This window comes from Kribbella sp. NPDC050470 (genome assembly GCF_044458365.1).
Taxonomy (GTDB): Bacteria; Actinomycetota; Actinomycetes; order Propionibacteriales; family Kribbellaceae; genus Kribbella.
Map to the genome: position 1 here is coordinate 1 of NZ_JBITHV010000012.1, position 54628 is coordinate 54628.

Genomic DNA, 54628 nt, shown 5'->3' on the forward strand with positions numbered 1-54628 from the left:
AGACAAGTCCCAATCTCCCAGCCCGCAAGGGCATCCTCGCGTTACGGCACGCACACCCCACCCAACTCACCTCAAACCATCGGTGGATCCAGGCTAAGATCCGACCCCCGCCCCTGGCACGACCTCAGCAGCTGATCAGGCCAGGTCAGGAATGCGACGCCAGACGGCCCCGCGGCCTGTCCCCTCCGGGCTGACATTTCCTTCGGACTTGAGCTGCTCCAGCACGAGGCGGATGGTCTGATCGCTCACACCGGGTAAGGCGGTGCGGACGTCGGCGAGCCGGAACACCGGCGCAGCGTGGCGGAGGACATGATCCCTGACTCGTTCCTGCTTGGTTCCGCTCGAACGGTCCGATGCCGCTCGGTGCGCAAACGTTCGGTAGGCGTCCGCGAGGGTCGAGACGAAGTAGGACAGCCACGGCCAGGGATCTGCCTCGTCCTCGTGCCAGTCGTGGGTCGACCGCAACAGGGCTTCGTAGTACGCATCGGCGGAGTCCGCCACGAGTTGCTCGAGAGAGACCCAGCGGCAGACTTCGTAGCCGGCGTCGCTCAGCAAGGCGTTGGTCAGCGCGCGGGCGATCCGGCCGTTGCCGTCCGCGAACGGATGGATGACCAGGAGATCGAGGATCATCAACCCGACCAGGAGCACCGGATGATGCCGACCTTCGCGCTGTGCGGCGAGGTAGCGATCGATGAGGTCGGTCAGGTAGGCGTCGGTCTTCGACGCCGGCACCGGGACGAAGCGGACCGTGGTGCTTCCGTCGGGAGACCGATCGACGACCAGGTTGTCGTCGGTCTTCAGCTGACCGCCCGGGTATGCCGTCTCAGACCAGAGCAGGCGGTGCAGATGGAGCAGCAGGCCGAGGTTCAGTGGATGCCAGTCCTCCTGGAACAGATAGTCGAGCGCCTTGCGGTAGCCGGCAAGCTCCTGCTCGCTGCGGTTGCGAAGCACACCGGCCTTGCCGTCGATGATCCGTTCGGCCCGCTGGGCATCAGGTACGACGACACCTTCGATGGCCGATGATGCCGTAATGCTCTGGATCCGGGCCCGATACGCCAGCTCGGTGAGCAGCGCCGGAAGCTGATGGCGGTGCAGTGCCTCGCTGCCGCGACCGGTGTCGATCGAGCGGAGGCGCATGACGAGCTCCGCCGGAACGCGGCCGATGATGCGATCGAGGTCGGCGAATGATCGCAACCTATCCTCCAAAGAAACCGACAAACATACTAATCCAAGCTCATCTTAGTATGTTTGTTGGTTTCTTTGGCGGGTTTTTCTCCTGGTAGCTACGCTGAGTGGTTGCTCTGGAGCTCTCAGCTGAGGCGTTTGGCGGCGGTGAGGAGGCCTTCGGAGGTGGGGAGGAGGGCGGAGACCAGGTCGTCGTCGTCGCGGACGGCGCGGATCAGGTCGCGCAGGGCGTTGGTGTCGGGGTCGCGGTGGGCCGGGTCGGCGACGCGGCCGCCGGTGAGGACGCCGGCGAAGGCGACGACGCCGCCGGGGCGGAGCAGCCGGAGGGCCTCGTGCAGGTACGCCGTGTTCTCCCGCCGGTCGGCGTCGCAGAAGACCAGGTCGTAGTGGCCGTCGGTGAGCCGGGTGACCACGTCCAGCCCGGCGCCGGCGATCAGGCGGAACCGGTTCGACGGGACGCCGGCGTCCAGGAACGTCTTGCGGGCCAGCCGCTGGTTCTCGGCGTCGATGTCGACCGTGGTGAGGGTGCCGTCGGTGCGCATGCCGCGCAGCAGCGCCAGCCCGGACACACCGGTGCCGGTGCCGATCTCGACGACCGCCTTCGCGCCCACGCTCGCGGCCAGCATGCTGAGCGCGGCGGCCGCGCCCGGCCCGATCGCGGCGATCCCGCTGTCCTGGGCGCTCGCCCGCGCACCGGTGACGACTTCGTCCTCACCGGTGTAGTCCTCGGCGTACGCCCAGGACGTCGGGTCGATGCCGGTGGCGATGGTGCCCTCCCAAGGATCGGCGGGGTGTTCTGCGGCTGCGCTGGTCATCCTGAGACCGAAGCCTAGCGGCACGAGGTCCCGGTTCCGTGTCTCCCACGCTGGGACTGCGCACTCTTGCTCATAAGATGCACCGAAGGATCAGATATGATCGTCTGCAGCAGGCAATGCGCGGCCCAGTGAGGGGAGGTACGGCGGGATGTGGTGTGAGCTGAACCTGGATTCAGGCCTGGATGACGTCGATGCCGGCTTCCTTGAAGATCGCCAGCTGGGTGTCGTCGGCCTGGGCGTCGGTGACGAGCGTGTCGATCTCGCTCAGCTCGCAGATCCGGGCGAAGGCGCGCTGGCCCAGCTTGGAGGAGTCGGCGACCACGACCACCTTGGCGGCCCGGCTGACGATCAGCTGGTTGATGTTCGCCTCGCCCTCGTGGTGGGCGGTGGCGCCGGTCTCGTCGATCCCGTCGACGCCGATGAACGCGATGTCCAGCGACAGGTCGGACAGGATCCGGTGCGACAGCGGGCCGATCATCTCGTAGGACTGCGGCCGGGCCACGCCGCCGGTGAGCACCATCTTCACGTGCGGCCGGACGATCAGCTCGTTGGCGATGTTCAGCGCGTTGGTGACCAGGGTGAACGCGGGCTCGCCGTGCTCGGCGGACAGCTCCGGCCGGGTCGCCAGCGTGCGCGCCACCTCGGAGATCGTGGTGCCGCCGTTCATGCCGATCACCATGCCGCGCCGGACCAGGGTGGCCGCCGCCTGCGCGATCCGCTGCTTCTCCGACGCGAAACGCGCAGTCTTGTAGCGCAGCGGCAGGTCGTAGGACACCGCGTTCGCGACCGCGCCGCCGCGGGTCCGGGTGAGGAGCTGCTGTTTGCCCAGGTGATCCAGGTCGCGCCGGATCGTCGCCGCGGACACGTGCAACTGCTCGGCGAGCTCGTCGACGTCGATGGCGCCCTTCTCGGCGAGCGACTCGAGCAAGGTGTTCAGGCGTTCGTAACGCTTCACCCGGGGCTCCTCCTTCACACAATCGGTCAGCCGGATGGCGGCTGGTTGGACCATTCGATCACGTTTTGAGCAGTTTCGACCATGACAAGTGCGGAGACGACATGACCAAGACGCCTTATGTGAGCACTGAGATCGCCACTCAGCCAGACCTCTGGCGGCAGGTCTCGGGCGGTTTCGCGCAGTACGGTGGCGCATTGCCCAAGCCCGGTCGACGGGTTGCGGCGGTGGGCTGCGGCACGTCGTGGTTCATGGCGATGGCGTACGCCGCGCTCCGCGAGGACAGCGGTCAGGGCGAGACGGACGCGTTCGCCGGCTCGGAGTTCCCGGCCGGACGCGCGTACGACGTCGTGGTCGTGATCAGCCGGTCCGGTACGACGACCGAGGTGCTGGACCTGATCCGGGCCACCGACCTGCCGACCGTGGCGATCACCGCGACCGCGGGCTCGCCGATCGTCGACCTGGCCGACCACACCATCCTGCTGGACTTCGCCGACGAGCAGTCCGTCGTCCAGACCCGGTTCGCGACGACCACTCTGGCGCTGCTGCGCGCGTCGCTGGGGGAGGACCTGCAGCAGGCCGCGGCCGACGCGGAGACCGCGCTGACGGTGGACGTGGACGAGCTGGCGAAGCTGGCGCAGGTCACGTACGTCGGCACGCGCTGGACCGTCGGTCTGGCGCACGAGGCGGCGCTGAAGCAGCGGGAGGCCGCGTCGGCGTGGACCGAGGCCTACCCGGCGATGGACTACCGGCACGGCCCGATCGCCATCGCCCAGCCCGGCCGCGGCGTGTGGATCTTCGGCGAGTCGCCGGCCGGCCTGCTCCAGGACGTCACCGCCACCGGAGCCACGATCGTCCACCACGCCGACCTCGACCCGATGGCGTCCCTGGTGATCGCCCAGCGGGTCGCTGTCGCCAAGTCCCTCGCCCTGGGCCTCAACCCGGATCAGCCCCGCAGCCTGAGCCGGTCCGTAATCCTCGACTGACCGCAGCGGTCATGGGCGAGCTGAGCGTCCAGCCCAGCGCGGAGTAGAGCGCCCGCCCGTCCTCGGTCGCCACCAGTACGCCGGTCGTCGCACCGGCGTACTGGGCTGCGGTCGACAGTGCGCCCATCACAGCCCGACCGAGCCCACGCCGCCGGTGCTGCGGGTCGGTCTCGATCTGGTCGAACACAGCGCAACCACCGGCGAGCCCCGCCTTCCCGCGAGCAGCCACTGAGTCGTCCTCGGCTCGCACGACGACCTGGATCACGCTGCCCTGCAGTGCAGTGTCCAGCCGGTACGAGCCGTCCAGGCGCTCCGCCGACCCAGCCAGTTCGGTCGTCATCAGGTACTCCGGCGGCTGCACCTGCCAGGGCGGATCCAGTGCGACAGTGCCGCAGACCTTCAGCCAGGTGTCCGGCTGGTGCTTCGCGCCAGCCAGTTCGGGGTCGTACATCGGCAGCACGTAGCGCACGTTGTGGCCGGGTTGGCCGACATCGATGCGGTAGCCGCCTCGGAATGCGACAGGGGTTGGCGTGTTACGGCAGACGGCCCAGCCATGGACCCAGGCGTCAAGCGGTGTGTGCATGAGCGGGAGCTTTCATCGAGAGGCGGCCGAGAGCCGCGGCGGCCATGACGGTCAGGGCGATGACGAACAAGGCTTTGTGTGTGCCGATGAGGGGAACGAGCAGGCCGGCGCTGACCTGGCCCAGTGCTGAGGTCCCGACGCGGAGGCTGGCGGCTGTGGTGCTCACGCGTCCCTGCAACGCGTCCGGGCTGTACTGCTGCCGAGCGGCGAACATCGCCGGCAGCATCGGTCCCTCGGCCAGCCCGGCCAGAGCAGCAAGCAGCAGCAGTACGGCGAAGCTGGTCGCCAGCGGCCACGTGGTCATCACCAGGCCGGAGGCGGCTGCGGCAACGATGACGACGTACTCGGGCCGCCAGCGGGTCTGCAGGCGGCCGAGCAGGAGTGCGGTGATGACGCCACCGATCTCCAACGCGGTCCAGAGGTAACCGGCCGCGGACTTCGGCATGCCGACCGCTGCCATGTGCAGCGGCAGCGTGATCAGCAGGAGGCCGGAGGCGCCCAGGACCAGCGTGGTGGTCACTGTGGACGCGCGCAGCCGAGGCGTCCGGAACAAGTGGGTCAGCCCGCCGACAACCGATGGCAGGAAAGGCTCAGCCGCGGCCTCTGTGGGCGGCAGCGCGGGCAGTCGGGTGATTGCCGGGATGCTGAGCGCCGTCGCGACGACGATGACCAGCGTCGCAGCCTCGACAGACACCACGGACGCGATCGTGGCCGCCGCTGCAGGACCCGTGATCGTGGCAGCGCCGAAGCTGGCTGCCTCCAGGGAGTTTGCCCGGGCCAGCCGGTCCGCAGGGACCAGGCTGGGCAGCATGCTGGTGAAGCCGCCGCTCACCATGGGCAGCGTGGCCCCGGCGACGGCTGCGAGGGCCGGAGTCATCCAGTGCGCGCTGTGCCCGACCACAGCCAGCAAGCTGAGCATCACCACGCCGAGCACAGCCTGATTGAGCGCCAGCGCACTCCGCCGGTACGGCGTTCGGTCGAGCCAAGCACCGAGTAGCGGCCCAGTGACGACGGCCGGCAGTGCGTAGGCCGCTCCAGTGATACCTGCCAGAGCCGGGCTGTCAGTCCGCTCCAGCACCAGCAGGACGAGCGTGAACGCCACCATCTCGTCGGCCAACCTGGCTAGGGTCGCCGCCAGGTAGTAACTGGGCACGCAGTCCTCCTGTAACGCGGAGCTGGCTGTTACGCGTTACGCTATCAAATACGTTACGAGAGGAGTGGCGTGGAGCTTCAGGCACCGGACCGGGCGGTCCGGCTGGCGGTGGACCTGGTCAACACCCGGACCCTTGACCCCGAGGAGCTGAACGCCCCTGGGGACGTCCGGACGTTCCTGCTCGAGCACGGCGAGTCCGAGCCGATCACGCTGGACGAGGGCGACCTGGCCGAGGTGCGGAACGTCCGGGAGCGGATCCGCCCCGTCTTCCACGCCGAGGCCCGGGATGCTGCGGCCGTGCTCAACGGGTTGCTCGAGGAGTACGCCGTACGGCCGTATCTGTCCGACCACGACGGGTCGCCGTGGCACCTGCACGTGGCCAAGCCGGGCGCTACGTGGGGTGACTGGCTGGCGGCGACCACTGCGCTCGGGCTGGCGAGTTTCGCGGCCGCGCACGGGTTCGACGCCATCGGCACGTGCGCTGCCGTCGACTGTGAGCGGGTCTACGTGAACGCAGCCGAGCGCAGGCCGCGGCGGTTCTGCTCGCCGACCTGCGCGAGCCGCACGCGGGTCGCGTCGTACCGGGCCCGCAAGGCCGGAAATCCCAGCGCCTAGGATCGAGGCAGACATCCGGGACTGAGGAGCGCGAGTTGAGTCACACCGTGGTGGCGGAGCTGGTCGCGAATGTGCTGAAGGTCACCGCCAAGGCAGGAGACACGGTGGGACCGGAGGACACCCTGGTCATCCTGGAGTCGATGAAGATGGAGATCCCGGTGCTGGCCGAGGTGGCCGGCACCATCACCGAGCTGAAGGTCGCCGAGGGTGAGGTCGTCCGGGACGGCGACCCGATCGCGGTGATCGAGGAGAAGTAGGGCTGCAACAAAAGTGGCTGCCATGGCGTCCGGTCTTCGGAGGGCACCGGCCGGGAACTTCCGGCCGGAGCGCCGCGTTGAGCCGTCGTACCAGAAACTCAGGGTCGAACCCGGGTGTTCCCGACGTGCGCAGAGGACGGTGACCGCGGCACCATGGCCTTCACGCTCATTGCCGAGAGGACCCAGGGAGGCGTTGCGGTGAAGCCGGCCGACACCTCTGTGGCGCCTGCGCTGCAGCCGGTCCCGGACGCGTTGCCGTCCTGGGACGAGATCGTCCGGACGCACTCCGCCCGGGTCTACCGGCTCGCGTACCGGCTGACCGGCAACAAGCACGACGCCGAGGACCTGACCCAGGAGGTCTTCGTCCGGGTCTTCCGCTCGCTGTCGTCGTACACCCCGGGCACCTTCGAGGGCTGGCTGTACCGGATCACCACGAACCTGTTCCTGGACGGCGCCCGGCGCAAGCAGCGGATCCGGTTCGACGGGCTGCCCGAGGACGCGCACGACCGGCTGCCGGCCAAGGGCGAGGGCCCGGCCGAGAAGCTGGACTCCGACCAGTTCGACCACGACGTGCAGGGCGCGCTGGACGCGCTGCCGGAGGACTTCCGGGCCGCCGTGGTGCTGTGCGACATCGAGGGCATGACGTATGACGAGATCGCCGACGTGCTGGACGTGAAGCTCGGCACGGTCCGCAGCCGGATCCACCGGGGCCGCTCGATGCTGCGCAAGCACCTCGAGCACCGGGCGCCGCGGTCCGGCCAGACCCGGGTCGGCGGTCCGCCCGCGGACGGAGCCTTCGGCGCCGGAGGTGAGTTCCGGTGACTCTGCAGCACCCCCTGGACAAGCTCAGCGCGGTCGTCGACGGCGCGCTCGACCACGACTCGCGAGATCGGGTCCTGAGCCACCTGGTGGGCTGCGACACCTGCCGTGCCGAGGTGGACGCCCAGCGCCGCCTCAAGGCCCGGATGGCGGCTCTGGAGACCCCGGATCCGTCCACCGACCTGATGCAGCGCCTGATGGGCGTCTCGTCGTTCTCGCCGGAGCCGCGCGAGGAAGTCCGGCCGGTGCTGACGCCGGCCATGTCGCTCTTCCCGCAGCGCTCCGCCTTCCCGGCCGGCCGCACGGGCGCCAGCCGCCCCGGTGCACCTCGGACGACGCGCTCCCGTCGCCGTACCGGCGTGCTCGGCGCTGCCGGCTCTGCAGCCGCCGTCGCCTCGCTGCTCGGTACGGCGTTCATCGTCGGCGACCCGTCCCGGGAGGAGCAGCCGCCGACGCTGCAGCCGCCCGTAGCGAGCTTCTCGTCCGACCATGCGACCACGTCGGGCGGAGCGCCGTTCGCCGACCCGGTCGCGCTGCTGAACTCCTACAACGGGGCTGGGTATGCAGGGCTGAGCCCGACGCTGCAGCCGGTGGCCCTGACAGGACGCTGAGCTGTGAGCCTCTCCCGGCTCGCCGTACTGGTCAGCACCGCACTGATCGGCTTCGGCCTGCCCGCACCCGCCGTCGCTGCCCCACCCACCTCGTCGCGTGAGGACTCGCCGCTCGCGATCAGCTGGCTGGCACGCGCCGCCGCAGCGCCGAACACGGTCTCGTACCACGGCACGCAGATCATCACCTCCTGGGGACCGCGGGGCGCGAGTTCGGCGATGCTGGACATCGTCCACGCGGCCTCGCAGGGCTCGGAGATCAGCGTGGTCGGCTCCTCGTCGTCACCGGGAGCCAAGGCTTTCGTGCAGCGTGCGACGAACGCAGGCGCCGCAGTCGACGGTGGGCCGCTGACGCTGCTCAGGGCGACGTACCAGCTCGTCTACAAGTGCTGCACGGACACCATCGGGCGGGCTGCAGTCCTGGTGGAGGCGCTGCGGGACGACCAGACGTTGGCTGCGCGGTTCTGGATCGACAAGGCGACCGGACTGCTGCTGCAGCGGCAGCTGTTCACCGTGGACGGTAAGACGATGGTCCGGGCCACGGTGTTCACCGAGCTCGAGATCGAGGAGTCGGAGTTCCTCGGGCACCTGCCGCCGATGGCGCCGAGCGGGGTCGAGTCACTGGGCCTCGGCAAGGTCGACGGGCTGCGCTCGGAGGGCTGGGTGTGTGCACCGGAGCTGCCCGCCTCGCTCAAGCTGTACGACGTCCACCAGGACACCACCAACGGGTCGCTGCAGTTCTCGTACTCCGACGGCCTGTTCAACGTCTCGCTGTTCGAGCAGCGCGGGGCGCTCGACCCGGCCGCGGTCGCCGGGTTCAGCACCACCGAGACCCCGGGCGTCTACCTGCGCTACGGAATGCCGTCGTACGTCGTCTGGTCGTCCGGTGGGATCGTCTACACGCTGATCGGGGACCTGCCGCCGGAGATGCTCGGGCAGGTGGTCCGCTCGTTCCCGCACGACGTGCCGGTCAAGCTCACCGCGGTCCAGCGGATGGGCGCCGGGCTGGCGAAAATCGCGACGTGGCTCACTCCGATGGGTGCGCTTTCGGGGAAGCTGGGATAATCGAATCCGGTAGTCGCTCCCGAGACCCGGGCGGTGGCCGCCGACCGACGACCACGACCACGACGTGAGGCGGGGCACCGTGACCAGCGACGACGCCGAGCCGACAGTTCCGACTCCGAGCGCGGATCCGACCCGCATCCTCCCGGCCGAGTCCCCTGCCGCCTTCCAGACCCCGGCGGCCCCGCCCACCACGCCGCCCACCACGCCGCCGACCACGCCGCCCAGCTCGCCCGACGCCACGACGCCGCTGTCGGCGCTCAAGCCGCCTGCCGTGGATGGCGCCGCCCCACTGCCGTCGCCTGGTGTCGATGCGGCGTACCGGCAGTCGAACGGGCCGACCACCAACCAGCGGTCGGTGACGCAGCGCAGTTTCGGGCGGCCGCAGTCGCAGGAGCCGAACTTCCGGCCGGTGTACCCGGGCCAGGCCTGGCCGACGCAGCGGCCCACGTACCAGCCGTCGTACACGCCGCCCCCGCCGCCGGACTGGCACAACCAGCAGGCCCGCGCCTACACGCCGGAGCCGCCGCAGAAGGGCAACCGGATCATCGCCATCGCGGCCGCCGTGGCGCTCATCATCGGCATCGTCGCCGGCGCCGGCGCGGCCGCGACCGTCGTCGCGATCGACAACAACAACCCGGTCGCCGAGCAGCCCGGACCGCCGGTCGGCACCGGCGCGGACCCGAAGATCCGCAGCGGCTCGGTCTCCGCGGTCGCCTCGACGCTGCTGCCGAGCGTCGTCCAGCTCAAGGTCGAGGGCGCCGACAACACCAACGCGACCGGCTCCGGCTTCGTCATCGACAACGCCGGCCACATCCTGACCAACAACCACGTCGTCGCGTCCGCGGCCTCGGGTGGATCGATCCAGGTGCTCGGCCAGAAGGGCAAGGCGCTGACCGCGCGGCTGGTCGGGCGTTCCCCGGTCTACGACCTGGCCGTCGTCCAGGTCAGCGGCCTGGACGCGCCGTCGGTGCAGTTCGGCCGCTCCGACCTGGCCGTCGTCGGGCAGGACGTGGTCGCGATCGGATCGCCGCTCGGCCTGGCCGGCACGGTCACCTCGGGCATCATCTCGGCCAAGAACCGGCCGGTCACGACCGGCGACGAGTCCGGTGAGACCTCGTTCATCAGTGCGCTGCAGACCGACGCGGCGATCAACCCGGGCAACTCCGGCGGCCCGCTGGTCGACATGAACGCGCGCGTGATCGGGGTCAACTCCGCGATCGCGACGGTCCCCGGCACCAGCGAGCAGAGCGGCAACATCGGGCTCGGGTTCGCGATCCCGATCGACCAGGCCCGGCGGACGGCGCAACAGCTGATCGCGACCGGCAAGGCGTCGTACCCGGTGATCGGGGCGCAGGTCGACATGCAGTTCGAGGGTGGCGCGCGGGTGAGCCGGGTCGAGCCCGCGTCGCCGGCGTTGCGGGCCGGGCTGCGGGTCGGTGACGTGATCACCTCGATCAACAACCTGGCGGTGGCCAGCGCCGAGGAGCTGATCGTGGCGATCCGGACGCACCAGCCGGGGGAGAGCGTCCGGCTGGTGTACGAGCGCGGCGGCAAGGCGCGCTCGGTGACGGTCACGCTCGGGCAGCAGACCGGTTGATTTTGTTGGGGTTGTCCGGAATCGGTTGACCCGGCAGGCGGTGTCACCAGGGTGCGGCTACGCTGGTCGCCGTCGCAGACGACCTGCAGAGAGGTGGGGACATGTTCGGCATCGGGCCACTCGAGCTGGTGGTGATCGCGATCGTCGCCGTGCTCGTCTTCGGCCCGGATCGGCTGCCGGAGTTCGCCCGGACGGCCGGCCGGTTGCTGCGCCAGGTGCGCCAGATGGTCACCAACGCGCAGAACGACCTGCGCAACGAGCTCGGCCCGGAGTTCGCCGACCTGGAGCTGCAGGACCTGAACCCGCGCAACTTCGTCCGCAAGCACCTGCTCGAGGGCACCGACGAGTACGACGACGACAAGCCGGTCAGCAACCCGGACTTCTCCGACGCTCCCCAGCGCCTCCCGGCCGGGCAGCGCGCGCCGTTCGACCCCGAGTCCACCTGACCCTGTCTCACTCCAAGGCGCGGGCGTAGCGGGCTGCCAGCTTGCGCACCTCGTCAGCCAGTTCGGGAGCCTCGGCGACGGAGAAGTCCAGGTCGAGCATGCTCAGGTAGCGCAGCAGCATGCCGGGGTCGTCGGAGCCGGCGTCGAGGTAGCACGAGGACTCGTCGATCTCGGTCAGCACGCCCGCGGTCGCGGGCAGCCGGGCCGCGACGACGGCCAGCGGAGCGAACAGCCGGATCCGGGCCCGGAACTCCCACATCGCCGTCGACACCTTTTGATCGACGTACGACGCGACGCCCTCGGCCGGCAGGTCCCGCGGCTCGAAGCGCGGGCCGGTCGGGATCCTCGGCGTCAGCCGGTCCACGCGGAACGTCCGCCAGTCCGCACGGTCCAGGTCGAACGCGACCAGGTACCACCGGCCACGCAGGTGCGCGAGCCGGTACGGCTCCACGGTCCGGACTGACGCCGTACCCGCGTGCGAGGCGTAGTCGAACCGGAGCCGCTCATGGTCGCGGCAGACCGTGGTCAGGGTCGTGAGCACCGACGGATCCACCACTGGTCCCGACCCTGGGACCTGCACCGTGTAGCTGTGCAGGGTGCTGACCCGGTGCCGCAGCCGTGACGGCAGCACCTGCTCCAGCTTCGCCAGCGCCCGGACCGAGGTCTCCTCGATGCCGGCGACCGAGCCGCCCGCCGCCGTACGGAGTCCGACCGCGACCGCCACGGCCTCCTCGTCGTCGAGCAGCAACGGCGGCAGCGCGGCGCCGGCGCCGAGCCTGTAGCCGCCCGCGACGCCGGGAGACGCCTCCACCGGGTATCCGAGTGACCGCAGTCGTTCGACGTCGTTGCGCACGGTCCGCGTCGTCACGCCAAGCCGCGTGGCCAACTCCGGGCCGGTCCAGTGCTGGTGCGCCTGCAACAAGGAGAGCAGCCGCAGCAGTCGTGCCGAGGTTTCCAGCATTTCTCCAGGATAGTTTCAAACGCGGAACGATCCTTTCCGCATTGGTTCCTAGAGTTGTGGGCATGACGACGAACACAGCAGTTGACAGCCGGATCCGCCCGTTCCGCATCGACGTACCGCAGGCCGAGCTCGACGACCTCCGCGCGCGGCTCGCGAACACCCGGTGGCCCCGCGAGCTCCCCGGCCTCGGCTGGAGCCGCGGTGTCCCGACCAGCTACCTGCAGCGGATCGCGGAGTACTGGCAGAACACCTACGACTGGCGCAAGGCCGAGGCCCGGCTGAACGAGTTGCCGCAGTTCGTGACCGAGGTCGACGGCCAGTCGATCCACTTCGCCCACGTCCAGTCGAAGGAGCCGACCGCCCGGCCGATGCTGATGGTGCACGGCTGGCCGAGCTCGTACACTGAGTTCCTCCGGGTCATCGGCCCGCTGACCGATCCGGTCGCGCACGGCGGCAAGGCCGAGGACGCCGTCCACCTGGTGCTGCCGTCGATTCCCGGGTACGGCTTCTCGCCCGTCACCGAAGCCGGCTGGGGCAACCTGTTCCGCGTCGCCGGGGCGTTCGCCGAGGTCATGACGCGGCTCGGGTACGAGCGCTTCCTCGCGCAGGGCACCGACGTCGGCTCCGGGGTCGTCGGGATGCTCGGCATGATCGCGGCGGGTCGCGTGATCGCCGCGCACATCAACGGACCGGCGCCGTTCCCGTTCGGCCCCGAGCTGTCGCTGGACGGGCTCGAGGGATCCCAGCGCGAGCGCGCCGAGCGGTTCAACGCGTGGCGCGAGGACGGTGTCGGCTACCTGTCCATCCAGGCGACCCGCCCGCAGACGCTGGCGTACGGACTCACCGACTCGCCGGTCGCCCAGCTCGCCTGGATCATCGAGAAGTTCAAGGAGTGGACGGACCCCGAGCGCGAATTGCCCGAGGACGCGGTCGACCTCGACCAACTGCTGACGAACGTGAGCATCTACTGGTTCAACCAGGTCGGGGCGTCGACGGCGCACTCGGTGTACGAGGGGATGCAGGCCTACCGCGAGTTCGTCACCAAGTCGGGAGAGCCGTCGAACGGCGGCTGGGAAGCCCCGCAGTTGCCGCCGACCGGGGTGGCGGTCTTCGCCGCCGACATGTCAGTCCGCCGCGACGTCGACCCGTACGGCGCCTACACCTCGTGGAACGAGTACGACGCCGGCGGCCACTTCCCGGCCATGGAGGTCCCGGACGTGCTGGTCGACGACATCCGGACGTTCTTCCGCGACCACCGCTGACGCGGCGAGCGTCAGCGGCCGAGTCTCAGCGGCCGAGTCTCAGCGGCCGAGTCTCAGCGGCCGAGTGTCAGCGGCCGACGGGGGAGAGGCCGAGCTGGCGGCCGAGCAGGCCGCGGGGGCGGCCGCCCAGCTTGGCGGCGATCTGGTCGAGGACCTGGGCGGCGGGGGTGTCGGGGGCGGCTTCGGTGAGCGGGTTGCCCAGGTCGCCGCCGCTGCGCAGGCGCTCCTCGAGCGGGATCTCGCCGAGCAGCGGGATCGGGTAGCCCAGGCGGGCACTCAGGGTCTCGGCGACCCGGGTGCCGCCGCCGGTGCCGAAGATCTCGATCCGGTGCTCGGGGCCGCAGTGCGGGCAGGGCAGGAACGACATGTTCTCGATCACCCCGGCAACCCGCTGGTGCACCATCTGCGCCATCGTGCCGGCCCGCTCGGCCACCTCGGCGGCGGCCTCCTGCGGTGTCGTCACCACGATGACCTCCGCGCTGGTCAGCCGCTGGCCGACCGAGATCGCGATGTCACCGGTGCCCGGCGGCAGGTCGAGCAGCAGGACGTCGAGGTCGCCCCAGTACACGTCCGCCAGCATCTGCACCAGCGCGCGGTCCAGGATCGGGCCGCGCCAGGCGACCACCTGGTCGCGCTTCGGCTTCAGCATGCCGATCGAGATCACCTTCACGCCGTGCGAGGGCACCGGCATGATCATGTCGTCCACCGCGGTCGGCCGCTGGTCGGCGACGCCGAACATGGCCGGCACCGAGTGCCCGTAGATGTCCGCGTCCAGGACGCCGACCGACAACCCCTGCCGGGCCATCGCGACCGCGAGGTTGACCGTCACCGACGACTTGCCGACGCCGCCCTTGCCGGAGGCGATCGCGAACACCTTGGTCAGCGAGTCCGGCCGGGAGAACGGGATCTCCTTCTCCGCCACGCCGCCGCGCAACTGCGTCTGCAGGGCGGCGCGCTGCTCGGCCGACATCACGCCGAGGTCGACCTCGACCCCGGTGACGCCGTCGAGCTTGGTGATCGCGGCCGTGGTGTCGCGCCGCAGCGTGTCCTTCATCGGACAGCCCGCGACGGTCAGCAGGATCCGTACGGCGACCACGCCGTCGTCACGGACGACGACCGACTCGACCATGCCGAGGTCCGTGATCGGCTTCTTGATCTCCGGATCCAGCACACCACCGAGCGCCGTGGTCACCTGATCAGCAGTAGGAGCCATACCCCAAGGCTACGTGCTCGCCCGAAGCCCGCCGACCACGGTCCGTGTGACGTAGGTCCGGGAAGGCAACCCTAACTTCTACAGACCGGGCGCCCCGTAGACCGGGAACCAGCGGGCCAGGTCGGCCTCGAAGCGTAGATCGCTGCCGACGACCGACTTGATCTGGAGCTCGGTGGCGTTGTCGCGGCGGTCGGCGCCGACCGGGACGAACGGGTACCACGAGCCACGCTTGTACAGGTAGACGAGCCCCAGCGACTTGCTGCCGTTGGTGAACGCGACCAGCGTGCACAGCAGCGCCGACCCGAAGCCCGCGTCGACCAGCGAGGTGTTGACCGCGTGCAGGTCGGTGACGAGCCCCTCGAGGTTGTCCGGGGAAGTGTCCCGGACCAGCCAGGTGAAGCCGTAGGAGTCGGTCTGGCTGGTGAACTTGCCGTTGTCCAGGGCGAGCAGCTTGTCGACCTCCTCGCGCAGCGCCGAGAACCCGCCGCCCTCCGCGGCCTTGAAGCAGACCGACCCGCTGCCGGTCGGCTTGTACCCGGCCGCGGTGTCCAGGGTGATCGCGGCCGAGGGCAGCGAGAAGAGCTGGTCGAGGTTCGGCGGGACGGCTTTGCTCCGGCCGAGCAGGATGTCGAGAAGACCCATGAACCCAATCCTGCTCTAAGCCTGCTCGCCCAGCTCGCGGGACAGCACGCCGAGCCGGTCGAGCCGCGTCTCCAGGGCCGGGTGCGTCGAGAACAGCGACGACAGGCTCGCTCCCTTGCCCGAGATCGCCGGCGCGAAGAAGAACGCGTTGAACGCCTCCGCCTGCCGCAGGTCGCGCGACGGTATCCGGGCGATGTCCCCGCTGATCTTGGTCAGCGCCGAGGCCAACGCCGACGGCCTCCCGGTGAGCATCGCCCCGGCCCGGTCCGCGGCGAGCTCGCGGTACCGCGACAGCGCCCGCGTCAGCAGGAACGAGATCGCGTAGACGGCGACCGACACCAAGATGACGGTCAGCACGACCACGGTGGCGTTCTGGTCGCGGTTGCGGCTCAGCCCGCCGTACAGACCGAAGCGAGTGATCAGGCCGGCGAGTACGCCCAGGAACGACGCGATCGTCATCACCGCGACGTCGCGGTGGGCGACATGGGAGAGCTCGTGTGACAACACACCCTCGAGCTCGTCGGCGTCGAGCCGGCGCATGATCCCGGTGGTCATGCAGACGACGGCGCTCTTCGGGTTCCGCCCGGTGGCGAACGCGTTCGGGAAATCGACGTCGGCGATCGCGACCCGCGGCTTCGGCATGTCGGCCAGCGCGCACAGCCGGTCGATCGCGCCGTGCAGTTGCGGCGCCTCCTCCGGAGTGACGATCCGCCCGCGCATCGCGTACAGGGCGATCCGGTCCGAGAACCAGTACTGCGCGAACAGCGCGCCGCCCGCAATCACGATGGCCAGCACAGCGCTCTTCGTCAGGGCGATCAGCAGCGCGACGAAGCCGACGTACAGCAGGCCGAGCAGGAAACTGGTCACCAGCATCCGGCGGGACAGCCCACGATCAGGCGCGAATCGAGTCTTCATTTCCCACGTCCTCCTCACCTGTGAGCCAGGCTAGCTCGACGCGGAAAGTCAGACCCGGTCGTCCTCGCGGCGATTGACGTCCAGGTCGGCCAGCAGCGAGCGCAGTTCGGAGCGCAGGTAGTCGCGGGTGGCGACCTCGCCGACGGCCATCCGCAGCGCGGCCATCTCGCGGGCCAGGAACTCCATGTCCGCGCGGGCCCGGGCGTCGACGTCGCGGTCGCGCTCGTACTGCACCCGGTCGCGCGCCTCCTGCCGGTTCTGCGCGAGCAGGATGAGCGGAGCGGCGTACGACGCCTGCAGGCTGAGCGCCAGGGTGAGGAAGATGAACGGGTACTCGTCGAACCGCAGCTGGTGCGGCGCGAAGATGTTCCAGCCGACCCAGAACAGGATCGTGCCGGTCATGTAGACCAGGAACTGGCCGGTGCCGAGGAAGCGGGCGATCCGCTCGGACAGCCGCCCGAACGCGTCCGCGTCGTACGTCGGCCGCAGCACGAAGGTGCGGCGCAGGTCGCGGGGCACGTCCAGCCGGGCGCTGCTACGGAGCAATCGGCGGTCGTCGGTGCTGCGGTCGTCACGGGGCATGGCGGTCCACCTCCTGCTGTTCCGATTCGCGCCAGTCTTCGGGGAGCAGGTGGTCGAGGACGTCGTCCACAGTCACCGCTCCGAGCAGCCGGCCCTCGTCGTCGAGCACCGGCGCGGCCACCAGGTTGTAGGTGGCGAGGTACTTGCTGACCACGTGCAGGCTGTCGTCCGGCCGCAGTCCGTCGAGGTCGGTGTCCAGTGCGGCGGACACCAGCTCGGACGGCGGTTCGCGCAGCAGCCGCTGGATGTGGCCGACCCCGATGAACCGCCCGGTGGGGGTCTCCAGCGGTGGGCGGCAGACGTAGACCATCGCGGCCAGCGCCGGGCTGAGCTCCGCGTTGCGCACCTGGGCCAGTGCGTCCGCCACGGTCGCGTCGGCCGGCAGGATCACCGGCTCCGACGTCATCAGTCCGCCGGCTGTGCGCTCCTCGTAGGTCAGTAGGCGCCGTACGTCCTCGGCCTCGTCCGGCTCCATCAGCGTCAGCAGTCGCTCGGCCGTGTCGGTAGGCAGCTCGGCGATCAGGTCGGCCGCGTCGTCCGGGGACATCTCCTCGAGCACGTCCGCGGCGCGCTCGGTGTCCAGGGCGGCGAGGATCTCGACCTGGTCGTCCTCGGGCAGCTCCTCCAGGACGTCGGCCAGCCGCTCGTCGTTCAGCGCTGCGGCGATCTCCTTGCGCCGCTTCGGGGACAGGTCCTGCAGCACGCCGGCCAGGTCGGCCGCCTTCATCGATTCGAACGCGGCCAGGATGTGGGTCGCGCCCTGACCTTCCTCGCTCTGGGCGAAGCCGCTCACGTCGATCCAGTCGAGCACATGGGACTGACCGCGCCGCCGGAACCGCTTGGCGCCCTCCCGGACCGCCACCTTGGACAGCACCCAGTCACGCGTCCGCCACTGCTCCATGGCCATGTCGAACACCACTGCGGTCGCACCGGACTCGCGGATGGTGACAGTGCGGTCCAGCATCTCGCCGAGCACCAGCACCTCGGTCGGCCGCTGTTCGAAGCGACGCATGTTCACCAGGCCGGTGATGATCACGTGGCCGACGTCGATCGAGGTCACCCGGGTCATCGGCAGGAAGATGCGCCGCCGGGTGAACACCTCCACGACCAGGCCCAGCACCCGCGGCGGCTGGGTGCCCTGCCGCAGCATCACGACGACGTCGCGGACCTTGCCGACCTGGTCCCCGTTCGGTGCGAACACCGGAAGACCAGCCAGCCGGGCCACGTAAACGCGCGACGCCTGCGAGCCACTCATGTTCGAAGGCTAACCCCCGAACGTACACTCTCAGCTCAGGCGCGGGCGGCGGCGGATGCCGCGGTGCAGGGTGACCGGTGGCTTGCCCCTGGTGGTCGCCGGCGTTCCGATGGGCGCCTCGGCCCGCGGGCGGTCGTCGTACTGGCCTGTTCGCTCGGTGATCTGACCGGTGGGCTCCAGGACGAGCAGGTCGGCCTCGGTCTTCCAGCGCTCCAGTTGGGTGTCCAGCTCGGCCGCGTTCAGCCGCTCGGTCCGCAGCACCAAGGCTGCTGCGGTCCACTCGTCGCTGCCGGGCTCCAGCCGCCGTACTGTCGCCGTCCAGCTCGCCAGCCGGTTGGTGGCGGGCTTGGCCGGTACGACGACTTCCGCCGTACCCGCCGTGGCCAGTCCGGGGAGTGGCTGCTCGGCGCTGTCGGCAGCATCGGCCAGTACGACGAACTGCCCGTCGACTGTGGAGAACCAGGCCGGTGCGGGCCGGCCGCCGTTCCAGGACAGCCAGACGAGGCCGGCCTTCTTCATGACACCGGCGATCTCGGCAGCAGCGTCCTCGATGGTCACGGCTCCAAGGGTGTCACACCCAGCTCCCGGATGGCGGCCTGCGCGCGACCAGAGTCTCGTGGTCGCTCGACTCCACCGGCAGCGCACGCTCCCACAGCTGCTCGAACAGCTCGGCATAGGCGTCGTCCGCCAGGTGCAGCTGGAGCGGCAAGGACGGCAGCACCCGAGCAGCCTCGTTGCCAGAAGCATCGAGTACGGCGCTCTCGTAGACGCTCCGGCAGTCAGCGCGGTGTGGTGCCGGAACTCCTCGGCCAATTGATCCACACGTGCACGCGCGTCCCGCAACCGCTCTTGGTCGAGCAGCAGCACCTCCAGCGCGATGTCCGGGGCGACTGCGACGTAGCAGCCGTCCAGGCCTGGAAGCGAGTGTCCGCGTTCAGCCGGTGCCGCATTCCGTCGATGCGCGTCCGGACCGTCCGCTCGCTCAAGCCGAGGCGTGCCGCTGACGACCAGCTTGAGTGGTACGTCGCGGACCCGCGCCTGCTCGCCGTCGGCGATCCCCTGGATCAATGCGGCGAGCCGACCGGGCGTTCACCTGGTTGGGGTCGTCCCGGTACGGCGGGGCGTCCCAGCCGCACACCTCCCTACGGGCGCTGAGCAACAAGCTGGTCATGCCCTGGACGATCTCCTGCTCGCCGTGCAGCACCTCCATCAGGACAGCGCCTCGCGGCGCGCCGTACTGCCGTGGAACCACACGTCAGCTCCACCATCTTCCGGCGGGCACCCGCCAGCTCCCGCTCGCGTCGACGTGCCAGCACGTCGAGTGCAGTGTCCGGCGGCAGTACGACGTACTTCGGCGGCTCGGTGTCGATCGGAGTCACCAGGCTGAGCTCGACGAGCCGGCAGAGCGCCGGGCTGTCCGGTGCATTGGTCGGCGGACCGGACACGACCGACTCGTACGGGTCCCGTACGTCTACTCGCTGTCGTACCCGGTCGAAGGCCGCATCCCCGCCCAACTCCAGAAGTCCGTCAGCTCTCGAGACCTCTACCAGTTCGACAGCCGCCACCACGCCGATGCGCCGGGCGAGCTCAGCCTGAGCTGGGGTGCGGCGATGAAGCCCGCCCGCAGCCTCGGCTCGGTGAAGCTGACCATGCGAGCCCCAGGTACCCTCACGGAGTACGTCGGCCCGATGCAGGACGGCGTACTGCGCACTCGCGGAGTGAGCATCATGTACGACGCACCCGCCGACATGAACGCCTTCCACCGCAACGGCTGGCTGCAGAGCCGCGAAGACGTGCTGACGCGGCCCGGACGCCGTACCGACATCTTCGGCGCCCAGCCGCTCGTGCACGCGGCGACGCGATCGATCACGCCGGAGAGGCGAGCTACCCGGCGCCGTTCAAGCCGCAGCGCTGGGCACGCTTTGTGGAGTCGAGTGGACGTTCACGACGGGCAAGCCCACCAACGGGTACACCTCAGCCCGCGATGACCTTGAGAAGCCACCGACCGTTTTCGCGGCGCCGAAATGGTCGGTGGCTTCTCAAGGTGGTGAATCGGGACACACTGGGGCGGGAAGTGAGCGGGGTCACCGAGGGGTCGGGGGGTTCGTCGTACGCTGCGGTGACCGGCGGGTAACCCGAGGAGAGGACGCGGTGATGGCGGAGCAGGTCCTACGCAGCAGGCGGTCTTGTCTGGCGACTCCGGGGTCGAACCCGCGGTTCCTGGCCAAGGCGAAGGGGCTGGACGCCGACCAGGTGTTCCTCGACCTGGAGGACTCGGTCGCGCCGATCGCCAAGGTGGACGCGCGCAAGAACATCGTCGCCGCGCTGAACGAGGGCGGCTGGGGGACCAAGCTGCGGGTCGTCCGGGTGAACGACTGGACCACCGAGTGGACGTACGCCGACGTGATCGAGGTGGTCGGCGGAGCCGGCGCGAACCTGGACTGCATCATGCTGCCGAAGGTGCAGACCGCCGAGCAGGTGGTCGCGCTCGACCTGCTGCTCACCCAACTGGAGAAGGTGCACGGCCTGGAGCCGGGCCGGATCGGGATCGAGGCGCAGATCGAGAACGCGCTCGGCCTGACCAACGTGAACGCGATCGCGCAGGCGTCGCCGCGGGTGGAGACGATCATCTTCGGCCCGGCCGACTTCATGGCGTCGATCAACATGAAGTCGCTGGTCGTCGGCGAGCAGCCGCCCGGGTACGACGTCGGCGACGCCTACCACTACATCCTGATGCAGATCCTGATGGCCGCGCGGGCGCACGGGAAGCAGGCGATCGACGGACCGTACCTGCAGATCAAGGACGTCGACGGGTTCCGCCGGGTGGCCGGCCGGTCGGCCGCGCTCGGGTTCGACGGCAAGTGGGTGCTGCACCCGGACCAGATCGCCGCCGCGAACGAGGTGTACTCGCCGCGCCAGGACGACTACGACCACGCCGAGAACATCCTGGACGCCTACGACCACTACACCTCCGCGGCCGGCGGCGCCCGCGGCGCGGTGATGCTCGGCGACGAGATGATCGACGAGGCCTCCCGCAAGATGGCCCTGGTCATCTCCGCCAAGGGCCGCGCCGCCGGCATGACCCGCACCGACATCTGGCAGCCGGCCGACTAGCCGGGCGCGACCTGCGCCATGATCGCGAGCAGCTGACCATCGGGGTCGGGGAAGAACGCCATCCATTCCTCGACCCCGTTGTCGTGCTTGTGGATCAGGTGCGGCGCGTTCTCGAACTCCACGCCCCGCCCGCGCAACTCGTCGTACGCCACCCGGATGTCCTCCACCTGGAAGTACAGGCACGACGCCCCCGCAGGCTCGTCGGAGGCGCTCAGGAACAACCGGGTCCCGCCACAGTCGAAGAACGCCAGGTCCCCGAACGTGTAGAGATGCGGAAGTCCGAGCACCTTTCCGTAGAACTCGACCGCGACCTGAATGTCGCGTACTGGCCGGGCGATCTGCCCGATCGCTCCAAGCTGCACCGCCATCGCCGGGCCTCCCTGTCGTCGCAGAGCACTGTCCGCGGGCACACCACGCCAGGTCCGAAGCTCGGCCCGGCGCTCCAGGCCGAGCTTCAGCAACGCGTTCGCGACGTGGAACTTCACCGCGTCGACGCTGACTCCGCGCCGCCGGGCGATCTCCCGGTTCGGCATCCCGTGCCGCACCATGTCGACGACCTGCCACTCGGCAGGAGTCAGTACGTCGGGATGCCTCGGCCGGCCGCGTGTGCCCACGACCTCAAGCTAGCGCCGTGGGGGCCGGAATTACCCTCCCCTAGCGGGACCAGACTTTGTAGATGTGGATGGGCTTGGCGGGTGGGCCGTCCTGGTCGGGGTCGGCGATGCCGGCGGCGACCATGCGGTCGAAGGTGGACATGCCGAAGACGACCTGGCCGAGGACGGTGTAGTTCGGGGCGATGTTGGCGTGCGAGTGGACGACGAAGAACTCACTGCCGTTGGTCCCCGGTCCCTGGTTGCCGTAGGCAACGGTGCCGCGCGGGTAGGTCTCCTGGCCGGTGACCTCGTCGGGGAACTTGTATCCCGGCCCGCCTTCCTCCTGCCGGTAGATGTCGCCGCACTGCAGCACCCCGAGGCGCGCGGAGTTGGTCAGCCGGAAGCACTGGGTGAGGTCGTAGAACCGGCTCTTCACCAGGTGCACGAAGTTGTGCACCCCGCACGGCGCGTTCGACCGGTCCATCCGGACCACGAACGGCCCGTAGTTGGTCACGAAGAACACGTCCACCGTGCCCTTCGCGCGGGCGACCGGCGACGGGATCCGGACCGGTTTGGCGGCCGGGTTCTCCGGCGTCGGGGTGAACTCGCACTTGACCACCGGCTTCGGGGGTCTCGCCGGTGCGGCAGCGGCTGTGCCGGCGGTCGTGGTGGTGAGCGTCGTCGCGACCAGGGCGGCCGCGATCAGGGCGGTAATCGATCGCTTCATGCTGCTCACCGTAGTACTCCGATCGCTCTCTGCAGAGGTTGATGAAGGTTTCCGGCCAGAACTCGCCCTTCAACGCATGCCCCGCCTAAGGTGTTGCGGTCCGCTGCGGAAGGTGTTGTGTGTGAACGGCGAGGTACTGGCAGGGCGTTACCGGTTGCTGACCCTGCTGGGCAGGGGCGGCGCGGGTGAGGTGTGGCAGGCCGAGGACACCGTGCTCGCCCGGCAGGTCGCGGTCAAGCTGCTCCGGCGGCTCGAGGGCGACCCGATGGACGCGGTCGAGCGGTTCCGCGCCGAGGCGCAGGCAGCCGCGCGCCTGATGCACCCGAACGTCGTCGCGACGTACGACGTCGGCGCCGCAGGCGATCACGTGTTCCTGGTGATGGAGCTGGTGTCCGGCCCGGACCTGTCGCAGCTGATGCGCACCTCCGGCCTGCCGAGCGGCAAGCTGGTCGCCGACATCGCCGTCCAGGGCGCACGGGCCCTCGACGCGGCCCACGGAGCCGGCATCGTGCACCGGGACGTGAAGCCCGGCAACCTGATGCTCGCCGCGGACGGCACGCTCAAGATGACCGACTTCGGCATCGCGAAGGGCGTCGGCGCGGAGAACACCGGAGTCGGAGTCCTCCTGGGTACGGCGTCGTACGTGTCACCGGAGCAGGTCCGTGGCCGGCCAGCCACCCCGGCCAGCGACTGGTACGCCTTCGGCTGCGTCCTCTACGAGCTCCTGGCCGGTACGCCGCCCTTCACCGGACCCGACGTGGAGTCGGTGATGCGGCAGCACCTGGACGCGGCCCCGCAGCCCATCACCCGGGCCGACGTGGAGCCCGCGCTGGCCAATCTGGTCCTGCAACTCCTGGCGAAGGACCCCGAGGACCGCCCGTCCTCGGTTGCCGACGTGACCGCCCTGCTGACCGAAGCCCCGAACACGCAGGTGCTGCCGCTGCTCCCCACCAACGACGTCCTCGACGTCGGCACGTGGGAGGAGGAGCCGGAGCAACCTGCGACTGCGACCCACCGCGCGCCGAGCAAGGGGATCCCGTACGCCAAGGTGCTCGTGGCGATGGCCGTCGTACTGGCCGCTGTCATCGGTGGGCTGATGCTGCGCGAGAGCGTGAGCACCAACCCGCCCGCCGCGGCCGGTGGTACGCCGTCAGCGCCGGCTGTGAAGGCGACCAACGCCCCGAAGACCACAGCGAAGCCCACACCGTCCAAGACGCCGTCGAAGACGCCGTCCGCCAAGCCGAAGCCGAAGGAGACGCCGCAGAACCCGCGAGCGGCGCTGGTGCAGACGCTGCGGACGCTGGCCGCGCAGGTGCGGGCGACGCAGGAGGGCAGTCGGACCAGGGCGCCGCGAGAGGCCGCGAACGACCTCGACCAGGCCGCCGAGGCGCTGGACAACGGGAACACCGAGCAGGCGGCCAAGAAGTTCTACGAGGCCCGGCAGCGCCTGTACGAGGCGCAGCAGCGGCAGCGCTGGCAGGCCACGCCGCAGATCGCCGCACTGTTCCAGGTGGTCGGCCAGAGCCTGCCGCGCCCCGACGGCGACGGTGGAGACGGCGATCGCGGCGACGAGTGAGCCACGCGACCTTCGGCAGGTGGCCGGTGTCACAGCGGGTGTCGGCCTCGTGCCGGGATGCTGAGAACCGCGATACTCGCGGGTAAGGCGTCCACCGGACCGAAGGAGCCGACGATGAGCAGGTTGCAGCAGACCGACGGGCTGACCGACATCCAGGAGGAGATCCTGAAGACGGTCCGCGCGTTCGTCGAGTCGGAGATCCTCCCGGTCGCCACCGAGCTCGAGCACCGCGACGAGTACCCGACCGAGATCGTCGAGGGCCTCAAGGAACTGGGCCTGTTCGGGCTGATGATCCCGGAGGAGTACGGCGGCCTGGGCGAGTCGCTGCTCACCTACGCGCTGTGCGTGGAGGAGATCGCGCGCGGCTGGATGAGCGTGTCCGGCATCATCAACACGCACTTCATCGTCGCGTACATGCTGCTCCAGCACGGCACCGACGAGCAGAAGCAGAAGTACCTGCCGCGGATGGCCACCGGCGAGGTGCGCGGCGCGTTCTCGATGTCCGAGCCCGGCTGCGGGTCGGACGTGTCCGCGATCAAGACCAAGGCCGTGCGCGACGGCGAGGCCTACACGATCAACGGCCAGAAGATGTGGCTGACCAACGGCGGCTCGTCGAACCTGGTCGCCGTACTGGTGAAGACCGACGAGGGTGCGGACTCGGTCTACAAGAACATGACGACGTTCCTGGTCGAGAAGGAGCCTGGGTTCGGTGAGGTGGACAAGGGCCTCAGCGTGCCGGGCAAGATCGAGAAGATGGGCTACAAGGGCGTCGACACCACCGAGCTGGTCTTCGACGGCTACCGGATCGACGCCGGCCAGATCCTCGGCGGCGTCCCGGGCAAGGGCTTCTACCAGATGATGGACGGTGTCGAGGTCGGCCGGGTGAACGTGGCCGCCCGCGGCTGCGGGGTGGCCCGGCGCGCGTTCGAGCTGGGCATCGCGTATGCGCAGCAGCGGGAGACGTTCGGCAAGAAGATCGCCGAGCACCAGGCGGTGCTGTTCCGGCTGGCCGACATGGCGGTGAAGGTCGAGGCCGCGCACGAGCTGATGGTGAAGGCGGCCCGGAAGAAGGACGCCGGCTCCCGCAACGACTTCGAGGCCGGGGTGGCGAAATACCTGGCCAGCGAGTACTGCGCCCAGGTGGTGGAGGACTCGTTCCGGATCCACGGCGGGTACGGGTTCTCGAAGGAGTACGAGATCGAGCGGCTCTACCGGGAGGCGCCGATGCTGCTGATCGGCGAGGGCACGGCCGACATCCAGCGGATGATCATCGGCCGCCGGCTACTGGAAGACTACAAGCTCTGACCGGCCGGCGTGCTGGGTCGACGGGCGGGGCGGTGCCAGTCGGCCCAAGCACGCGGCGGGGCAGGGTCCAGGGCCGCTACGCGGTGAGGCGTGGCGGCGACGTAGTTGCGGGCAGGCGTGAGTTGCCGGAACCGTGGCCGGACAGCAGCCAGATCCCGAGCTGAGTGATCTCGTGGCGCACGGACGCACCGACCCGGCGCGTGGTGATCAGCCCGGCTTCCCGCAGCACTGTCGCTTGGTGGCTGGCGGCGGCCGGTGAGATCTTGCAGCGCTTCGCCAGCTCGGTCGTCGTACAACCGACGACGGCGGCCTCCAGCGCGGCGGCCCGGGTCGAGCCGAGCAGCGAGCTCAGCGCGTCACTCGACGGGCAGTCGTCCGTCGACTGCTGCCGCAGCATGCCCGGCGCGTGGTGGATCGGGTACACCAGGATCGGCTTCAGGTCCGGGTCGCGCAGCTTGGTCGGCACCTGCCAGCAGAACGCCGACGGCTGCAGCTCGATCCCGCGCCCGTCCAGGTAGAGATCGCGGTCGTGCATGTCCAGCACCTGCAGCACCGGCGCGACCCACTTCACCCGCGGGTGCAGGGTCGACAGCAGCCGGTCCACCCCGTGCCGGGACAGCGCCTCGCCGCGATGCGCGTGGTCCGCCGACACATGCGTCCCGATCGACTTCCAGTACGGCGCGATCGCGGCGTCGTGGTAGGTACGGATGGCCCGGCCGAGCTTGTTCAGCGAACTCCGCTCGCCGCGCGCCAGCTCTCGCGTCCACGGCGACACCGGGCGGTACTTGCTCAGCAGCTCCAGCTGCTCGCGGATCTCCTGGCGCGGTGTGGCCAGCGCCATCTCCAGCGTGGTCTCGAAGTCCGGCGCGGCCTCGGCCGGGGTCAGGAAATCGGGGGAGTAGCCCTTCGGCGGCGTCAGCTCCAGCAGCAGCCGCATCTGGTCCGGGGCGACCTTGGCCCGCACGTACCGGCGCCAGTCGTCGAAGATCAGCCGGCCGTCGGTCTGCTGCAGCATGTGCAGGCTGAGCAGCACCTCCCAGAGCGGGGCGGGAGTGGCGGCGACCGTGACGCGGGCAAGATCACGTGGCGTGAAATGGATGCGGAGCACGGCGGACCCTCCCTGGTACTGACGTGTCACGGCATCCCCACCTGCCGTCGGTCGCAGAATGTGGTTGATCGCTGACCGAAAGCGATGGCGGCATTCAATCAAGGCGCTCGAACGCGGCACAACCGTTTGAACATTCCAAACCGTCGGGACTGGCGGCCATGGCAGAAGGCTGCCAGGTCAGCGACTGGGGCGTGTCTGATGGTCCAGCCCTGCAGCGCTCAAAGCCAGTGGTTGCGCTTGAACAGCCGGTAAAGCACGGTGCACGCGGTGGCCATCACGCCGAGAACGACGAAGTAGGCGTACCTCATCCGCAACTCCGGCATGTAGTCGAAGTTCATCCCGTAGATCCCAGCGATCATCGTCGGCACCGCCAGGATGGCCACGTACGCCGCGATCCGGCGCATGTCCTCGTTCTCCGACACCTGCACCTGGGCCAGGCCGGCCTGCAGGATCGAGCTGAGCAGCTCGTCGAACGAGATCACCTGCTCCTTCACCCGCAGCAGGTGGTCGTCGACGTCGCGGAAGTAGTTCCGGGTCTCGTCGCTGATCAGCGGGTGCCGCAGCGTCGACAGCGCCCGCATCGGCCCGGCCAGCGGCGCCACCGCCCGCTTCAGCTCCAGCACCTCGCGCTTGAGCTGGTAGACCTGGTCGATCTTGCGCCAGCCGCGCGGGGTGAACATCTCGCTCTCGATCAGGTCGATGTCGGCCTGGACCGAGTCCGCGACCTCCAGGTACCGGTCCACCACGTGGTCGGCGATCGCGTGCAGTACGGCGCCCGGGCCGGCCGCCAGCCGCTCCGGCTCCTGCTCCAGCCCGTGCCGCAGGCCGGTCAACTCGCTGTGATCGCCGTGTCGCACCGTCACCACGAACCCGGCGCCGCAGAACACCATCACCTCACCGGTCGCCACCACCTCGCTGGTGGCCGTCAGATCCCCGTGCGGCACGTAGGTGACGGTCTTCAGTACGGCGAACAGCGTGTCGTCGTACCGCTCGAGCTTGGGCCGCTGGTGCGCCTCGGTGGCGTCCTCCAGGGCCAGCGGGTGCAGGCCGAACTCCTCGCCGACGATGGCCAACTGCCGCTCGTTGGGCTGGAACAGGCCGATCCAGACGAACCCCTGCCCGCGCCGGGCCCGGGTGAGCGCCTCGGTGTAGGAGTTGATCTTGCGGTCGCGGCGGCCGTCGCGGTAGAAGGCCCAGTCGACCAGAGCGCCGTCCAGCTTGCCGCTGGCGACCAGGTCGACCGGCTCCGGGACGCCTGGAGACCGCCGGGCGAAGACTCGTCCCATCCGGCGTGTCGCGCCCATGTCCCACCGTCGCCCGGTCATCACCGGCGAGGCTATCAAGGCGTGGTAACCAGCCGTCGGCAATGATGGGGGTGGAAGCACGTGGAGAGGAACGACGATGACCACGCAGGGCATGCCCTCGATGGACCCCCGGCCGAGCGGCCTGACGATCGGGACCTATGACACCTACCGGGAGGCGCAGCGAGCTGTCGACTACCTCTCGGACGAGAAGTTCCCGGTCGAGCACACGACCATCGTCGGCAACAACCTGCGCCAGGTGGAGAAGATCACCGGCCGGCTCACCTGGGGCAAGGCGCTCGGCGCGGGTGTGGCCAGCGGCGCCTGGTTCGGTCTGTTCGTGGGTCTGCTGCTGGGGCTGTTCACCAACGGCAACTGGCTGGCGGCCTTGCTCACCGGCGTCGTTCTGGGCGCGTTCTTCGGCCTGGTGTTCGGCGGCCTCGGCTACGCCCAGTCGGCCGGCCGGCGGGACTTCACCTCGCGGACCGCGGTGGTGGCGACGACGTACGACGTACTGTGCGACTTCAAGTACGCCGAGGAGGCCCGCAACCATCTGGCCAAGCTGGCCCTCAAGGGTGAGGTCAACCCGCGACTGCCCGACCAGCCGATCCAGCAGCAGACGCCGCTGCAGCAGCCGCACGAGTGACGCCCGAGTGACGCCGTGACGAAGGTCTCGCGCGGGTGAGAGGTAGGCCACGCGCGGGCTACTGCCCAGTCACGTCGACTTTCGGCAGCATGGGTCCGGGGATACCGGAAGGAGCCGAGGGCATGCAGTTCGGGCGTAGCTACGAGGAGTTCGAGGTCGGCGCGGTCTACAAGCACTGGCCGGGCAAGACGGTGACCGAGTACGACGACCACCTGTTCTGCCTGCTCACGATGAACCACCACCCGCTGCACCTGGACGCGAGCTACGCCGAGCAGACCACCCAGTTCGGCAAGAACGTTGTGGTGGGCAACTACATCTACTCGATCCTGCTCGGGATGTCGGTCCCGGACGTCAGCGGCAAGGCGATCGCGAACCTGGAGATCGAGTCGCTGCGGCACGTCGCGCCGACCTTCCACGGCGACACGATCTACGGCGAGACCGTGGTGCTGGACAAGTGGGAGTCGAAGTCGAAGGACGACCGCGGCGTCGTCTACGTGGAGACCAAGGGCTACAAGCAGGACGGTACCGTCGTCTGCCTGTTCCGCCGCAAGGTGATGGTCCCCAAGAACAACTACCTGGAGGCCCGGGGTGGGGAACAGCCCGGCCGCCCCACCCCTGCCTCCTAGTCAGACACTGCCTAGGCGAGCGTCAGCTCAGGAAGATCTCGATCACCGGGACCAGCACGTCCGGGCGCTGGATCGGGAGCTTGAGGGTGAGGGTGTCCGCGGACACGCCGCCCATGGTCGTGTTCTGCGCCTTGCGCTTCGGGTCGTTGACGATCCGCTTGATCTCCGAGGCGTCGTTCAGGAGCTGGGCGTACTTCACCTTGCCGGCCAGGCCAGCAAGGTGGATGTGGCCCATCGGCCAGGAGAACAGGTGCAGGTAGAGCCGGTCACCCTTCTGGGTGTAGCGGCAGTCGGCCGGTGCGGTCAGCTCGCTCGGCCGCGCGCCGCGGACCGACCGCTCGTGCAGCCGCATCCACTCGCCGATCGACGCCAGCGTGTTCAGCGCCCGAGGGTCGAACTCGCCGCGTCCGGTCGGGCCGACGTTCAGCAGCAGGTTGCCGTCCTTGGAGACCGAGTCGACCAGCATCTTCACCAGCGTCTCGGGTGACTTCCAGTCCAGGTTGTCCCGGTCGTAGCCCCAGCTGCCGTTCAGCGTCTGGCAGGCCTCCCACAGCACCGGCTGCCCGTCGCGGGTCATCGGCCCGTCCGGCTGGTACTGCTCGGGGGTGACGAAGTCGCCCGGGATGTCCAGCCGGTCGTTGATCAGGATGTCCGGCTGCAGCTCGCGGCACATCGCCATCAGTTCCTCGGACCGCCACTCGTCGCGGCCCTTGCCGTTGCCCGGACCTGGCTGTCCGTCCTCGCGGTTGCGGTTGGGGTAGGAGAAGTCGAACCACATGATGTCGATCGGGCCGTAGTTCGTCAGCAGCTCACGCGTCTGCGCGTGCAGGTAGTCGGCGTACACCTGGACGTCCCGTCCGGCCGCCTTCGCCCAGGCCTCCTCGTCGTACCGCTGCGGGTGCACGACGTCGATCGGGAACTCCTTGTGGTGCCAGTCGATCAGCGAGTGGTAGAACCCGACACCGAGCCCCTCCTCCCGGCATGCCTCGACGAACGGGCCGACCAAATCCTTACCCCACGGGGTTTTCGCGACCGTGTAGTCGGACACCGCCGAGTCCCACAGGCAGAAACCCTCGTGGTGCTTGGTCGTCAGTACGGCGTATCGCATGCCGGCCTCGCGGGCGGCCCGGGCCCACTTGCGCGGGTCGTACAGGTCGGGCTCGAAGTGGTCGAAGTACGGCTGGTAGTCCTCGTCGGTCAGCCGCTCGCGGTTCTTCACCCACTCGTGGCGGGCCGGCAGGGCGTACAGGCCCCAGTGGACGAACAGGCCGAACCGCCAGTCACGGAACTTCTCGACGGAGTGCGCAGGAGGCGCGTCGGTCATTTCGGATCTCCTCGGAGGTAGTTAACGGCCGCCCAGACCAGTGACGAGCAGGCCGCGGACAAGGTGCTTCTGCAGCAGGATGACGAGCAGGACGGTGGGCAGCATGGCCAGCACGGAGGCCGCCATCATCAGGTTCCACTGGGTGCCCTGCTGGCCGATGAACTGGGCCAGGCCGAGCGGCACCGTGCCCTTGTCCGCAACGCTGTTGATGATGATCAGCGGCCACAGGAAGCTGCCCCAGAAGCTGATGAAGGTGAAGACGGTCAGTACGGCGATGGCCGGCCGGGCCAGCGGCAGCATGATCCGCAGGAACGTGCCGAACGGGCCGCACCCGTCCACCCGGGCCGCCTCCTCGAGCTCGGCCGGCACGGTCAGGAAGAACTGCCGGAGCAGGAACGTGCCGAACGCGGTGAACGCCCAGGGCAGGATCAGCGCCCAGTAGCTGTCCACCCAGCCGAGCGACTGCATCAGCCAGTACATCGGGACGATCAGCACCTCCTGCGGCACCATCAGGGTGCCCAGGAACAGCACGAACAGTTGCTCACGGCCCGTGAACTTCAGCCGGGCGAACGCGTACGCCGACATGCTCGAGGCGATCACCACGACCAGGGTGCCGACGATCGCGACGAACAGGCTGTTCAGGAAGTACCGGCCGAACGGAGCGAACGTGAAGGCGTCGGCGTAGTTCTGCCAGCGGATCTCGGACCCGAACAGCTCCGGGGTCGGCGTGAACACCTCGTCCGCGGGTTTCAGCGAGGTGGACACGGCGTACACCAGCGGCACCAGGAACAGGATCGCGACGATCACCAGCAGGACGTGCGACACCCCGTTGCGGACGCGGCGCCCGACGTGGGCGGTGGTCTCAGACGTCATAGTTCACCCACTTGCGCTGGCCCAGGAACTGGATCGCGGTGATGCCCATGATGATCACGAACAGCACCCAGCCGGCCGCCGAGGCCAGCCCCATGGTGAGGAACTGCCAGCCCTGGTTGTAGACGTACATGACGATGGTCTGGGTGGACACGCCCGGCCCGCCCTGGGTCAGGATGAACGGCTGGGCGAACACCTGGAACGAGGTGATCAGCGTCATCGTGGTGGCGAAGAAGATCGACGGCGTGATCATCGGCCAGGTGACGTACCGGAACCGCTGCCACACCCCGGCGCCGTCGATCTGCGCCGACTCCAGTTGCGACTGCGGCACCTGGTCGAGCGCGGCGGAGAAGACCAGGAAGTTGTACCCGAAGCCCTGCCAGACCGACATCGCGACGATCGCCGGCATCGCCCAGGCCGACGAGCCGAGGAAGTTCGGCGCGCTCACCCCGAACCAGGTCTGCATCGTGCTGTCGATCAGCCCGCCGGGCTGGAACAGCAGCCGCCAGACCATCACGTTGGCCACCATCGGCGTCATCACCGGGATGAAGAACAGCACCCGGAACGCCTGCCGGCCCTTGATCTTCGGCCCGAGCCAGAGCGCCAGACCGAGCGAGACGACCACGTTCAGCGGGACGTACAGCACCACGAACAGCGCGGTGTTCAGCACCACCCGGCGGAACACCGGGTCGTTCATCAGCTGGGTGTAGTTGTCGAGGCCGAGGAACTGGCGCTCGCCGAACACCGGCCAGTCGAACAGGCTGATCGCGAGCGCCATCGCGGTCGGGAACAGCGTGAACAGCGCCAGGCCGCCCAGGCTCGGGGCCAGGAAGACGCTGGCGTGCCGGCCGTCCCGCCGCAGCGCGGGCCGCCGCCCCGCCCGGTCCGTCCGGGACGGCGGGCTGGGCGGAGCAGCGGTCGTGGTGTTGAGCGCGGCCATCAGGATCCGGCGCCCGCCTGGTCCTGGATGGTCTTCAGCGCCTGGTCCGGCGGGATCTCGCCGTTCAGCGCCTGGGTGCCGAACCGGTTGAGCAGGTCGGCGACCTGGACCCAGTTCTTCGAGGTGACCAGAGCGACGGAGTTCTCCGAGGCATAGTCGATGGTCTCCTTCGCGCCGTCGATCTTCGCGGCGGTGAACCAGGCGTCGTGAGCGGCGATCCGGGCCGGGTACGCGCGGCCGGCCGCGGCCAGTGTCGTCAGCGGCTTCTCACTCGTCATCGACATGATCGCCTGGAAGGCGGCGTCCGGCGTCTTGCAGGACCGGGAGATGCCGAAACCGGAGCCGGCGGTGTAGGTCTTGGACCCGTCCGGGCCGGCCGGGATCGGCGCGATGCCGAGCTGGAACTTGACCTTGCCCTTGGTGTCGATCAGCGACCACGGCCCGTTCAGCTGCATCGCGGCCTTGCCGGCGGCGAACTGCTGCGCCTCGAAGTCGGGGTTGCCGGACGGCACCTGCGGCGCGATCTTGTCGGTCTTGACGAAGTCGGCGTACTGCGAGAACCCGTCGACGAACTTCTGGTCGGTCAGCGCGAGCTTGCCGTCGGCGAGCGGCTCCGCGCCGGTCGTCGTCCGCACCCAGGAGGTGACGCCGAGGTCACCGGGCGCCGTCACCAGGCCGGTCCGCCCGGCGGCGGTGAGCTTCTTCGCGGCCGCCTTGAACTCGTCCATCGTCCAGCCCGGCTTCGGCTCGGCCACGCCGGCCGCCTTGAACATGTCCTTGTTGTAGAAGATCACCATCGGGCCGGAGTCGTACGGGATCGCGATCTGCTTCCCGTCCACCTTGAGGCCGTCCATGATCGGCTTGTCGAAGTCCTCGGCCTTCAGGCCGTACTTGCTCATCAGGTCGTCCAGCGGCAGCATCGCACCGGCGTACGACGCGGTCCGCAGGCTCTGCATGCCGATGATGCAGGGCGCCTTGCCGCCGGCCAGCAGGGTGCCGATCTTGGCCCAGTAGTTGTTCCAGTCGGTGCCCTGGAGCTTGACGGTGATACCGGGGTGGTCGGCGGTGGCCTGGTCGGCGACCTTCTGCCAGGCCGCCTGGTCCTCGGTGCCGCCGATCCAGAACGACCAGGTCAGGTCGGCCTTGTCGGCGGATCCGGAACTGTCACCGCCTCCACTGCCGTCATTGCCCCCGCACGCAGCCACCGCCGTGAGGGCGAGGGCCGAGAGGGTGGCGATCGCCCAGCGGCGCACCCGCGCTGGTGTTCGGTTCATCCTGACCTCCAGGGGAACTGGTACCTCGAAGAACGAGTTGATTCATCCGATCTATATGCTGTCCTCTTGACATGAGTCAACAGTTCGTGTCCTTAATTCAGGGACGAAACCTAGCGCTGAGCCTGAAAAAGTCGCTCAGACATCCGATGTGTGCGTGATTGACATCGGATGTCTGGCGCCGTTCCTGTGAAGGAGGTGGGTGTGCGGGTCACCGATGAGGCGATCGACCGGATCAAGCAGATGATCGTGACCGGCGAGCTGCGACCCGGCGATCGGCTGCCGCGCGAGCCGGACCTGGCCGCGCGCCTGGGCCTGTCCCGCAGCTCGTTGCGTGAGGCGGTGAAGGCGCTCGCGCTGATCCGGGTGCTCGAGGTGCGTCAGGGTGACGGCACGTTCGTGACGAGTCTCGACCCGGCGCTGCTGATGGAGACGATGGGCTTCGTCCTCGACCTGCACCAGGATGCGTCGGTGCTGGAGTTCTTCGAGGTACGGCGCATCCTCGAGCCGGCCGCGGCCGCCCGGGCCGCGCTGCGGATGGCGGACGCGGACATCGCCGAGTTGCGCCAGTTGCTCGACGACCTCGGCCCGGAGCCGTCGGTGGAGGACCTGCTCGCCAGTGACGTGGAGTTCCACCGGCTGCTCGCGGTCGGCAGCGGCAACCGCGCGCTCGCGTCGATCATCGACAGCCTGCGCCAGCCCACCTACCGGGCCCGGATCTGGCGCGGCCTGACCCAGAACGACGCCGTCGCCCGGACCTTGGCCGAGCACCGGGCGATCCTCGACGCGATCGAGGGGCGCGAACCGGAGGTGGCCAGGTCCTGGGCGACGGTGCACATTGCCGGCGTCGAACGCTGGATACAGGAAGCCGTCAACCTCGACGGGGAGGACGAAGCTCCAGAAGCACCGCAGAAGGCATCGGGAGGGTCAGTTCGACTGCTGCGCCGCTCGACTCCAGCGGAGTACTGACCAGCCGGGTGCGCTCGGCCAGCTCGGCGAGCTGCTCGTCGGTCGGCCAGTCCTCGACGCCCAGCTCGACCGCGGCCGTGGCGACATCGCCGACGCCGATCCCGAGCGTGGTCGCGGTCGCCTCCCAGGCCGGATCGACGCCGGGCACCTCGACGCGGACCGTCCTGGACAGTTCCGGCGCACCGCCCGCCTTGGTCTGGTCGAGGGTGAGATTCCACAGCAGTACGGCGATCCGCTCGTCGTCCCGTGATGCCCAGGCCTCGACCAGGCTGCCGCCGCCGTCCCCGGTCAGCGTGACCGGCAGCTCGACCGGGCCGAGCCGGCTGAGCAGGCTCATCGCGTGGAACCGCGGCTTCGCCACGCCACCCACGGTCTGCAGGCCGAACCCGCCGTGCAGGAAGCGTGGTGGGCGGCCCAGCTCCTCGAAGTGGTCCGACGCGACCCAGTAGGCCAGCGCGTCCACCCGCCCGGCCGCCGACTTCATCCCGCGGAGCAGGAACACCCCGGAGAACACCGAGTCGTTGATCGGGTTGAAGTGCGTCGGCGTCACTCCCCACTCGGTCCACAGGATCCGCGCGTCGCTGAACCCGTGCCGGTCCAGCGAGGCCTGCACGTCGAGCGGCGGGCTCCCGTAGGTGTGCGTCGACACGAAGTCCACCGGGGTGCCGTGAGCGGCGGCGTGCGCGAGGAGGTCGTCGACCCATCCGGCCGCGGCCGACGACGGGCCACCGATCGCGAGCCGGGTGTCGACCGACTTCACGGCCGCCGCGGTCACGTCGTACAGGTGCAGCCACTCGGTCTTCGTGCCAGACCAGAAGACCTCGAGATTGGCTTCGTTCCAGACCTCGAAGTCCCAGGTCAGCACCTCGTCGAGGCCGTAGCGCTCCACCAGGTGCTCGACGAGGGCACGGACCAGGTCGTACCAGGCGTCGTACGACGACGGCGGCGAGATGATCGCGCCGTACTCGAAGACCGTCTTGGCCGGATCGCTGGCCAGCTCCCGGGGCATGAAGCCGAGCTCGACCACCGGCCGCAGGCCGATCCCGAGCAGCTTGTCGTAGATCGCGTCCACGACCGAGAAGTCGTAGCCCGACGCGCCGAACACGTGCGTGTCGTCGTGGAAGATCGCGTGCGCCCGGACCGTCCGGACACCGATCTCGTCATGCATCCGGCGGAGCGCCTGCTCCAGTTCGGCGCCGATCTCCCGGCCGCCGCTGCGGTCCGTGCAGAGCAGCTGGCTGAGCCGTTCGCTGCCGATCATCGGCACCCACGGCATGGCCAGCTCGGTGCCCTCGGCAACGGCATCGACGGCCACGGTCACCACGGGCACCTCGTTGCCAGCGACCAGCGGCACCGCGTTGACGACCTGGCCGGCGCGGCCGGCCACGGTCACCTCGGGCACACTCGCGACCGCATAGCGGTACGGCGTCCCCGGGGTGCAAGTGGTGTCGACGTACGGCGGCGCCGGGACCGACAGGACGTCACCGCTGTGGTGGTCGACCGGCTCGAGTGGACCGTGGTCGCCGGTGCCGCGCAGGATCAGGTATCCCGCCGCCCCGTCGACCGGTGACCAGTCGATCGTGACCTGGCCGGCCCCGCCGACCGCGGTGACCTCCTTGGGTGGATCGAGGTCCGGGAAGCTGAACTCCCGCTCCTCGTCGCTGCGGATCGCGATCCGCGCGTCCCAGTCGGCCTTGGCGTCGTCGTGCTGCATAGAGAATCTCCTGTGGTGTCTACTCGAGGCCGGACTCGAACTGCTCCATCGCGATCAGCGGCCGGATCCGCTGCTCGACCTGCCGGGTGCTGAAGTTCCGCCGGATCACGTCACCGGCGAAGACGTTGCCGATGGCTCCCATCACCATGGCCTGGTCCAGCGACAGGTAGCGGCGGGCGATCGTCGCGGACCGGACCGCGACCGAGTCGAAGAAGCCGCCACCGCCGTACGCCTTCAGGTTGTTCTCGATCCGGGCCAGATTGTCGATCGCCTGCCGCGGCGCGTACTGCATCGCGAGGAAGGCCGCGTGCGGGGTGACCACGCCGTCGCCGAACGTCGGGTTCGGGTTGGTGCCCTCGCGGCAGCCCTCGAAGCCGGCGTCGTAGTTGGTCGCCTCCAGGTCGGACGGGTAGCCGCCCGGGTCCATGCCGATCGCGTCGACGCCGTACACGGAGTACCCGCCCTTGGGGTTCGAGGCGGGGGAGAAGCCCCAGTAGCCGTACTTGGCGTCGTCCATGCCGTGCTCGATGTGCGCGCGAACGGTGAGCGGGTGGTTGATCCCCCAGCTCCGCGGCGCCCACGTCGACTCGGGGATGAACAGGTCCGGCATCAGCGACTCGAACATGTCGCCGCCCCAGGACGGGACCAGCCGCATCCCGCGGTACGAGTACGTGCCCTCGAAGACGTCCAGGCCGAGGTACGTGCGGTGCACACCCTTCGGGCGCTGCTCCACCCAGGACCAGTCGCACGAGTCCGGGAAGGTCCGGTAGGTGGCGAAGTACTGCGTGTGCGGCACCTGCCCGAGCGCGAACCCGATGTACGGCGCGATCCGCGCCTCGGTGTTGCAGGTGTCGTAGTGGAACTTGCGGTAGTACACGTCCGGACCGGTGCCGGCGTGGTTGCCCTTGTCGGTCTCCTCGTCCGGCGGCGGGGTCTCGAAGAAGCCACCGCGCATCAGGCCACCGGGCCGGGCCGCGGGGTTGTAGTAGTAGGCGAAGTTCATCTTGCTCAGCAGGGACTCCGCGAGACCGCGGGCGAGCGGCTCGGCGTTGCGCACCACCATCAGCGCGGCCGCGAACCAGCCGTTGTCGACACTCGAGACGAACGGCGTGATCGGCCTGGTCCCGTCCGGGTCGGTGTACAGCACCTCACCGGTCGACTCGTCGTACCAGTTGAAGTACATGCCACTCGGCTCGTGGTGGTCGACCCTGGTCATCGTGGTCAGGGTCTGGACGATCCTGCGGTACGACTCCTGCGGCGAGATGATGCCGAGCCGGCGGGCGACGACCGTGCTCCACAGGTAGCCGCCGATGTTGGTGGGAGACGTGTAGCGGCTGCGGACCGGGCTCGTGACCGACTCGCCGATGTTGTCGGCGGGCAGCCCGGTCTTCTCGTCGGTCATCGCGACCAGGCTGCGCCAGGTGTCACGGGCCCAACGCCCGACCAGAGCTTTGTCTGCAGTGCTCGGCTTCCAGCCACCCTTCAGAAGCTCTGCAGGTGATGGCGTTCCACCGAAGGCGGGTGTGGCGGTTCCGGCCAGGGCGGCGGCGCCCGTGGCGGCTAACAGGGTGCGGCGACTGATGTTGGCGGTCATCTGTCTCTCCAGAAAGGGGTCTATTTGAGTCCGGTGATCGCAATGCCCTTGGTGACGTGGCGCTGGAAGATCAGGAACATGACCAGCACCGGTATGACGACCACGACCGCGCCGGCCATCAGCAGGCCGTAGTTCTGCGCGTTCTGGCCCTTCGAGTACAGCGCCAGGGCGACCGGGAGGGTGTACTTGTCCTGGGTCTGGGCGATCACCAGCGGCCACAGGAAGTTGTTCCAGGACCCGAGGAAGGTGAGGATGCCGAGCGTGGCCAGGGCCGGCTTGGTCAGCGGCAGCATGATCCGGGCGAAGATACCGAGCTCACTGCTGCCGTCCACCCGGCCGGCGTCCATCAGGTCGTCCGGCAGCCCGAGGAAGAACTGCCGCATCAGGAACACGCCGAACGGCGAGACCAGGAACGGCAGGATCAGGCCCGGGTAGCTGTTGGCCAGGCCGGCGTTGGTGACGAGCACGAACAGCGGCACGAACGTGACCATGCCGGGGATCATCAAGGTGGCCATCACCAGCACGAACAGCGCGTTGCGGCCCTTGAACCGCAGCTTGGCCAGCGCATAGCCGATCATCGAGCAGAACGCCAGGTTCCCGGCCGTCACCGCCAGCGCGACCACGGTCGAGTTGAAGAAGTACCGCGGGAAGCTCTCCTTGCTGAACAGGTCGGAGTAGTTCTGCGAGGTGGCATGCTCCGGCCACCAGGTCGGCGGGACCCGGAGCAGCTCGCCCTGGGTCTTGAAGCTGCCGAGCAGCATCCAGACGAACGGCGCGGCGACGGCGACCAGGCCGAGCACGCCGATCAGATAGATCCACCAGGTACGGCGCATCACTTCTCCCTCAGCAGCCGGAACTGGATGAACGTGACCACCGCGATCACGACGAACAGCAGGTAGGCCATCGCCGTGGCCAGGCCGTAGTTGCCGAAACCGAACTGCTCGTAGGTGTACATCGACACCGACAGCGTGCTGTTCAGCGGACCGCCGTCGGTCATCACGAACGGCTCCTCGAAGAACTGCAGGTAGCCGATGCCGGTGGTCACGCAGTTGAACAGGATGGTCAGCCGGAGCAACGGCAGGATCAGGTACCGGAACCGTTGCCACGGGCCCGCGCCGTCGATCTGGCCGGCCTCCTCGACGGACTGCGGGATGCCCTGCAGCCCGGCCAGGAAGATGATCATCGCGGCCCCGAAGTTCCGCCAGACCGCCATCGCGATCAGCGACGGCATCGCCCAGGTCTCCGACGCCAGCCAGTTCGGCCCCTGGATGCCGAACCAGCCGAGCACGGTGTTCAGCAGGCCGGCGTCCGGGGCGAGCACGAACCGCCAGATCACCGCGATCGCGACGATCGAGGTCACCACCGGGAGGTAGTAGCCGACCTTGAACAGCGCCTGGAACCGCTTGATGCCACGGTCCAGCAGCACCGCGGCGGCGAGTGCGACGACCAGCGTCAGCGGTACGCCGAGCAGCACGAAGTACGCGGTGTTGAACGCGGCCTTCCGGAACGTCTCGTCCTGAAAAGCCTTCACGTAGTTGTCGAACCCGACCGGATCCACCGCGAACGGCGTCCGCAGGTCCCGCTGCCGCATGTCGGTGAAGCTGGTCAGCAACGACCCGACCACCGGCCCCGCCGTAAACGCCAAGAACAAAACCGCAAACGGCAAAACCAGGATCCACGCAGCAGCAGTCTGATGATCCAGGCGGCCACGGCGGGGTGGTCGCCCGCCGGCTCCAGCCGAGGCGGGCTCAGCCCGGCCAGTCGGCGGGGCGCCCGATCGCCTGTCCTGCTTTCCTCCTGCCGGGGCGCGCAGCGCCCCGGCAGGAGCTGTCTCTCGACTCATCGCGATCAGCTACCGGTGCCGATCGACGAGGCCTGGGTCTGGATCGCCTTGGCGGTGTCGGCGGGGGACTGGCCGGCCTTGGCCATCTTCTCGACCTCGGTGTCGAAGACGGTCGCCACCTGCTCCCAGTTCACGATCGCCGGCGGCGCCTTCGCGGACTCCAGCTGCTTGCCGAACACCGGCAGCAACGGGTCGCTGGAGATGCTCGGGTCGTCCCATGCGCTCTTCACCGCAGGCAGGTCCGACGACATCTTGAACCAGCTCGCCTGCGTCTTCGGGTCGCTCAGGAACTTGACCAGCTTCCACGCGCTGTCCTTGTTCTTCGAGGTCTTGAAGACCACGAAGTTCGACCCACCGACGAACGACGTCGAGGTCTTGTTCTTCGGGATCTCGAAGACCCCGATGTTCGGCTTGATCGCGTCTCCGCCGAGCTTGGCCACCGAGCCGGCCATCCACGGCCCGGAGATGAACATGGGCACCTGCCCGCTGACGAACTGCGCCTCGGTCTGGTTCGGCGGCAGGTCGGTCCCGGCCAGCTTCTCGGTGAAGAAGCTCTGGTAGTACTTCAGCCCCTCCTGCATCTCCGGCGTGTCGAAGGTGAACTCCTTCTGGTCCTCGCCGGTGATCTCGGCGCCCGCGGACCAGGCGAACGGCATCACCGTCTGCCAGGACCCGTTGCCGCCCGGCTGCAGGTTGATCCCGTACTTCGCGCCGGCCTTGTCCTGCATCGCCTTCGCCATCGCCTTCAGGCCGTCCCAGTCGGTCGGCGGCGTGGTGATCCCGGCCTTCGCGGCCAGGTCCTTGCGGTAGTACACCAACCGCGTCTCGACGTACCAGGGAACGCCGTACTGCGTCCCGCCGACCTTGGTGGTGTCGAGCGCGCCGGGGTAGAAGCCCTCGCTGTCGAAGCCCTGCGGGGTCGGGTCGAGCGCGCCGAGGTCGGCGAACTCGCCCATCCAGGTGGTGCCGACCATCGCGGCGTCCGGCAGCGTCTGCGCGGTGATCGCGGTGGTGAACTTGTTGTGCGCGGCGTCCCACGGGATCGGCGTGACGGTGACCTTCACGCCCGGGTTGGCCTGCTGGAACTCCTGCATCAGCTTGGGCAGGTTCTCGCCCTCGGTGCCCATCGCCCAGACGGTCAGGTTGCCGGTGGCAGGTCCTTCGCTGACCGTTGTCGTCGCCTGCGAACCCCCGCTGGGGGAGTCCTCCGACCTGCCACACCCTGTCAGCGCAAGGGCTGTGGCGGTGATCGCAGCGCTGCCGATCACCAGTCGGCGGCGGATGCTGTGGGTGATCATCTGTGTCTCCTCACTCGGTTACTTCCGCAGCTGTTTCATTCGTTGCCCGCCCCACCGCCCCGGTCAGGGCTCCCGTGCCGCAGCTGTCCCGCAGCACGAGTTGTGTTGCCAGTACGTCGTTGCGCGCCCGGGTCCGCTCTCCGGTCACCCGCTCGTGCAGTCGCTGTGCCGCCAGCCGCCCCAGTTCGGTCATCGGCTGCCGCACCGTCGTCAACCCCGGCGACACGTACCGCGCCGCCATTACGTCGTCCCACCCCGTCACCACGATCTCCCGAGGGACGGCGACGCCCGCCGCCAGCAACGCCTGCACCGCAGCGAGCGCGAGCTCGTCGTTGGCGCAGACCAGCCCGTCGGGCCGCTTCTTTGCCGTCAGCAACCTCGTGGCGACGGTCGTGCCGGCTTCCTCGGTCATCGGCACGCGCTCTGGTTTCGGCACGTTCATCCCACGACTGCGGAGAGCTTGTGCGAACCCGGCGTACCGTTCCCCGACGTCGTACCCGCTGTCGGGATCACCGACGAAGAGCAGGCCGGTCCGGCCGTGGTTCAGTAGTCTTGTGGTGAGCTGCTCCGCGCTCGCCGCGCTCTCGCTGCGGATCGAGTCGCAGCCGGTCACCGGCGGATGCGCGATCAGCACCAGCGGCACCCCGGCCTTGCGCAGCCCCTGGATCGTCGGCAGGTCCAGCGCGTTGCCGTGGACAACTATCCCGTCGACCCGCCCGGCCAGGTCGCGGACGGTGCGGTTCGGATCCGGGTTGCCGTGTGTGACGGTGATGATGACGCTCTGGCCGTGCTCGCCGGCCCAGCGCTCGTACCCCATCAGCAGGTCGCCGTAGAACGGGCCGGCCAGGTCGGGCAGCACGAGCCCGTGCGCCTCGTGACGTTGGACCGCCAGGCTGCGGGCGGCGCGCAGCGGTACGTAGTTGAGCTCGCGTGCCGCCTGGTCGACCCGGGCCTTCGCCTTCTCCGACACCGGCCCGGTCCCTTGCAGGACACGCGAAACCGTCGCGATCGACAGCTTCGCGAGGGCCGCGACGTCGTAGATCGTCGCGGGCCTGCCGGTGGGTCCGGGTGCCACGTTCTCGCTCCTGGGAGGTTGGAGTGGAAGCGCTTACAGTTTTCGACCCTGCCTTGTCCGGGGTGGGTTGGTCAAGGGGTCGACATCGATCTGGGACCATGAAATCGTGACCATCAACGAACGACAGGACCAGCTGTTCCTGATCCGCCACGGCGAGACCGAGTGGAGCAGGTCGGGCAAGCACACGTCGGTGACAGACCTCCCGCTGACCGCGGAAGGTGAGCGCGTGGCCGCCTCGCTGAAGACACGGCTGGCCGGTGAGACCTTCGAGCTGGTGCTGACCTCGCCACGGGAGCGGGCCCGCCGTACGGCGGAGCTCGCGGGGTTCCCGGACGCGGAGGTCGTCGAAGACCTGGTCGAGTGGGACTACGGGGACTACGAAGGCATCACCACCGCGGAGATCCGCAAGACCGTGCCGGGGTGGACGGTCTGGTCGCATCCAGTACCCAACGGCGAAACGCCCGCGCAGGTCGCGTCCCGGCTCGACCGCGTGAACGCTCGCATCGCCGCCGTACCCGGTGATGTCCTCGTCTTCGGCCACTCACATGCCCTGCGCGGCCTCACCGCCCGCTGGCTCGAGCTCGACGTCACCGAGGGCCGTCACTTCGTCCTCAACACCGCCACCATCTCGACCCTCGGCTGGGAACGCGGCTCACCTGCGGTCCACCGCTGGAACAACGAATAGGTCGACCAGCAGGTCCGCGCGGGCCTGGCGGTGCTCCGGTCGCAGCCGTGCACCCCGGTTGAGTGTCGCTTGCCCGTGCAGCGCACTCCAGAACACCTCGGTCGCCGTCTCGGCATCTGTCGTCACGTACGGCGTGACTCCGGCCAGGATCTCGGTGAACGCCTCCCGGAGCACCGCCGGCGTGTCCGTCGTCCCGAACACCAGCTCGGTCCGCCGGACGAACATCGCGTCGTACATCGCCGGATGCTCTTCGGCGTACCCGAGGTAGGCCCTCGTCAGCCCGCGCAACCCATCGTCCGCACGCCCCTCACGCAGTACGACGGCCAGCTCCTCGAATCCTTGCAGCGCAACGGCCGCGGCGATCGCGTCCATGTTCGCGAAGTGCCCGTAGAGCACCGGCTGGCTGTAGTCGACCTGCTCCGCGAGCCGCCGCGTGGTGACTGCCTCCCACCCCTCGGCCTCCGCCAGCTCCCGGGCCGTCCGGACGATCAGCTCCCGGCGCTCCGCCCGGGCCCGCTCCCTGCGTGACTCACTCGGCATAGGCGAACTCTAGCACTGCTAGACAATCTAGCGATGGCAGTGCTAGCGTCGCTAGAAAAGTTAGCAACGCTAGATTCAGGAGTTCACCATGCGCCGTTTCACCACTGTTCTCACCATCCTGCTCGGCCTGTTCCCGATCTCGTTCGGCGTGCGGTTCCTGCTGCTCGATCCGCAGGGCGCCGCCGCGGGATTCGGCACCGAGTCCTGGCCCACCGGCGCGGCGGCCGGCTACCTGGCCGTCAAGGGGATCCGTGACATCGCCTTCGGGCTGATCATCCTGGCCCTGCTCGCTCTTGGTGAGCGGCGCGCGACCGGAGTGGTGCTGGCCGTCGCGGCGATCATTCCGTTCGTCGACATGGTCGTCGTACTGACCCATGGCGGCACCGTCGCGACCGCCCTCGGCGTCCATGCCCTGACCGGCGTCGTCGTACTCGTCAACGCCTACCTGCTACTGCGCGAGCGTCCCTCAGTTCGCCGCCCACTCGTAGAGGTCGATCGTGCAGTGCTCCTGGAACCCGAGCGCGGCGTAGACGGACCGTCCGGCCGGTGACGAGCCGAGTACGGCGTACTCGACGTCATGCGCCTGCCGTAGCGCGGTGTACGTGATGGCGGCCCCGATTCCGCGTCGGCGGGCTTCGGGGACGGTCATCACGAAGTACACCCCGGCGGCGTCGGCCGCGTGAAAGACGGTGGTCGTCGCGACCGGTTCGCCGTCCAGCCGGCCGAGGTAGTGCCGCCACGGGAATCCGAGGCCGAGGCGGCGGTAGATGTCGGCGACCCAGCGGGCTTCGCGCTCACCCTCGCCGAAGCCGCGACCGAGTGTGTCCGCCCAGATCTTCAGCTGGTCCTCGGTGTCCACCAACGTGATCTCGAGCCCGGGAACCGTGGCCGGCTGGCGCAGCTCGGTCAGCTTCACCGCCATGCCCGGTTCGCTACCGCCGTACGTGAAACCGGCGTCGAGCAACCGCGAGCCGAGATCCGTCGGCCGCATCGACGGTCCCACGTGCCAGCACCCCGGCAGGGCCCGATCCCTCAACTCCTGCAGGGATTCCGCGATCACCCGATCAGCCTCGGCGTCCGGCAGGTCAGCCGCGACGACCGCATTGTGGTAGTCGATCGGCGACCCGCCGATCGTCCACCGGACCGCGCCGTCATCGCGCTGCACCCCACCACCGGCAGCCCCCATCGCCATCAGCAACTCGGCTGCGTTCTCCTCGATCGCCCGTACCACGGAGCTGTCATCCATCCGGCCAGTGTCATTCACCACCCGGGCGCGGCGCGATCGGATTCCAGCTGTCACCATGAGTTCCATGGGCCCGGCGGACACGCTCGGCGGGTTGTTGGCAGCATGGCGGCACGACCTCTTCGTGGGTCGCGCGGCTGAGCTCGACCTGTTCCGAGCCGCCTTGGGAGCCGAGGAGCCGGCCTTCCGGATGCTGTTCCTGGTCGGGCCCGGGGGAGTCGGAAAGACGACGTTGCTCGACGCGTACGCCGCAATCGTCGACGAGGCGGTCACCTGCGTCGTCCGCATCGACGGCCGGGATGTCGTCGGCACTCCCGCCGGGGTGACCGAGGCACTCGCGGGCACCGTCGACATCGCGCCGGGCGACGCTGCGATTCGGCTGCCGTACGGCGAGCGGCTGGTCCTGCTCGTCGACGGCTGGGAGCGGCTCAGCGCGGTCGAGAGCTGGCTGCGGGAGCGGCTGTTGCCCCGGCTGCCGGCGTCGACGATCGTGGTCGTCGCGAGCCGCGAGCCGCCAGGACCGGAGTGGCGGGCCGATCCGGCGTGGTCCGAGTTGCTGCGCATCGTCTCGCTGCGGAATCTCGAGCAGGCCGACGTCCGCCGGTATCTGGATCGGCGTGGCGTCCGCGCCGACCGGCATGCCGACGTACTCAGCCTCACCTACGGCCATCCGCTGGCGCTGTCACTGCTCGCTGACCGGCTCCGGCGGGACCCGGACGCGGACCTGACCACGTTGCCGATGGACGTGGTGGCCGGGTTGCTCCGATGGCTCGTCGCCGACGTGCCGTCGGTTGCCCACCAGCGAGCCCTCGAGGTGTCCGCTGTCGCGCGTACGACGAGCGAAGGCCTGCTGCGCGCAGTGGTCGCCGACACGGGTGACCCGCACCTGGTGTTCCAATGGCTGGCCGGGCTCTCCGTCACGGAGCTCCGAACCGGCGGCCTGGTGCCGCACGATCTCGTCCGCGACGTGCTCGACGCCGACCTGCGCCGGCGTGATCCGGACGGCTACCGCGAGGTGTTCCGCGCGGTGCGTGCCGATACGTTGGCGCGGATCCGCGGCAGCGAGGGCCGGGCACAGCAGCACGCGATCGCGGACCTGAAGTTCCTGTTCCGCAACCTGCGCAGCGTCCTCGCACCGGTGGAGTGGCAGACCTGGGGCAACGAGTACCCCGACCGGGCCCGGCCGGCCGATCATCAGGCGATCGAAGACCTCGTCCGCACCGGGGAGGGCGACGACTCGGCCGCGCTGGTCAGGCGGTGGCTGGACCGCCAGCCGGACGGGTTCCACGTGATCCGGGGGATGGACGGGACCGTTCGCGGCGTCCTCGCGCTGCTCGACCTCACCGTCGTGACGCCGGCGGATCGCGACGCCGATCCGGGTACTGCGGCCGCCTGGCGCTTTGCCCAGAGTACGGCGCCGGTGCGAGCCGGTGAGTCCGTCGGACACTGCCGGTTCATCGTCGATTCCGAGGTGTACCAAGGCCCGTCTGCCACGCTGAACGCCGTACCGGTCCTCACCCTGCAGCGGCAGTTGGCCACTCCACACCTGGCCTGGGACTTCGTCACCCTGGCCGAGCCGGACCGGTGGAACGACTACTTCGCCGCCGCGGACATGCCGCGGGCAGTGGGTGCGGACTTCGTCGTGGGTGGCCGTCGCTACGGGCTGTTCGGCCACGACTTCCGGCGGGTCCCGGTCGAGCTGATGACCGAACGCTGGACCGAGCGTGCCCTGGCGGACGACGCCCTGCTGCAGCCGGCCGCGGTCCCGGAGCCTGAGTTGCTTGTGCTCGCCCGCGGTGACTTCGCCGATGCCGTCAAGCAGGCGTTGCGAGACCTGCACCGCCCCGACCTGCTGAGGCGCAATCCGTTGCTGCGCACGCGTTGTGTCGCCGGCCACGAGGATGCCGACGGACTGGGGAAGCTGCTGCACACCGCCGTCGCCACCTTGGCCGACGATCCTCGCGACGACCAGCTGTACCGCGCGCTGCAGACGACGTACGTCCGGGCGTCTCGCACCCAGGAAGCAGCGGCCGCGGCGCTCGGCCTCCCGTTCAGCACCTACCGTCGGCACCTGCGGCAAGGGCACGACCGCGTCGTCGCCTGGTTGTGGCGACGAGAGCTCGGCCTGAGTGAGCACAGGTGAACAGTCTTTGACCTGGTAGCCGGACCGGGATCGTCGGCACCTTCGCTACAGGAGGTTTGCCATGACATCGACCGATCGGGACCGCGCCGTCGTCCTCGGCGGCAGCATCGCCGGCATGCTCGCGGCGAGGGTCCTCTCCGAGACGTACGCCGAGGTCGTCGTGGTCGACCGTGACGAACTCGGCCCCGAGCTGGCGCCTCGCCGCGGCACGCCGCAGTCGCGGCACCTGCACGGCTTGCTCTCGCGCGGCCACACAGTGCTGGAGGATCTCTTTCCGGGGCTGACCGCCGAGCTTAGCGCGGATGGAGCACGGGTCGGCGACATGCTCGCGGACACCCGCCTGTGCTTCGGCGGGCACCGTTTCCGGCAGGGGGTCTCGGGCCTCCCCGCGATCTGCGCGAGCCGCCCGGCCCTGGAGACGACGGTACGGCGCCGCGTCCTGGCGCTGCCGTCCGTCAGGGTGCTCGGGCGGCACGACGTCGCCGGTGTGATCGCCGAGGGCCGGCGGATCGTGGGCGCCCGGGTGGTCGGCCGCGCCGATGGCAGCGCGCCGGTCGAACTGCCCGGCGACCTCGTCGTCGACGCGACCGGTCGCGGATCGCGGCTTCCGGTGTGGCTCGAGGCGCTCGGCTTTCCGGCGCCGAGGCAGGACCGGCTCGCGGTCGGCGTCGGCTACGCCAGCCGGCGCTACCGGCTCCGTCCTGGTGCCCTGGGCAACGACCTGGTGGTGATCTCCGCTCCCTGCCCGGCGCGGCCGCGAGGTGGTGGCCTGTCGCTGATCGAGGACGGGAACTGTCTCGTCACGCTGATGGGCGTCCTCGGCGATCATCCCCCGACCGACCCGGACGGCTTCCTGCGGTTCGCCGCCGACCTCGCGCTACCGGACCTGTCCCGGATCCTGGCGACAGCCGACCCCTTGGACGATCCGGTCGCCTACCGGTACCCGGCGTCGCGGTGGTGCCGATATGACCGGCTGGACCGCTTTCCGGCCGGCCTGGCCGTACTCGGCGACGCGGTCTGCACGCTCAACCCCGTCTACGGACAGGGAATGACGGTCGCGGCGCTCGAGGCCGAGGCGCTTCGCCGGCACCCGGCCGACGGCCGCCCACTTCTCGGCCACCTTCGCGAGACCGGCCGGATCGCCGGCGCCGCCTGGGCCCTGGCGAGAGGAGCCGACCTGTCGTTCCCCGAGATCCCCGGCCGGCGGACGGCCCCTGACCGCCTCTTCGGCCGGTACGTCGGGATGCTGCAGGCCGGCGCCGCCCGCGACGTGCACCTCGGACGAGCGTTCCTCCGGGTGACCAGCCTGGTCGATCCGCCGACGGCCTTGCTCCGTCCCGCGGTCGTGGCCCGGGCGTTGGCGGCAGCTAGCCCGGTAGCGCGTTCCACTGCTCGAGCGTCGAGGCCAGGAGCGTCGTGGTCGGCAGGGTCAGGAACTCCGCGCGGGTGACGAACCTCGCATCGGAGGCGTCGTCACCCGGCGTGAGGCTGCCACCGACAGCCGTCGCCTCGTAGTCGCGGATCACGTAGAGCGTGCCCTTCGGGCCGTCGCGCTCGACCTCGCCGACCAGCTCGCCGACCTCGACGGTGAGACCGGTTTCCTCCGCGACCTCCCGCGCCACTGCGGCCGGGTCGTCCTCTCCCGGCTCGACCCGCCCGCCCGGGACCGACCAGAGCCCACGGCCGGGCTCGTTCGCTCTCCGGACCACGAGCAGCCGGTGCTGGTCGTCGTACACGAGGGCCCCGACGCAGTCGACGCGGTGCGCATCCATGCCAACCCACGATAGGGGCACCCTGGGGACAACGGGCGGGTGCTGGGGAAGACGCGGATAGCATCAGCCGTGACAGTTGTCCATGGAAGGGATCCGGCACCGCTCGTGCGTATCGACCTGCACACCCATTCGAACCGCTCGGACGGCACCGACCCGGTGGACGTCCTGATGGCGCACGCCAAGCGGGCCGGCCTGGACGTGATCGCGCTCACGGATCACGACACCGCCGACGGGTGGGCCGACGGCCGTCGCGCCGCGGAGCAACTCGGCCTCGGGTTCGTCCCCGGGCTCGAGATCTCCTGCAAGCTCGACTACATCAGCGTGCACCTGCTCGGGTACCTGCCGGATCCGTCGTACCCGGCGCTGGCCGAGGAGCTGCGGATCGTCCGCGACGGCCGCACCGACCGGATCCCGTCCATCGTCGCCCGGCTGAACGGCCTCGGCGTCACCCTGACCGTGGACGAGGTCCTCGCCCAGGCGACCGGTACGCCGTCGGTCGGCCGGCCGCACGTGGCCGACGCGCTGGTCGCGAACGGGACGGTCGCCAACCGCAGCGAAGCGTTCGACCGGTTCCTGGCCGACGGCAAACCGGGACACGTGTCGCACTACGCGATCGAGCCCGGGCGCGCGATCGACCTGGTCCGCGAGGCCGGCGGAGTCCCGATCATCGCCCACCCCTGGGGCCGGTCCAGCTACAAGGTGATGACCGCGGACACCATCGCCCGCCTGGTCGACGACCACGGGCTGGCCGGGATCGAGGTCGATCACCAGGACCACTCCGAGGAGTCCCGGACGGCGTTGCGCGGTATCGCGCGGGACCTCGACATCATCTACACCGGCTCCAGCGACCACCACGGCGTCGGGAAGATCGACCACGACCTGGGCGTGAACTCCACCGAGCCGGAGCAGTTCGAGCGGCTCCTCGAGGTCGCCAAGGCCAATGCAGCCGCCGCTACCGAGGCTCGGGTGCCCGAGGCCTACCTGCCGTGAACAATGTCATCAACCTGGCGTTGCTCAGCGAGGTGGTGGTCACGCTGTTCGTGATCATGGACCCGCCGGGCACGGTGCCGGTGTTCATCTCGCTGACCGCCGGCCAGTCCCGCGCGGTCCGGAAGAAGGCCGCCTGGCAGGCGGTGCTGGTCGCGTTCGGCGTGATCGTCGTGTTCGCCGCCTTCGGCCAGCAGATCCTGCACCACCTCGGCATCACGCTGCCCGCCCTGCAGTGCGCGGGCGGTCTGCTGCTCCTGCTGATCGCGCTGCAACTGCTGACCGACACGGCGGAGGATCCGGTCCAGACCAAGAACGTGAACATCGCGTTCGTCCCGCTCGGCACGCCGTTGCTCGCCGGGCCGGGCGCAATCGTGGCCACGATGGTGTTCGTGCAGCGCGCGGACGGCGCGTTGCCGGACGTGGTCGCGATCTCGGTCGGCATCGTCCTGATCCACCTGGTGATGTGGCTGACGCTGCGGTTCTCCGGCGTGATCATGCGGATCCTGGGCGAGAACGGTGTGCTCCTGGTCACCCGGATCGCCGGTCTGCTGCTGAGCGCGATCGCCGTACAACTGGTCGCGGACGCGGTCACCGACTTCATCAAGGCGGGCTGACATGAGCGACGACATGCTGCCCGGGATGCCGACGCGGTTGTTCGTCGCGACGCCGACGAAGCTGCTCACCTTCGCCGACTGCAAGCGGAAGTATCGCTACACCTACCTGGAGACGCCGCGTCCGTCGAAGGGCCCGCCGTGGGCGCACAACACGGTCGGCGCGGTCGTCCACGAGGTGCTTGCCGACTTCTTCGGTCGTTGGCCGGCCTCCCGCCGTACTCCGGACGAAGTGGTCGCCAAGATGCGGTCGAGCTGGCGCAGCGAGGGCTTCCGGGACGAGGTGCAGTCGCTCGACTGGCGGGAGCGGTCGACGTCGATGGTGCTGGCGTACCTGCGGGATTCCGATCCGTACTACGAGCCGCGGGGAGTGGAGCGTACGGTCGCCTTCACGACCGAGCGCGCGTCGCTGCGCGGCCGGGTGGACCGGATCGACGAGCGGCCGGCGCGCGATGGAAGCGGTGGGACCGAGCTGGCGATCGTCGACTACAAGACCGGGCGTCGGCCGTTGACGACCGATGACGCGCGGTCGTCGCTGGCGTTGGCGGTGTACGTGCTGGGCGCGCGGCGGCTGCTGCACAAGCCGTGCACGCGGGTCGAGCTGCATCACTTGCCGACGAACACGGTTGCTGGTGCTGATCACGACGATGCTTCGCTGGCTCGGCATCAGCGGCGGGCGGAGTCTATTGCCGATGACGCCGCGGCGGCTGAGGCTCGATGGCAGGAGGGTCTGTCTCCGGCTCAGGTCGATGAGGCGTTTCCGCCGGAGCCTTCGCCGATGTGCGGGTGGTGCGACTTCGTCCGGATCTGCCCGGAGGGGCGGCGGGTCGCGCCGCCGCGTGAGTCGTGGGCCGGGCTGGACGACAGCGTGCCGGTCGCGATGGAGGACGCTAGCTGATCTTGGCCCGCTTTCGCGTTCGTGCCAGCGCTGTGTGCGTGGGGTGCCAGCGGGTCGGTGGAGGCTGAAGGCAACTGAGAGGGGTTGCCTGATGAGCGCGAAGACTGTGAACAAGCTGCCGGTGCCGGGTGCGACGCTGCACTACGAGGTGACCGGATCCGGGCCGGTGCTGCTGCTGATCGCCGGCGGCGGTTCGGACGCGGGGATCTTCAGCGGAATCGTCGGCCAGCTTTCGGCCGATTACACGGTGGTGGCGTACGACCCGCGCGGCAACTCCAGGAGCCCCTACGTCGGTCAGCCCGCCGGCGAGGCCGTGGTGCAGGCGGCCGAGGACGCGCTGGCCGTGATCGACGCGGTCGCCGGCGACTCACCGGCGTACGTGTTCGGGAGCAGTTCAGGCGCGATCACCGGGCTCGAGCTGATCACCCGCCACCCCGACCGGGTGCGGATGCTGGTCGCGCACGAGCCGCCGTGCGTGCAGGTGCTACCGGACGCGGCCGACGCCGCCGCGTTCTTCCAGGACGTGTACGACACCTACCGGCGAGACGGGCTCGACGCGGCGGAGGTGCTGTTCGCGATCGGCACCGGGATGGATCAGGACGAGCTGCCACCGCCAGAGGACCTGCTGCCGGAGTACCAGGAGCTGTTCCGGCGAATGCGCGCCAACGCGGCCGGCTTCTACGAGCACAAACTCCTCCCGTTCACCCGCTACCAGCCCGACCTCGACGCCCTCAAGCAGGTCACGCACAAAATCGTCCCCGCCGCCGGCCACGACTCCGCCGAGTACCTCCCCGGCCGTCCCATCCAGGTCATCGCCGACCACCTCGGCTGGCCCGTAGTGACCTTCCCCGGCCCGCACACCGGCTACGCCACCCACCCAGCCCCCTTCGCCACCCTCCTTTCCCGAGTCCTGGAAGCCGAACTCACCTGAACCCCGGCCGGGCGAGGTCAGAGGGGGCCTCGCCTGGCCGGTCGGCTAATCCAGTTGACTCCCGGCGACGAAGCGGCGTAGCGTCACGATCCTTTCCTTGACAGCGGTGTGGGCTGCCATGCCATCACAGTGGTGTCCGAACCCCCGGGTCTTTCCAGATTCGGGGCAGTTCTGCGTGCCGCTGGAGCGATCGGACGCCACCTCGAGTACTGAGAGGAGGTTGCCGTGGGCGTCTACTGGGCGATCGGCGTACGGTCGTTCCGCCGGTTCTCGACGTACCGGATCGCCACCGCGTCCGGCGCGTTCACGAACACCGTGTTCGGGTTCATCCTGTGCGGCGTGTACCTGACGCTCTGGCACGAGCGCCCGGGCCTCGGCGGGTACGACGTGTCGGACGCGCTGACATTCGTGTGGTTGCAGCAGGGACTGCTGATGCCGATCGGGATCTTCGGTGCGACCACCACGGTCGAGCTCGGTGCGCGGGTGCGCAGCGGAGAGATCGCGGTCGACCTGTACCGGCCGACGCACCTGATGCTGTGGTGGCTGTCGGTGGATCTCGGGCGGGCCGTGTTCCAGCTGATCGTGCGCGGTGGTGCGCCGCTGCTCGTCGGCGCGCTGGTGTTCGACCTCAAGTTCCCTTCCGATGCGCTCACCTGGCTGGCGGTCGCGCTCGGCCTGGTCCTCGCCATCCTGGTGAGCTTCGGCATCCGGTACCTGGTCGCACTGTCCGGGTTCTGGATCACCGACTCGCGCGGCATGGAGGCGATGGCGCTGGTGCTGTCGCTGTTCTTCTCCGGCACGATCCTGCCGCTCGTGGTGTTCCCCGGGTGGATCGGCGAGTTCGCCCGGGCGACGCCGTGGGCCGCGACCCTGCAGGTGCCGATCGACATCTGGCTCGGCCGCAACCCCGGCGGGATCGGGTCCGCGCTGCTGTTCCAGTGCGGCTGGTTCCTGGTGCTGCTGCTGATAGGCCAGCTCGTCACGTTGTTCGCGACCCGGAAGGTGGTGATCCAGGGTGGTTGAGCGGCTCCGCCGGGCGCCGGCGCAGTACTGGATGCTCGTGCTGATGTGGATCCGGTCCGCGCTGGCCTACCCGGCGTCGTTCGTGCTGATGCTGTTGAGCACCATGCTGATCACGGTGACGGACTTCGCCGCGATCGTGCTGATGTTCAGCCACATCGACGCGTTCGGCGGGTTCACGCTCGGGGAGATGGCGTTGCTCTACGCAACGGCCTCGATGACGCTCGGGCTGGCCGATCTGGTCACCGGGTCGATCGAGCGGGTCGGCCAGCGGATCCGCTCCGGCTCGCTGGACGTGTACCTGATCCGCCCGGTGCCGGCGTTCATCCAGACCGCCGCGGACGAGTTCGCGCTCCGCCGGATCGGCCGGCCGTTGCAGGCGACCGTGGTCCTGGTCTTCGCCCTGACCAACCTCGACGTCGACCGGACCGTTGCCAAGGGCATCATGCTGCCGTTGTCGATGATCTTCGGATCGGTCATCTTCGCGGCGATCTTCGTGCTCGGTGCGGCCTTTCAGTTCCTCGCGATCGACTCTGCCGAGGTGGCGAGCGCGTTCACGTACGGCGGCCAGACGTTGACGCAGTACCCGTTGAGCGCGTTCGGCAAGGACATCGTGCGGGCCGTCACGTTCGTCGTACCGCTTGCCTTCGTCAACTACTACCCGGTGCTCTTCGTACTGGGCAAACCGGCCCCGTTGGGCCTGCCGTCCTGGATCGGCCTGCTGTCGCCGATGGTCGCCGTCGTGATGGTCGCGCTGGCGTCGTTGGCCTGGCGGGGCGGTCTCCGTCGCTACCGCAGCACAGGGAGTTGAGCCCGTGTCAGTCATCGAGCTGTCGCATGTGTCCCGCGCGTTCACCGTGACGTCGCGCGCCGGGTTGCGCCGTACTCGCCGAGTGGTGAACGCAGTGGACGACCTGTCGTTCACGGTCGAGCCGGGGGAGGTGGTCGGCTACATCGGGCCGAACGGCGCGGGCAAGTCGACCACGATCAAGATGCTCACCGGCATCCTGGTCCCGAGCGGCGGCACGATCCGGGTCGCGGGCGTGGACCCGTCGCGCCACCGGCTCAAGCTGGCCACGCGGATCGGCGTCGTCTTCGGCCAGCGCACGACCCTGTGGTGGGACCTTCCGCTGAAGGACTCGTTCGCCGTACTGCAGAAGATGTACGGCGTCCCGCTCGCCAGGCACCGGGAGAACCTGGCAACCTTCGTCGAACTGCTCGATCTCCAGGACCTGCTCGACGTACCGGTCCGCCAACTGTCGCTCGGCCAGCGGATGCGTGGTGACATCGCGGCGGCGCTGCTGCACGACCCGGAGATCGTCTACCTGGACGAGCCGACGATCGGGCTGGACGTGATCAGCAAGGCCCGGTTGCGCGAGTTCTTGGCCCAGGTCAACGCGGAACGCCGTACGACCGTCATCCTCACCACCCACGACCTCGACGACATCGAGGCGCTGTGCTCCCGCGTCATGGTCATCGATCACGGCCACCAGATCTTCGACGGCACCCTGCCCCACCTCAAAGCCAGCCAGTCAGCCCCCCGCACCCTGGTCGTGGACCTCGCCACCTCCCTCCCACCCATCACCGTCCCCGGCGCCACCGTCGTCAAGGTCGTCGGCCCCCGCCAGCACCTGACCTTCCCCACCACCACCAAAGCCGCCCCCCTCCTGGCCGAAATCGCCGCCAACTACCCCCTCGTAGACCTCACCATCGCCGAACCCACCATCGAGTCCGTCATAACCCGGCTCTACACCCAACCCGTCAGGGGTTAACCGGCTCTTGTGACGGATGTGTGGGCGCGGGTTGAACGGGCGCACACCGTTGGGTTGTCGGGTTTGTGAGCGTCGAGGGCGGACCGCCGGGCCATCACAATCGGCTGGCGCCGGCGGTGCCAGGCAGGGTGCCGGGTTGGAGGTGGTGATTGTGATGGCCTGGCGGTCCGCTGCCTCGGGGATCCGTTCGCGGGGTGGCATGGGTGCGGTGCACTCGA

At 69.2% G+C, this 54628-nt stretch carries 57 protein-coding genes; 27 read left to right on the top strand and 30 right to left on the bottom strand.

All coding sequences use genetic code 11. From position 1 onward, the window contains the following. Nucleotides 1–135: 135 nt before the first annotated feature. From ACIBGM_RS33550 to ACIBGM_RS33560, 3 genes are all read right to left on the bottom strand, one after another. Complete coding sequence (locus ACIBGM_RS33550; RefSeq protein WP_396387819.1) at nucleotides 136–1194, bottom strand: Fic family protein; 1059 nt, start codon at nucleotides 1192–1194, stop codon at nucleotides 136–138. Nucleotides 1195–1310: 116 nt separating this feature from the next. Then, complete coding sequence (locus tag ACIBGM_RS33555) at nucleotides 1311–2000, bottom strand: O-methyltransferase (protein WP_396387820.1); 690 nt, start codon at nucleotides 1998–2000, stop codon at nucleotides 1311–1313. 172 nt (nucleotides 2001–2172) lie between these two features. Further along, a complete protein-coding gene (locus ACIBGM_RS33560; RefSeq protein ID WP_360523300.1) occupies nucleotides 2173–2955 on the bottom strand; it encodes a DeoR/GlpR family DNA-binding transcription regulator in 783 nt (260 codons plus the stop codon). A gap of 101 nt (nucleotides 2956–3056) precedes the next feature. Between ACIBGM_RS33560 and ACIBGM_RS33565 the strand changes: the two genes are divergently transcribed. After that, complete coding sequence (locus ACIBGM_RS33565; protein ID WP_396387821.1) at nucleotides 3057–3938, top strand: SIS domain-containing protein; 882 nt, start codon at nucleotides 3057–3059, stop codon at nucleotides 3936–3938. On the opposite strand, the gene ACIBGM_RS33570 is transcribed toward ACIBGM_RS33565, so the two are convergent. Both ACIBGM_RS33570 and ACIBGM_RS33575 read right to left on the bottom strand, forming a co-directional pair. Next, entirely contained in the window at nucleotides 3889–4521 is a 633-nt protein-coding gene (locus ACIBGM_RS33570; protein ID WP_396387822.1) for a GNAT family N-acetyltransferase, read from the bottom strand. The two genes, ACIBGM_RS33565 and ACIBGM_RS33570, sit on opposite strands and share 50 nt — an antisense overlap. Next, complete coding sequence (locus tag ACIBGM_RS33575) at nucleotides 4505–5674, bottom strand: MFS transporter (protein WP_396387823.1); 1170 nt, start codon at nucleotides 5672–5674, stop codon at nucleotides 4505–4507. The genes ACIBGM_RS33570 and ACIBGM_RS33575 overlap by 17 nt, the downstream gene beginning before the upstream one ends. 69 nt (nucleotides 5675–5743) lie before the next feature. On the opposite strand from ACIBGM_RS33575, the gene ACIBGM_RS33580 reads away from it, so the two are divergent. From ACIBGM_RS33580 to ACIBGM_RS33610, 7 genes are all read left to right on the top strand, one after another. After that, nucleotides 5744–6289 carry a CGNR zinc finger domain-containing protein gene (locus ACIBGM_RS33580; RefSeq protein WP_360523288.1) on the top strand — a complete coding sequence of 182 codons (546 nt, stop codon included), beginning with the start codon at nucleotides 5744–5746 and terminating at the stop codon, nucleotides 6287–6289. 35 nt (nucleotides 6290–6324) lie between these two features. Beyond that, nucleotides 6325–6546, top strand: a complete 222-nt coding sequence (locus ACIBGM_RS33585) for a biotin/lipoyl-binding carrier protein (RefSeq protein WP_360523285.1) — start codon at nucleotides 6325–6327, stop codon at nucleotides 6544–6546. 153 nt (nucleotides 6547–6699) lie between these two features. Continuing rightward, nucleotides 6700–7368 carry an RNA polymerase sigma factor SigE gene (gene sigE / locus ACIBGM_RS33590; protein ID WP_360523282.1) on the top strand — a complete coding sequence of 223 codons (669 nt, stop codon included), beginning with the start codon at nucleotides 6700–6702 and terminating at the stop codon, nucleotides 7366–7368. Continuing rightward, nucleotides 7365–7976, top strand: a complete 612-nt coding sequence (locus tag ACIBGM_RS33595; protein ID WP_360523279.1) for a zf-HC2 domain-containing protein — start codon at nucleotides 7365–7367, stop codon at nucleotides 7974–7976. The genes sigE and ACIBGM_RS33595 overlap by 4 nt, the downstream gene beginning before the upstream one ends. A 3-nt stretch (nucleotides 7977–7979) precedes the next feature. After that, nucleotides 7980–9038: a sigma-E factor regulatory protein RseB domain-containing protein gene (locus ACIBGM_RS33600; RefSeq protein ID WP_360523276.1), complete on the top strand. Its 1059-nt coding sequence runs from the start codon at nucleotides 7980–7982 to the stop codon at nucleotides 9036–9038. 64 nt (nucleotides 9039–9102) lie between these two features. After that, entirely contained in the window at nucleotides 9103–10635 is a 1533-nt protein-coding gene (locus ACIBGM_RS33605; protein WP_396387824.1) for a S1C family serine protease, read from the top strand. 101 nt (nucleotides 10636–10736) lie between these two features. After that, nucleotides 10737–11081, top strand: coding sequence for a sec-independent translocase (locus ACIBGM_RS33610; RefSeq protein WP_360523270.1), 345 nt, complete (start codon nucleotides 10737–10739; stop codon nucleotides 11079–11081). Between the two features lie 7 nt (nucleotides 11082–11088). On the opposite strand, the gene ACIBGM_RS33615 is transcribed toward ACIBGM_RS33610, so the two are convergent. Beyond that, nucleotides 11089–12042, bottom strand: a complete 954-nt coding sequence (locus ACIBGM_RS33615; RefSeq protein WP_396387825.1) for a helix-turn-helix transcriptional regulator — start codon at nucleotides 12040–12042, stop codon at nucleotides 11089–11091. Nucleotides 12043–12104: 62 nt separating this feature from the next. Between ACIBGM_RS33615 and ACIBGM_RS33620 the strand changes: the two genes are divergently transcribed. Beyond that, nucleotides 12105–13304, top strand: a complete 1200-nt coding sequence (locus tag ACIBGM_RS33620) for an epoxide hydrolase family protein (RefSeq protein WP_396387826.1) — start codon at nucleotides 12105–12107, stop codon at nucleotides 13302–13304. Nucleotides 13305–13371: 67 nt separating this feature from the next. Here the strand turns inward: ACIBGM_RS33620 and ACIBGM_RS33625 are convergent, their stop codons facing one another. The 7 genes from ACIBGM_RS33625 to ACIBGM_RS33655 form a co-directional block, all read right to left on the bottom strand. After that, nucleotides 13372–14517: an Mrp/NBP35 family ATP-binding protein gene (locus ACIBGM_RS33625; RefSeq protein ID WP_360523261.1), complete on the bottom strand. Its 1146-nt coding sequence runs from the start codon at nucleotides 14515–14517 to the stop codon at nucleotides 13372–13374. A 78-nt stretch (nucleotides 14518–14595) separates the two neighbouring features. Next, entirely contained in the window at nucleotides 14596–15159 is a 564-nt protein-coding gene (locus ACIBGM_RS33630; protein WP_360523258.1) for a hypothetical protein, read from the bottom strand. A gap of 15 nt (nucleotides 15160–15174) precedes the next feature. Further along, nucleotides 15175–16074, bottom strand: a complete 900-nt coding sequence (htpX, locus tag ACIBGM_RS33635; RefSeq protein ID WP_396387827.1) for a zinc metalloprotease HtpX — start codon at nucleotides 16072–16074, stop codon at nucleotides 15175–15177. A gap of 48 nt (nucleotides 16075–16122) precedes the next feature. Further along, nucleotides 16123–16656 carry a DUF1003 domain-containing protein gene (locus ACIBGM_RS33640; RefSeq protein ID WP_360523252.1) on the bottom strand — a complete coding sequence of 178 codons (534 nt, stop codon included), beginning with the start codon at nucleotides 16654–16656 and terminating at the stop codon, nucleotides 16123–16125. After that, a complete protein-coding gene (locus ACIBGM_RS33645) occupies nucleotides 16646–17911 on the bottom strand; it encodes a magnesium transporter MgtE N-terminal domain-containing protein (RefSeq protein WP_396387828.1) in 1266 nt (421 codons plus the stop codon). Before ACIBGM_RS33645 ends, ACIBGM_RS33640 begins: the two co-directional genes overlap by 11 nt. Nucleotides 17912–17941: 30 nt before the next feature. Further along, complete coding sequence (locus tag ACIBGM_RS33650) at nucleotides 17942–18469, bottom strand: hypothetical protein (RefSeq protein WP_396387829.1); 528 nt, start codon at nucleotides 18467–18469, stop codon at nucleotides 17942–17944. Between the two features lie 13 nt (nucleotides 18470–18482). Then, nucleotides 18483–18632, bottom strand: coding sequence for a hypothetical protein (locus ACIBGM_RS33655; protein ID WP_396387830.1), 150 nt, complete (start codon nucleotides 18630–18632; stop codon nucleotides 18483–18485). Between the two features lie 346 nt (nucleotides 18633–18978). Here ACIBGM_RS33655 and ACIBGM_RS33660 point away from each other — a divergent pair, with 346 nt between their 5' ends. Continuing rightward, the gene (locus tag ACIBGM_RS33660) at nucleotides 18979–19899 is read left to right on the top strand and encodes a hypothetical protein (protein WP_396387831.1); all 921 of its coding nucleotides are present in this window, start codon (nucleotides 18979–18981) and stop codon (nucleotides 19897–19899) included. A gap of 166 nt (nucleotides 19900–20065) precedes the next feature. Next, nucleotides 20066–21025, top strand: coding sequence for a CoA ester lyase (locus ACIBGM_RS33665; RefSeq protein ID WP_360523231.1), 960 nt, complete (start codon nucleotides 20066–20068; stop codon nucleotides 21023–21025). On the opposite strand, the gene ACIBGM_RS33670 is transcribed toward ACIBGM_RS33665, so the two are convergent. Together ACIBGM_RS33670 and ACIBGM_RS33675 are read right to left on the bottom strand one after the other, a co-directional pair. Next, nucleotides 21022–21639 carry a VOC family protein gene (locus ACIBGM_RS33670; RefSeq protein WP_360523228.1) on the bottom strand — a complete coding sequence of 206 codons (618 nt, stop codon included), beginning with the start codon at nucleotides 21637–21639 and terminating at the stop codon, nucleotides 21022–21024. The genes ACIBGM_RS33665 and ACIBGM_RS33670 overlap by 4 nt on opposite strands. A gap of 40 nt (nucleotides 21640–21679) precedes the next feature. Then, a complete protein-coding gene (locus tag ACIBGM_RS33675; RefSeq protein WP_360523225.1) occupies nucleotides 21680–22345 on the bottom strand; it encodes a peptidylprolyl isomerase in 666 nt (221 codons plus the stop codon). Nucleotides 22346–22466: 121 nt separating this feature from the next. Between ACIBGM_RS33675 and ACIBGM_RS33680 the strand changes: the two genes are divergently transcribed. Continuing rightward, nucleotides 22467–23921: a protein kinase gene (locus ACIBGM_RS33680; RefSeq protein WP_396387832.1), complete on the top strand. Its 1455-nt coding sequence runs from the start codon at nucleotides 22467–22469 to the stop codon at nucleotides 23919–23921. A gap of 114 nt (nucleotides 23922–24035) precedes the next feature. Next, entirely contained in the window at nucleotides 24036–25226 is a 1191-nt protein-coding gene (locus ACIBGM_RS33685) for an acyl-CoA dehydrogenase family protein (protein ID WP_360523219.1), read from the top strand. 76 nt (nucleotides 25227–25302) lie between these two features. Here the strand turns inward: ACIBGM_RS33685 and ACIBGM_RS33690 are convergent, their stop codons facing one another. Both ACIBGM_RS33690 and ACIBGM_RS33695 read right to left on the bottom strand, forming a co-directional pair. Then, on the bottom strand, nucleotides 25303–26334 hold the full coding sequence (locus ACIBGM_RS33690) for a helix-turn-helix domain-containing protein (protein WP_360523216.1): 1032 nt from the start codon (nucleotides 26332–26334) through the stop codon (nucleotides 25303–25305). Between the two features lie 218 nt (nucleotides 26335–26552). Next, the gene (locus ACIBGM_RS33695) at nucleotides 26553–27659 is read right to left on the bottom strand and encodes a magnesium and cobalt transport protein CorA (protein ID WP_396387833.1); all 1107 of its coding nucleotides are present in this window, start codon (nucleotides 27657–27659) and stop codon (nucleotides 26553–26555) included. Nucleotides 27660–27735: 76 nt separating this feature from the next. Between ACIBGM_RS33695 and ACIBGM_RS33700 the strand changes: the two genes are divergently transcribed. Next, nucleotides 27736–28281 (top strand): general stress protein, encoded by a 546-nt coding sequence (locus ACIBGM_RS33700; protein WP_360523210.1) that lies wholly within the window; start codon nucleotides 27736–27738, stop codon nucleotides 28279–28281. Between the two features lie 122 nt (nucleotides 28282–28403). Then, on the top strand, nucleotides 28404–28907 hold the full coding sequence (locus ACIBGM_RS33705; protein WP_360523207.1) for a MaoC family dehydratase: 504 nt from the start codon (nucleotides 28404–28406) through the stop codon (nucleotides 28905–28907). 22 nt (nucleotides 28908–28929) lie between these two features. Here ACIBGM_RS33705 and ACIBGM_RS33710 read toward each other — a convergent pair whose 3' ends face one another. The 4 genes from ACIBGM_RS33710 to ACIBGM_RS33725 are packed head-to-tail and all read right to left on the bottom strand — an operon-like array spanning nucleotide 28930 to nucleotide 33315. Continuing rightward, the gene (locus ACIBGM_RS33710) at nucleotides 28930–30231 is read right to left on the bottom strand and encodes an alpha-L-fucosidase (RefSeq protein ID WP_360523204.1); all 1302 of its coding nucleotides are present in this window, start codon (nucleotides 30229–30231) and stop codon (nucleotides 28930–28932) included. A 21-nt stretch (nucleotides 30232–30252) separates the two neighbouring features. Then, entirely contained in the window at nucleotides 30253–31104 is an 852-nt protein-coding gene (locus tag ACIBGM_RS33715; RefSeq protein WP_360523201.1) for a carbohydrate ABC transporter permease, read from the bottom strand. Next, entirely contained in the window at nucleotides 31094–32041 is a 948-nt protein-coding gene (locus tag ACIBGM_RS33720; RefSeq protein ID WP_360523198.1) for a sugar ABC transporter permease, read from the bottom strand. The genes ACIBGM_RS33715 and ACIBGM_RS33720 overlap by 11 nt, the downstream gene beginning before the upstream one ends. Further along, a complete protein-coding gene (locus ACIBGM_RS33725; protein ID WP_360523195.1) occupies nucleotides 32041–33315 on the bottom strand; it encodes a sugar ABC transporter substrate-binding protein in 1275 nt (424 codons plus the stop codon). Before ACIBGM_RS33725 ends, ACIBGM_RS33720 begins: the two co-directional genes overlap by 1 nt. 201 nt (nucleotides 33316–33516) lie before the next feature. On the opposite strand from ACIBGM_RS33725, the gene ACIBGM_RS33730 reads away from it, so the two are divergent. Continuing rightward, nucleotides 33517–34281 carry a FadR/GntR family transcriptional regulator gene (locus ACIBGM_RS33730; protein ID WP_360523192.1) on the top strand — a complete coding sequence of 255 codons (765 nt, stop codon included), beginning with the start codon at nucleotides 33517–33519 and terminating at the stop codon, nucleotides 34279–34281. On the opposite strand, the gene ACIBGM_RS33735 is transcribed toward ACIBGM_RS33730, so the two are convergent. The 6 genes from ACIBGM_RS33735 to ACIBGM_RS33760 form a co-directional block, all read right to left on the bottom strand. Continuing rightward, nucleotides 34184–35995, bottom strand: coding sequence for a xylan 1,4-beta-xylosidase (locus ACIBGM_RS33735; protein ID WP_360523189.1), 1812 nt, complete (start codon nucleotides 35993–35995; stop codon nucleotides 34184–34186). The genes ACIBGM_RS33730 and ACIBGM_RS33735 overlap by 98 nt on opposite strands. Nucleotides 35996–36014: 19 nt before the next feature. Continuing rightward, the gene (locus ACIBGM_RS33740; RefSeq protein WP_360523186.1) at nucleotides 36015–37589 is read right to left on the bottom strand and encodes a glucoamylase family protein; all 1575 of its coding nucleotides are present in this window, start codon (nucleotides 37587–37589) and stop codon (nucleotides 36015–36017) included. 20 nt (nucleotides 37590–37609) lie between these two features. Further along, nucleotides 37610–38422 carry a carbohydrate ABC transporter permease gene (locus tag ACIBGM_RS33745; RefSeq protein WP_360523183.1) on the bottom strand — a complete coding sequence of 271 codons (813 nt, stop codon included), beginning with the start codon at nucleotides 38420–38422 and terminating at the stop codon, nucleotides 37610–37612. Continuing rightward, the gene (locus ACIBGM_RS33750; protein ID WP_396387834.1) at nucleotides 38422–39213 is read right to left on the bottom strand and encodes a carbohydrate ABC transporter permease; all 792 of its coding nucleotides are present in this window, start codon (nucleotides 39211–39213) and stop codon (nucleotides 38422–38424) included. Before ACIBGM_RS33750 ends, ACIBGM_RS33745 begins: the two co-directional genes overlap by 1 nt. Before the next feature lie 224 nt (nucleotides 39214–39437). Then, the gene (locus tag ACIBGM_RS33755) at nucleotides 39438–40730 is read right to left on the bottom strand and encodes a sugar ABC transporter substrate-binding protein (RefSeq protein WP_396387835.1); all 1293 of its coding nucleotides are present in this window, start codon (nucleotides 40728–40730) and stop codon (nucleotides 39438–39440) included. Nucleotides 40731–40740: 10 nt separating this feature from the next. Then, nucleotides 40741–41805, bottom strand: a complete 1065-nt coding sequence (locus ACIBGM_RS33760) for a LacI family DNA-binding transcriptional regulator (protein WP_360523174.1) — start codon at nucleotides 41803–41805, stop codon at nucleotides 40741–40743. 112 nt (nucleotides 41806–41917) lie between these two features. Between ACIBGM_RS33760 and ACIBGM_RS33765 the strand changes: the two genes are divergently transcribed. Further along, entirely contained in the window at nucleotides 41918–42490 is a 573-nt protein-coding gene (locus tag ACIBGM_RS33765) for a histidine phosphatase family protein (protein ID WP_360523399.1), read from the top strand. Here the strand turns inward: ACIBGM_RS33765 and ACIBGM_RS33770 are convergent. Beyond that, nucleotides 42458–43030 (bottom strand): TetR/AcrR family transcriptional regulator, encoded by a 573-nt coding sequence (locus ACIBGM_RS33770; protein WP_360523171.1) that lies wholly within the window; start codon nucleotides 43028–43030, stop codon nucleotides 42458–42460. The genes ACIBGM_RS33765 and ACIBGM_RS33770 overlap by 33 nt on opposite strands. Nucleotides 43031–43118: 88 nt before the next feature. Between ACIBGM_RS33770 and ACIBGM_RS33775 the strand changes: the two genes are divergently transcribed. Continuing rightward, nucleotides 43119–43580, top strand: coding sequence for a DUF4267 domain-containing protein (locus tag ACIBGM_RS33775; protein ID WP_396387836.1), 462 nt, complete (start codon nucleotides 43119–43121; stop codon nucleotides 43578–43580). Here the strand turns inward: ACIBGM_RS33775 and ACIBGM_RS33780 are convergent. Next, nucleotides 43497–44276 carry a GNAT family N-acetyltransferase gene (locus ACIBGM_RS33780; RefSeq protein WP_396387837.1) on the bottom strand — a complete coding sequence of 260 codons (780 nt, stop codon included), beginning with the start codon at nucleotides 44274–44276 and terminating at the stop codon, nucleotides 43497–43499. The two genes, ACIBGM_RS33775 and ACIBGM_RS33780, sit on opposite strands and share 84 nt — an antisense overlap. Before the next feature lie 55 nt (nucleotides 44277–44331). On the opposite strand from ACIBGM_RS33780, the gene ACIBGM_RS33785 reads away from it, so the two are divergent. Next, nucleotides 44332–46416 carry an AAA family ATPase gene (locus ACIBGM_RS33785; RefSeq protein ID WP_396387838.1) on the top strand — a complete coding sequence of 695 codons (2085 nt, stop codon included), beginning with the start codon at nucleotides 44332–44334 and terminating at the stop codon, nucleotides 46414–46416. Nucleotides 46417–46477: 61 nt separating this feature from the next. Continuing rightward, entirely contained in the window at nucleotides 46478–47866 is a 1389-nt protein-coding gene (locus tag ACIBGM_RS33790; protein ID WP_396387839.1) for an FAD-dependent oxidoreductase, read from the top strand. Here the strand turns inward: ACIBGM_RS33790 and ACIBGM_RS33795 are convergent. Then, nucleotides 47784–48188, bottom strand: a complete 405-nt coding sequence (locus ACIBGM_RS33795) for an NUDIX domain-containing protein (protein WP_360523156.1) — start codon at nucleotides 48186–48188, stop codon at nucleotides 47784–47786. The two genes, ACIBGM_RS33790 and ACIBGM_RS33795, sit on opposite strands and share 83 nt — an antisense overlap. 105 nt (nucleotides 48189–48293) lie before the next feature. Between ACIBGM_RS33795 and ACIBGM_RS33800 the strand changes: the two genes are divergently transcribed. From ACIBGM_RS33800 to ACIBGM_RS33830, 7 genes are all read left to right on the top strand, one after another. Further along, nucleotides 48294–49178, top strand: coding sequence for a PHP domain-containing protein (locus ACIBGM_RS33800; RefSeq protein WP_360523153.1), 885 nt, complete (start codon nucleotides 48294–48296; stop codon nucleotides 49176–49178). After that, nucleotides 49175–49792: a MarC family protein gene (locus ACIBGM_RS33805; protein ID WP_360523150.1), complete on the top strand. Its 618-nt coding sequence runs from the start codon at nucleotides 49175–49177 to the stop codon at nucleotides 49790–49792. The genes ACIBGM_RS33800 and ACIBGM_RS33805 overlap by 4 nt, the downstream gene beginning before the upstream one ends. A gap of 1 nt (nucleotide 49793) precedes the next feature. Then, nucleotides 49794–50687 (top strand): RecB family exonuclease, encoded by an 894-nt coding sequence (locus tag ACIBGM_RS33810; RefSeq protein WP_396387840.1) that lies wholly within the window; start codon nucleotides 49794–49796, stop codon nucleotides 50685–50687. Between the two features lie 91 nt (nucleotides 50688–50778). After that, nucleotides 50779–51618, top strand: coding sequence for an alpha/beta fold hydrolase (locus ACIBGM_RS33815; protein WP_396387841.1), 840 nt, complete (start codon nucleotides 50779–50781; stop codon nucleotides 51616–51618). Nucleotides 51619–51843: 225 nt separating this feature from the next. Next, nucleotides 51844–52641, top strand: a complete 798-nt coding sequence (locus ACIBGM_RS33820) for an ABC-2 family transporter protein (RefSeq protein WP_360523141.1) — start codon at nucleotides 51844–51846, stop codon at nucleotides 52639–52641. Continuing rightward, nucleotides 52634–53449 (top strand): ABC transporter permease, encoded by an 816-nt coding sequence (locus ACIBGM_RS33825; RefSeq protein WP_360523138.1) that lies wholly within the window; start codon nucleotides 52634–52636, stop codon nucleotides 53447–53449. Before ACIBGM_RS33820 ends, ACIBGM_RS33825 begins: the two co-directional genes overlap by 8 nt. 4 nt (nucleotides 53450–53453) lie before the next feature. Further along, nucleotides 53454–54410 (top strand): ATP-binding cassette domain-containing protein, encoded by a 957-nt coding sequence (locus ACIBGM_RS33830; RefSeq protein ID WP_396387842.1) that lies wholly within the window; start codon nucleotides 53454–53456, stop codon nucleotides 54408–54410. The last annotated feature ends 218 nt before the right edge of the window (nucleotides 54411–54628 follow it).

Excerpts from the sequence above, each read along its gene's own strand:
- ACIBGM_RS33770 (WP_360523171.1), bottom strand. The coding sequence starts at position 43,030 with ATGCCGAGTGAGTCACGCAGGGAGCGGGCCCGGGCGGAGCGCCGGGAG.
- ACIBGM_RS33720 (WP_360523198.1), bottom strand. The coding sequence starts at position 32,041 with ATGGCCGCGCTCAACACCACGACCGCTGCTCCGCCCAGCCCGCCGTCC.
- ACIBGM_RS33645 (WP_396387828.1), bottom strand. The coding sequence starts at position 17,911 with ATGAGTGGCTCGCAGGCGTCGCGCGTTTACGTGGCCCGGCTGGCTGGT.
- ACIBGM_RS33790 (WP_396387839.1), top strand. The coding sequence starts at position 46,478 with ATGACATCGACCGATCGGGACCGCGCCGTCGTCCTCGGCGGCAGCATC.
- ACIBGM_RS33675 (WP_360523225.1), bottom strand. The coding sequence starts at position 22,345 with ATGAAGCGATCGATTACCGCCCTGATCGCGGCCGCCCTGGTCGCGACG.
- sigE (WP_360523282.1), top strand. The coding sequence starts at position 6,700 with ATGGCCTTCACGCTCATTGCCGAGAGGACCCAGGGAGGCGTTGCGGTG.
- ACIBGM_RS33725 (WP_360523195.1), bottom strand. The coding sequence starts at position 33,315 with ATGAACCGAACACCAGCGCGGGTGCGCCGCTGGGCGATCGCCACCCTC.
- ACIBGM_RS33745 (WP_360523183.1), bottom strand. The coding sequence starts at position 38,422 with ATGCGCCGTACCTGGTGGATCTATCTGATCGGCGTGCTCGGCCTGGTC.
- ACIBGM_RS33705 (WP_360523207.1), top strand. The coding sequence starts at position 28,404 with ATGCAGTTCGGGCGTAGCTACGAGGAGTTCGAGGTCGGCGCGGTCTAC.
- ACIBGM_RS33740 (WP_360523186.1), bottom strand. The coding sequence starts at position 37,589 with ATGACCGCCAACATCAGTCGCCGCACCCTGTTAGCCGCCACGGGCGCC.
- ACIBGM_RS33640 (WP_360523252.1), bottom strand. The coding sequence starts at position 16,656 with ATGCCCCGTGACGACCGCAGCACCGACGACCGCCGATTGCTCCGTAGC.
- ACIBGM_RS33665 (WP_360523231.1), top strand. The coding sequence starts at position 20,066 with ATGGCGGAGCAGGTCCTACGCAGCAGGCGGTCTTGTCTGGCGACTCCG.
- ACIBGM_RS33775 (WP_396387836.1), top strand. The coding sequence starts at position 43,119 with ATGCGCCGTTTCACCACTGTTCTCACCATCCTGCTCGGCCTGTTCCCG.
- ACIBGM_RS33710 (WP_360523204.1), bottom strand. The coding sequence starts at position 30,231 with ATGACCGACGCGCCTCCTGCGCACTCCGTCGAGAAGTTCCGTGACTGG.
- ACIBGM_RS33625 (WP_360523261.1), bottom strand. The coding sequence starts at position 14,517 with ATGGCTCCTACTGCTGATCAGGTGACCACGGCGCTCGGTGGTGTGCTG.
- ACIBGM_RS33630 (WP_360523258.1), bottom strand. The coding sequence starts at position 15,159 with ATGGGTCTTCTCGACATCCTGCTCGGCCGGAGCAAAGCCGTCCCGCCG.
- ACIBGM_RS33615 (WP_396387825.1), bottom strand. The coding sequence starts at position 12,042 with ATGCTGGAAACCTCGGCACGACTGCTGCGGCTGCTCTCCTTGTTGCAG.
- ACIBGM_RS33810 (WP_396387840.1), top strand. The coding sequence starts at position 49,794 with ATGAGCGACGACATGCTGCCCGGGATGCCGACGCGGTTGTTCGTCGCG.
- ACIBGM_RS33715 (WP_360523201.1), bottom strand. The coding sequence starts at position 31,104 with ATGACGTCTGAGACCACCGCCCACGTCGGGCGCCGCGTCCGCAACGGG.
- ACIBGM_RS33610 (WP_360523270.1), top strand. The coding sequence starts at position 10,737 with ATGTTCGGCATCGGGCCACTCGAGCTGGTGGTGATCGCGATCGTCGCC.
- ACIBGM_RS33755 (WP_396387835.1), bottom strand. The coding sequence starts at position 40,730 with ATGATCACCCACAGCATCCGCCGCCGACTGGTGATCGGCAGCGCTGCG.
- ACIBGM_RS33780 (WP_396387837.1), bottom strand. The coding sequence starts at position 44,276 with ATGGATGACAGCTCCGTGGTACGGGCGATCGAGGAGAACGCAGCCGAG.
- ACIBGM_RS33685 (WP_360523219.1), top strand. The coding sequence starts at position 24,036 with ATGAGCAGGTTGCAGCAGACCGACGGGCTGACCGACATCCAGGAGGAG.
- ACIBGM_RS33555 (WP_396387820.1), bottom strand. The coding sequence starts at position 2,000 with ATGACCAGCGCAGCCGCAGAACACCCCGCCGATCCTTGGGAGGGCACC.
- ACIBGM_RS33735 (WP_360523189.1), bottom strand. The coding sequence starts at position 35,995 with ATGCAGCACGACGACGCCAAGGCCGACTGGGACGCGCGGATCGCGATC.
- ACIBGM_RS33620 (WP_396387826.1), top strand. The coding sequence starts at position 12,105 with ATGACGACGAACACAGCAGTTGACAGCCGGATCCGCCCGTTCCGCATC.
- ACIBGM_RS33700 (WP_360523210.1), top strand. The coding sequence starts at position 27,736 with ATGACCACGCAGGGCATGCCCTCGATGGACCCCCGGCCGAGCGGCCTG.
- ACIBGM_RS33660 (WP_396387831.1), top strand. The coding sequence starts at position 18,979 with ATGCGGCGAGCCGACCGGGCGTTCACCTGGTTGGGGTCGTCCCGGTAC.
- ACIBGM_RS33785 (WP_396387838.1), top strand. The coding sequence starts at position 44,332 with ATGAGTTCCATGGGCCCGGCGGACACGCTCGGCGGGTTGTTGGCAGCA.
- ACIBGM_RS33815 (WP_396387841.1), top strand. The coding sequence starts at position 50,779 with ATGAGCGCGAAGACTGTGAACAAGCTGCCGGTGCCGGGTGCGACGCTG.
- ACIBGM_RS33570 (WP_396387822.1), bottom strand. The coding sequence starts at position 4,521 with ATGCACACACCGCTTGACGCCTGGGTCCATGGCTGGGCCGTCTGCCGT.
- ACIBGM_RS33795 (WP_360523156.1), bottom strand. The coding sequence starts at position 48,188 with ATGGATGCGCACCGCGTCGACTGCGTCGGGGCCCTCGTGTACGACGAC.
- ACIBGM_RS33565 (WP_396387821.1), top strand. The coding sequence starts at position 3,057 with ATGACCAAGACGCCTTATGTGAGCACTGAGATCGCCACTCAGCCAGAC.
- htpX (WP_396387827.1), bottom strand. The coding sequence starts at position 16,074 with ATGAAGACTCGATTCGCGCCTGATCGTGGGCTGTCCCGCCGGATGCTG.
- ACIBGM_RS33695 (WP_396387833.1), bottom strand. The coding sequence starts at position 27,659 with ATGACCGGGCGACGGTGGGACATGGGCGCGACACGCCGGATGGGACGA.